Below are 57671 nucleotides of genomic sequence, written 5' to 3'. Positions count from 1 at the left end.
CTCGACGGTGATGGCCTTCGGTGCCCCTGTGACGGTGCGCTCTATGTCGACCATCCGGCAGCGGAAGCGGACCTCGCCCCCCAGCTGCTCGATGCGCCGAACGATATGGGTGACGACCAGGGGCAGGACGTCTGAGCCCACATGGGGTTTCGCGTCCCAGAGAATGTCGCGCGCGGCGCCCGCATCCACCATCGTCTGCAAGATCAACCGGTGATGCGGGTTCTTGGTGCCCGTGTTGAGCTTGCCGTCGGAGAACGTGCCGGCCCCGCCCAGGCCGAACTGGATGTTGCTTTCGGGGTCGAGCTCGCGGGTCTTGATAAAACGGTCGATGGCCGTCGTGCGCCGCTCGGCGTTGTCACCGCGTTCGATAAGCAGCGGGCGCAGGCCCGCCTCGGCCAGCGTGAGGGCGGCAAACAGCCCCGCGCACCCTGCGCCGACGACGACGGGCCGTATCTCGGGCCGACGGGAGGCGTGCAGGGGAGCGGGGTAGTTGACCGGGGTGTCATCGATCTTGCGCACCCGGGAGGCGTTGCGCGCGGACAGGCGCCGCAGCGCCGCCTCTTCCGCCGCGCGGGTGCGCAGGTTCACATGCGCGCTGAGGACGAAGTGGACCTCGCGCTTCTTGCGCGCGTCGACGGATTTGCGGTGGAGCTCCACATGTGCGAGGTCCTCCGGCCTGCAGGAGAGCACACGGGCTGCTTCGGAGCGGCAGGCGTCAAGGCAGCCCTGCTCGGTCGCTCCCGTATCGAGGCTGACGGGAATCTGGGTGATCTCTAGCATGGCGCGCCTTTCGCGTATCGGGATGTGCATGGGCTACATGGTAGATGGTTTGACGCCGGGTGCAGCCTAGAGAACCGCTGATTTATGTTCCGATATGCCCCGGGCATCGGTGAAACCACAGGATACCCGCTAACTATACCCAGTAACTGTACCCAGAACTGCGAGAGAGGTGCCCTCAGGCGGCTCTCTCTCGCAGTTCTGGGTACAGTTACTGGGCCCTTTTAGAGGGTGACCTGGTAGATGCAGTGGCCGAGCCTTGCCGCCGGGCCTCGCTCCACGATGCGCGGAGGTCGTCCGCCCCGTCCTGCGGGGCTTGAAGGCCATAAATCAATGTTTCCCTAGAGCGGTCGGCTCGTGTAGGGCTGCTGCAGGCAACGTCCCCTCTGCACGCCCCGAGACGGTGCGAGGCCTTTGGATGGGGCTGGCGCCATCGCAGGGGCGTGTCCAGGGGCTCGCCCTCCTACGGACGCACCGCGCCGGCACGCAGGCCCGAGAGCCAGGCCCAGGCGAGGTTGAAGCCCCCGCAGTCCGCATCCATGTCGAGCGCCTCGCCGCTGACCGAAAGCGCCGGCGCGCACGAGGGCTTGACGGAAAGGTCGGGCAGATCGACCGCATCGAACGGTATGCCCCCGCGCCGCACCTGGGCGCTCGCGTGCTCCGTCGTCCCCGCTGCCGTGAAGGCGAGATGCTTGCAGGCATGAGCATAGGCGCGGACGCCTCGACCGCCTGCGTGCTCGGAGACCGCGTCGACATGGGCCGCCAAAGCGGGGGCGAGCATGCCGCAGAACCAAGCGGGGCCCGCTGTCTCGGGCATGCCGGCGACGGCGCAGCGCCTGTCGAACAGTTCGATGAGCTCCCCTTCCGAGAAGGAAGGGAATAGGTCGAGCTCGATGATGTCACCCGCCTTCACGCGGCGCGACAGGTCGAAGGCGACGATGCCGGAGATGCCGTACGGACGGAACAGCACCTCACCCTCTTCGGACCAGCAGCGCGCGTTGCCGTGCATGAGCGACAGACGGCAGTCGACGCGGAGCCCGTCGAGGCGGCTGAGCGCGGTGGTGTCGGGCCGCGGCGTGCAGGCGACCGGGCACAGCACCGGCATCTCCTCGATATGGGGCAGGCCGAACAAGCCGGCTACGCCCTCAGACGCACCGCCGCAGGCGATGATGACGCGGTGGGCGGATACGCGCTCTCTCGTGCGCGGCGCGCGCTTGAGTTCTTTTCGCAGCCCGCGCAGATGGGCGCGAAAGTCCGCGGGGGGCTTTTTGGGCGTCGGGAGCGGGCCTGCGGGGACCGAGAGCTCGAGCTGCCATCCGTCGGCGTCATCATGCACGGCGCGTTCGACCTCGGCACAGCACCGGATATCGACCCCGAGCTTGGCCACGGTGGCGACCAGGGCGTCGCGCACGGTGTCGGCTCGCTTGCTGTATGGATACAGGCGACCGTCGATCTCGCAGGTCAGAAGGCCGATCGAATCGAAGAGCCGCACGAGCTCCTCCTCGGGATGATCGCCCATGACGGTGCGCGCGATGTCGGGGTGCCGGTAGCGTGCAGGGTCGAGGTCGGCGTTGGATAGGTTGCACCGCCCGTTGCCGGTGGCGAGGATGGGCAGGCCGACCTCGACATCGCGTTCGATGAGGACGACCGACTGTCCTGTCCTGCCTGCAGACAGGGCGGCGGCGAGCCCTGAGGCGCCGCCGCCGATGATCGCTACATCATATATGGGAGAGCCGGCCACCTATGCCTGCTTATCCTCGTCGCCCTCGTGCGCCTCGACGGCACGGGCGGCCGCGAGCGTGAGGGGCAGGGTACCTGCGGGAAGGTCGGCTTCGATGGTGCCCGCATCGCATGCGGCGGCGAGCGCGGGGTCGATGGGCAGGCGGTCGAGCACCTTCAGGTTGTAGGTCTCGGCGACCTGGTCGAGCTTGCTCTCACCGAAGATCTCGATGGCGCGCCCGCAGTCGGGGCACTGCACGTAGCTCATGTTCTCGACGATGCCCAGAATCGGCACGTTCATCTTGTCGGCCATGTTGACCGCCTTGGCCACGATCATGGACACGAGGTCCTGCGGGCTGGTGACCACGACGATGCCGTCGACGGGCAGCGACTGGAAGACCGTGAGCGCCACGTCGCCCGTACCCGGAGGCATATCGACCAGCAGGTAGTCGAGCGGGCCCCACGAGGTGTCGCTCCAGAACTGCTTGATGGCGCCGGCGATGATCGGGCCGCGCCAGAGCACGGGGTCGGTCTCGTTTTGCAGCAGCAGGTTGGACGACATCACCTTGATGCCCGTGGCGGAGATCTCGGGGAGCAGAAGCTTGCCCAGGCCGTGGGCGCGGCGGTCGCCCATGCCGAACATGCGGGGGATGGACGGACCGGTGATGTCGGCGTCCAGGATGCCGACTTTGGCGCCCCCGCGCGCGAGCTCGACGGCGAGCGAGCCGGTGACGAGCGACTTGCCCACGCCGCCCTTGCCGGACAGCACGGCGATGACGCGCTTGACCTCGGAGAGGTTGTTTTCCTCGAACTGCATCGGCGCGGTCTGCCCGCCCGCCGCAGCGGCATGTTCACATGTTGCCATGGGGGTCCTTTCGTTCGCGATGACGTTGTTATGACCCCATTGTACCCGTGCTCATGGCAGCTGTGCATCGAGTTGGGCGCTTTATGCTGACGGTGACATAGCACTCGTCGCAGGCTCCTCAAATGGCGCTTGTGCGGAGTATTGTGAATGTATGACGGCCATGTTTCTGGGACGAGGCCAGATGGGGTCGCAGATTCTTGAGCGTTTGCATGTTTCGTTCGGAACAAGTCATTCGGCTCGACGTGAGGCGTATGGGATTCTGGATGTGAAAATCGCGGAGGGCTTTGTCGCTCTTCTTGCACGTGAGCTGGATAGGTAACCCTGTAGACACTCTTGTCGCGATATTACATATCGGTTGTCTATACGAAATGCCGTGTCATTTCAGTATTGTTGGCGCAAGCTGCAGTAGCCTATGCACCCTTCCGATTCCTCATAAGCACATGCGATAGGTGATTGTGGGTGCACATGTAGATTCACCATGAAGGAGGTGTGTCCCATGTAGAAGAAACAGACAGCATGTTGGGTTCTTGAGTCAAGGGTGCGGCTCAAACTGAATCAATAGGGCACCTCTTCAATTGGATTGGTTCGAAACGCAGGCGAGAAAGGAAGATGATGAAGGGTAAGCGTTTGATGACGGCTATCGTGACGGCAGCGTTATTCTTCCAGGGAGTTTCTCCAGTTGCCGCTGCGTTTGGTATGTCGAATGATGAAAGTATACTCAGCTCTGCGGGTATCTCGATTGGAGAGAACCAGAACGGTTCAATAACGATCAACGATAATGGTTCTAAGAAAATCATCAGCTTGTCCGAAGCCGGCGGAGTTCGCACTGTTACCATTGAGGATGAGGCCACGGGAAAATCCAATCATTTGTTTTTTGATGTGGAGACTGGAAAGGTGACGTCTGATTTCACGGGTGCGACTCTGTATTTGTCATCGGAGCCAGAAAGCTATGGCGATGAAGATGTTGTTCAGCGTGTAAATCAACCTGTCAGAACATATACGAGGTATCAAATATCCTTTGCTGAGATCCGGGCAATATTCGGGCCCTACGCAACTGCGGCAAATGTTGCGAGCCTCTTTGTCGGCCGCATTGGCATCCCCGCACTAGACGTTGCGCTGGGTGCCGCAGTTGCGGCGGTTTGGATTCTGGGCTCTGTCCCAGACGATCCTAACGGCGGGATCTACGTTGTCACAATCCTGAAGAGATGGTATGACGATGATGGCGTGCTTTACCAGACCCAAGCGGGAATTGACTCCGCAGGGATTTATTGATGGGATCGAAAGGTTCACGGTTGATGGAGCGGAAGGGTTCAGAGCGCCGACGGTTGTTTCGCGCGAATAGTGCGTTTGCGGGCGCAGGCGTAACTCGGATTATCGCGAGTCTGTGCGACGCGGGCGGGATGCCTCTTGCTGCCGATGCCTTCATGGTAGCGAGCGTATTGTTCATGCTCTACATCGTGTACGTCATCTGGTCTGGTCCTCGTGGCGAGGCGGTGTACGGCAATCGTGTCGGCGACGTCGCCCTGTCCGTTTTGCTGCTGGCAGCAGGCGCGCTGACTGTTTTCGATCTGGTGTAGGCGCTTGTGAGGGCGGTATATGAGGGGTGCCGCGGGATATGCTTCCCGTGGCGCCCCTTGCGAGCGTGAACCGTATGCTAGCAGGTCGCGCCGCCCACCACGTTCTTGTTGAGGATGGCTTCCTTGTCGATGGGTGCGGTCAGGAGCTTGTCCTGCACGTACTCAAAGCCCAGGCGCGCCACGGTGTCGGCGAAGCGCTCGCCCGAGATGCCCTCGTCGCGGAAGAACAGGATGGCGCGTTCCACGACATCCATGACCTCGTCCTCGCCGGTGAAGATCCGCTCGAGCGCACGGCCGTGGGCGGTCTTCTTTCCCCAACGTCCCCCGATATAGACCTTGTAGCCGGTGAGCTCCTCGGTCATCGCGCCGAACGGGCAGGAGCCGATGCAGCGACCGCAGTGGTTGCAGAGGCTCTCGTCGATGGTGATCTTGCCATCCGGGCCGACCTGCGCGTCTCCCATGGGGCAGGCCTTCACGACCTGGCAGACCTTGCAGGCGCGGCACTTCCCGAGGTCGATCTGCGGGATGCGCTGACCCACGATGCCCAGGTCGTTGAGGTCGGGCTTGACGCACATGTTGGGACAGCCGCCGACGGCGATCTTGAACTTGTGCGGCAGCTCGATGCCGTGGTATCCCACGTAGAAGCGCTCGTGCAGCTTCTCGGACAGATCGAACGTGTCGATGAGGCCGTATTGGCAGGTCGTGCCCTTGCAGGAGACGACGGGGCGGACTTTGGAGCCGGTGCCGCCGGAATCCAGGCCGTGGTCCTGCAAAAACTCGATGCAGGCGGCGATATTGTCATACGGCACGCCCTGGATCTCCAGGGTGAGGCGTGTGGTCATGGTGACCTCGCCGGAGCCGAACGTCTCGGCTGCCTCGGCGACCGTCTTCTGCTCGGCGCTCGTCAGCTTGCCGTTGCGGGTGATGACACGGATGTTGAACACGTCGTCGAAGCGCTTGTCCTGCAGGCAGCCCAGGCCCTTCAGGCGCTTGATCTCGGCGGCGGGCAGTTTTTTGCCCGCGGGGCGCGGGACCTTGACCTCGTTGAACGTGATACCGCCCTCGAGCACGCGCGTGTTCGTGTAGCCGGCTGCCTTGAGGCGGTTCTGCATGAAGTAGCCGCGCTTGCCCTTGGCACACACGAGCAGCAGCTTCTCGTCTTTGGCGTGACCGGGCAGCTCGCCTGCGACCTTTGTGAGGTCGACCCATTCGGCGCCGGGGATGGCGGGTGCGGGCAGCGCATCGATGACCGCGTAGTCTGCCGCCTCGCCTGCGGCGTACTGAGCGGGCGTGAAGGACTCCAGGCGACCGGCGAGCTTGTTCTCGAGGATGTAGCCGGCCGTCACGAGCGGATGGATGGCCGTGGAGAACGGCGGCGCATAGGCGAAGTCCATGAGGTCGAGGTCCTCGACCTTGAGCTTCTGGTAGAGCGCCTCGACCATGATGTCGACGACCTTGTCGACGGTACCCGCCCCGAGCACCTGGACGCCGAGCAGGCGATGGGTCTTCTTGCAGGCGATAAGCTTGATGAAGAAGCTCGAGGAGCCGGGGTAGTAGTGGGCCTTGTCATCGACGACGGCGACGATGCTCTCGGGATCGAAGCCCTCCTCGCGGGCCGCCGCCTCGGTGAGGCCGGTGCGCCCGGCGTTCAGCGCGGGCAGCAGGCGGACTACGCCGGTGCCGAGCACGCCCGGATAGCTCGTGGGCGTTCCGGTGAGCGTGCGGGCGAGCGCGCGGCCGGCGATGTTTGCCGTGGACCCCATGGGGCTCCAGGCGGGCTTGCCGGTTAGAGCGTTGCGGACCATGGCGCAGTCGCCGGCGGCGTAGACGTCGGCCAGGTTGGTCGCGCAGAACTCATCGGTGACGATGGCCCCCTTGACCATCTCGATGCCCGATCCCTCGAGCCATGCGGTCGCCGGGCGGATGCCGATGGCGACCACGACGATGTCGGCGGGAAGCGTGCCGGTCGCGGTCCGGACGCCCTCGGCGCGCGTCTCGCCGGCGATGCCGGTCAGCGCGGTGCCCGTCAGCACGCGCATGCCGGCCGCCTTGAGCTGACGGGTGGCGAAGCCGGCCATCTCGGGGTCGAGCACGTTCGGCAGGATCTGGTCCATCGCGTCGATGACGGTGACCTGGAGGCCCTGGGCCATGAGGTTCTCCGCGATCTCGAGGCCGATGAAACCGGCTCCGCAGACCACGGCGCGACGGCAGTCGTTATCCTTGATGTAATCGCGGATGCCGGTCGCGTCGTCCGGGGTGCGCAGGCCGAACACGCCGGGCAGGTCGATGCCTTCGACCTGCGGCATGAACGGGTTGGCACCCGTGGCAATGACCAGCTTGTCGTATGCCTCGGTGTGCTCCTCGTCGTCCTCGGAGCGAACGGTCACGGTCTTTGCCGCGGCATCGAGGGAGATCGCCTCCTGGCCGGTCTGGACCGTCACGCCGGTGAGGCCGGCGTATGCCTCGGGCGTGTTGACGATGAGCGCCTCGCGGGTCTCGATGTCCCCTCCTACGTAATAGGGCAGACCGCAGCCCGCATAGCTGATATCGTGCCCTTTGGTGATGACGAGCACGTCCGCAGAGCGGTCGCAGCGCTTGATTTTCGCTGCGGTCTTGGTGCCGGCGGCGACGCCGCCAACGATCAGGTATCTCATGCATACCCCCTTGCAGTGCGGGACGCGCAGGCGAGCCGCGTCCCAAACGTTGATGTATCCATGATAGGGCGCTGGCGCTCGATGGAAGCCCAGAAGCGCGCGGGTGGTACTTTTTGGGACAGGGTCGTTTTCGGCGGCCGGCACTGTTGCAACGTTCGTTGCGTTCGTGATCATCTTGATTTTGGTGATCAAATAACTCTCGGTGGGTGATGCCTAAAAAGGAACAACCGCCTTATGCGGAGGCGGTTGTTCTGCGTGGGTGTTGCCCACCAACAAATTCTTCCGCAGGAGGGCTTTTTCCTTCTGCTCGTACTGGGTATACCCCATCAGCATCCCTGTTTACCGGGGTAGTTCCAGGGTGCGGAGCGTCGGACCGGACGGCTGCCAAGTCGGAGGGCGAGGCGCTCCAAACTGAAGTGCTCTAGGGAAACACCGATCAATTCATTCTGCACCGGCCGGCCCCGTGGCGGCCGTCGCGAAAGCAATCGATCGGTGTTTCCCTAGAAGTTGCCTCCGTTCCATCCGAAGTTCGCGCTTGCGCTGTAGTTGATGTAGATGCGTGCCGGATCGATGCCGAGGGTGCGCGATACGACGGGCGTGATCTGTTCGGTCAAAGCCTCCCATGCGGTCGTCGGAACCTCGCTGCGGGCGAAGACGCTCACCTCGATATAGGCGGCGGGCTCAGAGTCGTCTCCGGCAAAGAAGGTGGGGACGTTTTCCTCGAACTGGCACATAAGCCACTGTTCGGACTTTCCGGGCACCGCTGAGATAGCCTGGCCGAACGCCTGCTTGAGTTCGACTTGCGCATCGCGGGGGATAGGGGTTGAGGCGTTGACGCGGATGACGGGCATAGCTTCTCCTTTCGAGGTGGATGCATACAATGGGGTTGTACCCATTGTCGATCGCAGGGAGCCGTCATGCCCACACCCGATTTCATCGTCCAGCTGCGCAAGAAGATCGGCCATGACCTGCTGTGGCTCATCGGCATCACGGCGTATGTCGAGGACGGTCGCGGGCGCATCCTGATGGGCCGTCGTGCCGACACGGGCGAATGGGCACTCGTCTACGGCATCAACGAGCCGGGCGAGGAGCCGGCGACGACGGCGGTGCGCGAGGTCCTCGAGGAGACGGGCGTGGCAGTCGTGGCGGAGGAGCTCGCAAGCGTCAAGGCTTCGAGCCGCGTAATCACCTATGCCAACGGCGACAACACGATGTATCTCGACCTGCTGTTCGTATGCCGACCGGTCGACGAGAGGCATGCCGAGCCGCGCGTGGGCGATGAGGAGAGCTTGGAGGTCGGTTGGTTTGCGCCCGATGCGCTGCCCGCCCCGCTTGCCGCCTCGACCGTCGAGCGCCTCGCTTTGGTCCGGGAGTTCTTCGGGCGCCGCGACGCCGGCGATGCCCACGCGCTGTTCTTCGGCGGAGGGGGCGGCGCCTGATGCGGGTGCGGCCGATCCATCCGATTCGTCCATTCATGAATGAGAAGGTGGGTCAAATAAAAGAATCCTGCGGAAACGTCAAAAAGCCCCCCGTTCATTCATGAATGAACGGGGGGCTGAGCCTAGCGATCCGAGCGACGGCGGTGTCGGATTAGAACGAGGGACCCGCAGGCGATAAGAACGATGCCGCCCGTGATGAGCAAGATGAAATGCAAGGGAGACACAGGGTCCGAGGTCTTTGCGAGCTCATCTGGGCCGTTGGCCTCAGGCGGGGCGTCGGTCCCGGCCGGCGTCTCGGGGTCCGCAGGTGTTGTCGGGGCGGGCGGCGTGTCGGGGGAGCTGGGGGAGTCGGGCGATTCCGGTGCCACGGGCTCTTCTGGGGATTCCGGCGTGCTTGGCCCGTCGGGCGTGTCCGGTGTGTCCGGAGAATCGGGCGATTCGGGCGTATCGGGAGACTCCGGGCTGCCCGGCTCGTCAGGGGAGTCCGGCGTGTCGGGTGTATCCGGTGACACCGGCGTATCGGGGTCGATCGGTGTGTCAGGGGTCTCCGGCGCGTGAGCGGTGCGGTTCTCGAACACGATGCCCGAGCAGGGTAGCCATGGGCCGTCCCCCGCGTCGCCGTCGCGAACGGAGTATGCCGCATGGACGTCGAGCGTGCCGTCGTCGGCCGACTCGCCGGTGAGTTCTGCCCGGTAGACGCGCGTGTCGTAGACGATGCCTTGCTCCGGGTCCTCAGGGATATTCTCGCGAACGATGAACGTTCTGTGCACCGAGCTGCCGACGGGGGCGTTCAGCTCGAAAGGTCCAAACGCGATACCCCCTTCCTCGTCGTTGTACGAGGTGAGCACAGGTCCGATCTCCTCTCCGTTCGCATCGACTTCCTGCAGGGTGAAGGCGAAGGCGCCTGCGGCGGGGGCCTTGCCGTCGAGGGTCTTGGTCCCTTCGATGGGGACCGACTCGCTTGTCGTACGATAGCGGTTCTCGAATGCCGCCGCCATCGGCTTGCCCTCATGCGATGTGGTCACGCGAGCCGACAGCGCGCCCTTGCTGTTGGCGGTGACGTCGACGCGCACGTCGAACGCCCGCTCGTCGTATGCTACGCCGGGCTCGGGGTCTGCCGGGACGGCCTGCCGCACCGAATAGGAGTAGGTTCCCGGTTCCCTATAGGTGAGCTGCGGAAACGCGAGGGCGGAGGCGACGCCGTCCGGTGAGGCGGCGCTGGACGCGGATGCCGGCTCGCCGTCGACGGCCACAGGGTCTCCCTGTTCGTCAAAGAGCCGGTAGGTAAACTCCCCGTCTTGTTGCGCGCGCCCGAACAAGGTGGAGGAGGCGGGAACGGAGGCCGTGGCTGCCTCGTACTCCTTGACGTTGGTGAAGGAGAGCGTCGCGGTGCCGTTTGGGTCGAGGGCCGCCGTCTGCTCCAAGGCGGGCGAGGTGGTGTATCCGAAGTCGGCCTCGTCGCGCTGCGCGACGGTGACCGAGCCCCCGGCGGGCAGGGCTGAGATCTGCATGGTCCCGCTGCCCGCTATCTCGAACGTGGCGTACCCGTTATCGAACACGAGGGCGGGACTTCCATCGGGCATGGTCCCCCTCGAGCCGTCGGCGGGTTCGGCGGCACCCTCCGCACGCCATGCGTAGGCGCCGGACACGGGCGCGCCGGTGGCCGTCAGGGCGTGGACGGTGTAGAGGAAGCGCTGGCCCGCCTGCGCATCGTCGAGCGCCGCCTGTCCCTCGATGCTGTTCGAGACGGCAAGGGTTCCGTACAGGTCGCGGACGTTGACGGCGAAAACCGGCGTGACCCCGCCGCTTGCGAGCGTCCCCTCATAGGGGTTCTGCTGGGCGCCGCTTTCGATATCCGGTCGGCTCCCCAGGTAGATGCGGTATCCTGCATCCTCGAGGGCGCGGGCGTCGAGTTCTTCGACGGAAAACGCCATGCTCGGGGCAAGGCCCTTGATCACGACGCCCGTTCCATGCGCGACGTTCTCGACGACCGCCCGTCCGTCATCGGTGCCCGAGACGCGCTCGAATCGCAGGCGCTCCTCGACGACGTCCTGGGAGGAGGCGTAGCGCGTGGACTGCAAGACGACCTCGGTGTCCTGTGCCGGTTTGGCGGCGAACAGGTTTTTCAGTGTGACGGCGAACGAGAACGATCTGTCCGTCTCGAACGCGTTGCCGGCGCCGACCTCCGCGATGCCGAGCGCGCCGGTGGCATTGATGTTGGCGAAGGTCGCCCGAGCGGGCTCGTCGCCGATGGTCCCCGTCGCGCCGGACTGCAGGGCGAGATAGCCTTCCTCTGCGTAGTCCTGCTCCGCGACGCGATACGCCGTCCCCTGCGGGATGTCGTCGGCGACGAGGGTCTGGCCGTCCGCGAGCTCAAAGAAGAAGGTGCCTCCCTGCAGCTCTGCGGTACGGCTTTCGCCCTCGCCAGCGCCCTCGATGCGGTAGGAGACCGTGCCCTGGAGCGGTGCGCCCGCGGCATCGGTCAACATCGCGGTGAAGGCGAAGGCGCGCCCCGCCTCGCCGCCCACGGTGTGCTTGGCGACTTCAAGCGAGCCGTACGCCCAGCGCTCGTTGGTGAAGGCCAGCACGTCGTGTTGCCCGTCGTGCTCGATGAGGCCCGATGCCGAGTCGTCGCTGGCATCTTCTTCGTCCGTCGCGGAGCTCGTCTTATCGATATGGACCGTGTGGCCGGCCGGGTCGGTCTCCTCGACGGCGTAGGCGATGCCGAGCGGAATGCCGGACAGCGTGAGGCGCTGTCGGTCCGCCAGCGCGAACGGCGATCCGTCCTCCTGCGTCACGCTGCCGTCGTCCGCGACCGCGGCGATACCCGATGCCCGGGTCCACCCGTCGAGCTCATAGGGGATCGAGGAGGGAAGGGGGAGGCCGTCTTCGCGCGCCAGCCTCACCAAGAAGGGGAACGCGCGGGCCGTGTCGCCGTCGTTGCCGGTGACCGATTTGGAGATCTCGATGCGCCCCGAGGTGGGGACGTTCGTGAAGCTGACGACCGTCTGGTCCTGGACGACGGTCCCCTCCGCGACGGTTCCGGTCGCCTGCGTGGGGCTCTGCGCGCCCACGGTCGTGGCGTGCGAGCACTTCCAGGTCGAACCGTCCTTTGCGGGCAGCTCCTCGATGCGATACCCGGTGCCCGCGGGGAGGTCCGCGACCGTGGCGCTGGCCCCATCCGCCAGCACCAGATCGAACGAGCCGTTGTCGAGCGGCGTGATCTGCGGATCGTGCGTGACGGGATCGGTACAGACCACGGGGCCCGCAAGTGCCGCGCCGGCTTCGGTCGTGAACGTGATGCGGAATCTGCACGCGCCCTGGCCGTCATCGCCCGATGAGCCCGCGGCGCGCACGTGCACCTCGACTGTGAGATCGCCAGAGCCTTGGGCGGAAGGCAGGGCAAGGGCGCCGTTATTACCCATCTGCGCCGCTAGCCGCGTCTGGCCGCCTTCGTGGGCCTGCACGGTGAGCTTTGTCACGTACGGGGCGGACCCGGTGAGATTGGGCGCCTTGTCGCTCGACCCGATGGTCTCGGCGGCACGGAACCGGGGCGTTCCGGCGGCGACGCAGACCTGGCCGTCGTCGTCCGTGAAATAGGGGGTGGTGCCGTCTTCGGCAGCCGCAATCGCGACGTAGGGGATGATGCGCTGCTCCACGGTGGCCTCAGCCTCCCCGTCAGGGTCGATATGGGACGCGCTGTAGACCGTGCGCATGAAGTAATACGTCGCTCCCGCCTCGGGCAGGGAGGTGAGGGGGATGAGGTCGTCTGCCTGCGGCGGGTCGCCGCCGTCTGCGGATGCGCCCGGCGCCAGCGCGAACAGGGGCGTGGGCTCGGTGAAGGCGTAGTACGCATTGGTGGGCGCGACGTATGCTGCGGCAGTGCAGCCAGCCGCGGCATGCTCAGGACCGTCTTCCAGGGAGAACGAGCCCGCGTAGACCAGCCTCGAGCCGCCGCCGGAGTGCTGCGGCCGCTCGCCCAGAGCCTCGGAGAGCTCGTCGTCGGATACGGTTTCGCCCGCGTCGATGCGGTCGAGCAGGCCGCTCACGCGCTCGGTGGGCTCCACCTCGTAGACCAGGCGGATCGGGTAGGTTCCCTGCGGGTCCTCGAGCGCCATGGTCGCCTTGCCGTCGGCATGCACGGTCACGCTCGCGCGCCGTGCCGGCAGCGCGTCGGTGGGAAGGGAGGCGAGCACCGTCTGGCGGCCGGTCTCCAGGTCGGTCTCCACCATGACGATGACGTCGTAGAGCGCGATGTCGCCGCCGGTGTACTGGTTCGGGAGGTTGCCGATGAAAAACCACGTCTCGCATACGGCGGTCGCGCCGGCGTCGCGCGCGGCCTCGATGCGGCTTTTGACGTCGGCGGGAGCCGCATCCGCCCAATCGCCCTGCCGGACGGCATCGACCTCGGCGGTCGTGGCGAACGTGTAGGGCCTGCCGCCGTGCGCGACCATATGGTGCTCGGCGTCGACGTACCACGACGCGCGGTTCGAGAAGTCCCCGGTACCGCGATAGGCGAACTGGCCGTCGGAGAACGCGTCGAAGAAGAGGTTGTAGGCGTCGTACCCCAGGTCGTAGCGCTCGTTGACCGTGTCGACAAGGTAGGCGTACTCGTGCGTGGCCTCGATGTCCCACGGGTCGCTCATGCTGATCGTGACCGCCTGGGCGGCAAGCGCGCCGTCGAGCAGGTGCGTTCCGTACACGATGCCTTTCATGGACGAGACGTTCATGCCGGCGCCGATGCGGTCCTCTACGGTCAGGCGGCTTTCTCCCCATCGCGCACCGGCGGTGTCCGCAGGGGAGGGCGAGGTGTACTCGATGTCCAGCATGCGGTTTATGGCGGAGTTGAACGCCCAGGAGATGGCGGACGCGCTGTGGGCGGAGAAGAACTCGTCGACGCTGCTCAGGGCGTAGCCGTCCGCGCTGTCGAGCAGATCGGGGAGGCACGGCAGGTCCACGGTATTTGCGACGAGGCCCGAGGCGCTCGAGCCGAAGAGGTCGAGCGACACGGTTGCGTCCCCGCGCGCGGCGGCGTCCGCGTAGGCGCGGGCGGCTTGGGCCATGTTGCGCGCGAGGTCGACGCCCGTGGCGGCTCCCGATCCGGGGAGGGAGGCGGTTTGCTGCGCCTCGGCCGTCTGCAGCAGGTATTCGACGGTCGCGGTGGCGTCGAGTCCCGTCGTGTACAGCGCGAGATCTCGTCCCGTCGGTTTCCAAGCGTCCTCGATGCGCCGTCGCTGCGCGCGCACGGTGAGCAGCGTGGCCATCATCGCATCGGTGCCGTAACCGTTCTCGCGCGTGTTGGGCAGCGGGCCCAGAAAGCCGGTCGTGTCGCCGGTGTAGGAGGGAGGATCAGCCAGGTCGACATGGGCCATCGGCGGCGTCTGCACGCCCATGAGGACGAGCTCGGGCTTCCGTTCGGCTGCCTGCGCGTCGCCTGCCGCCTGAACGAGCAAGTCGCCTGCGACGCGGACCGCCCGCTGGAGGTAGGATCCGCTGCGCAGCTGCATCGATGTCGTGCGGGACCCATGGTCCGCGCGGGCGTTGACCAGAAGCGCGGGCGTCGTCGCCGCACCGCGCGGTGCGAACGACACGTAGCGGCCGTCGCTGTCGGGCGTGTAGGTGTCGAGCGGCATGAGCGTGGCGACATCGGCGGAATATCCCACGACGGCGATGCGCGTGGGCACCGCCGCGCCCTCGTTCTCCGCCATGAGGCGGGCGATCGCCACGTTGAGCGCGTCGGCGAGGTAGGCCCCCTGCGGGCGTCCGCCGTAGGTCATGTCGGCGAGCATGCCGTTGGTGCTCACGACGAACACCACGTCGTGGGCCAGATCGTTCTCGTGTCGGACCGACACCGCCGAGGAGAGCGCCGAGAGGCTGACCAGAAACCCGCGCGCCTCGTCGTCGAGCCGGGCGGGGACGCCGGATGCGTTCGCCTCGTCGGTCGATCCGTATACGGTCTTGTCGACCCAGATCCTTCCGGCCTGCTCGGAGGAGAACGACAGGCCGTCGTCGCCCGCCTCGAACAGCGCGCTCCATGCGTCCGATGTGTTGGGGTCGACGATCTTGGCTATCGCTGACGATTGCCCTGCCTGCGCTGCGGTCGGTATGAGCAGCGCCAGGGCGGCGGTGATGAGAAGCGCGATACGGGCGAGACGGTGCATGGATCCTCGATTCAAGGGGAAGGGCAGTTGCTCGCCCTTTACCCGTCTGTCCCCTTACGATTTCCTTAGCGTCCCTTAACTTATGCGATCGGTCCCTGGCCGTCGCAGGCGGTCCCATGCGCTACGAGATACGCTTCTCCATGATGTAGTCGTCCATGATATAGCCCTCGCCGATATCGGTCTCGACGGCGTCGATGGTCGCGAATCCCTTGCCCTCGTACGCGCGGATGCCGAGCTCGTTGCCCTTGTTGACCGTGAGGTACATGGCGCGCAGCCCGCGCGTCCGGCACAGGTCCTCGTAAAACGCGATGACCGCGCTCGCGAAGTGCTTGCCGCGCTCGGGGGCAAGCAGGTAGATCTTGCTTATGAAGAACCGGTTGGTTTCCGCCTCGACATGCCCTCCCGTGTAGCCGACGATACGGTTGTCGTCTGCCGCGCGAACGAGCCAGTATTCGTAGGCGTGCTCGGCCATGTCGCGCGTGATAGCGGGCAGGCTCTGGAACTGCTCGATCATGTACTCGGTTTGGGCCTCGCCCAGATATGTCGGCCAGTATTCCCGCCAGATGGTGCCGGCGAGCTCGGCGAGCGCGCGCGTCTGCTCCGGCGTTTCCACGCGCTCGAACCGGGCGCGACCGTCCGGCGATGCCGTCGTGTTCTCCATGGCGCTCCTCTCGTGTTGATGATTCAAGTGTACGCCTCTCGGGAACCGCAGGCCAATTCGCCCCTCCCGCAGCTTTGCTCGGATCGACGGTACGCGTATGGCACGTCGGCCCATCCACGGTACGCTATAGGCACGCTTTCGAGCGAAAAACGTGCCTATAGCGTACCGTCGATGGAGCGGCGTGCCATATGCGTACCGTGGATGGGCCGCCTGCGTCGTCCCGCGGGGCTCGTGCTCCTTTTGGTCAATGCATCTCCGGTGCACAATGGGGTATCGTGGTCACAAGACGGGACAAGGAATGGGGTGCGTCATGGATCGCTGGGGTCTTGTGATCGCGGTGTACGGCACGTCGCGTACCGGCGCGCGCGGGCGCAGCGTCGATGCGATGGTGCGCGCGCTCGAGGGCGCGTTTCGGGCCGAGAAGGGCGCCGAGGCCCCGTGTGTCATGGCATATACCAGCGCGAAGGCCCGCGCACGCCTCGAAGCGCGCGGCGAGCGGGTGCCCGATGTGGCCGAAGCGCTCGAACAGCTATGGGCGTGCGGCGTGCGCCGTGCGGTCGTTGCCGACGCGCATCTGGTCGACGGGCGCGCATACCGGAGCGTGCGGGAGGCGGTGGACGAGAAGGCGCCGCTGTTCGACGAGGTGCGCCTCTCACGCCCGTTGATGGAGACGGCGGCAGATGTCGAGGCGGTGGCCCGCGTTTTCGAGGAGCGCCTGCCTCGCAGAGATGGCGCGTCATATGTCCTGGTGGGGCATGGGGCGGAAGGGGCGGGTCAGCTCGCCTACCTTGCCCTCGGATATGCGCTGCGCGTGCGCGGGCGCGACGATATCGTCATCGGCTTGCTTCGGGGCGAGCCGTCCATGGAGGACATCGCCGCCCAGCTGGGTGCCGAGGACCCGCTGCCTCACGAGGTGCGCCTTGTGCCGCTTATGCTCACGGCGGCGGGACACGTCGAGCGCGATATCGAGGGCACCTGGCGAGCTCGCTTCGAGCAGGCGGGATATGCAGTGTCAGTGGCCCACGAGGGCATCGGCGCGTGGCCCGAGCTCTGCCGGCTGGCGGTCGCGCATATGCGGGAAGCGCCCGCGAGGGCGCGGCGAGTGAGTGCAGCCTCTCAGGCGGAGGCCGCCGCGCGCGGCCGCTTCCCCCTGTTCGTTTCCCTCGTCGATGCCGATTGCCTCGTCGTCGGCGCGGGCGAGGTGGGAAGACGCCGCGCGGAGGCGCTCGCACGCTTCGGCGCCCGGGTGACCGTCATCGACCCGCGCGCCGGGGAGAGCGTGAGCCCATGTGCGGGGATCCAGGTGCGCCGACGCCCGTACGAGGCGGACGACGAGGACGGCCGCGCGCTGGTGGTCGCGGCGACCGATGACCGGTCGGTCAATCGCTCAATCGGCGAGCGCTGCCGCCGTCTCGGAATACCGGTTTCCGTGGCGGATGCACCCGATGAATGCACGTTCTTCTTTCCCGCGCTGTGCGAAAACGACGAGCTGGTGGTCGGCGTCACGTCTCGGGGCGCGATGCCGGGCGATCATGCCGTCGTCGCGCGGACTGCGGCCCAGATCCGCGGAATCCTACCGCGACGAGCCGATGAATCCGCGAGTTGACCGCAAGGGAGAGGGTGGTGACGATGTTGACCGTTCTTGTTTCGATTGCCTCGCTGTGCTGGGTGAAGGGTGCGGCCCTGCTTGCCTGTGCGCCGTTTGGCTCCGGCTGCCTGCTGCTCGGCATGCTCGTCTTGTCGGGTGTCGATGTGCTCGCCGCGCTGGTCGCGGCGGCCCTTGCCCTGTCGCGCCGGGTGCGTCCCACATGGGGTAGTGCGGTGGCGGCGCTGCTCATGGCGGTCGCTCTGATTGCGCTGTGGAACGTGGACGCGCACGGCTCGGGCGCTGTCGTTGCCTGCGGCGCGGTGCTGGCGCTGACCATCGTGGCGCCGCTTCAGTTCTGCATCCTGCTGCTCGGCCGCGGCGGGCGCACCCCCGGTCGTCGACGCGCCCCGCTCGCGGCGGCGGTTTTGTGCGGTAGCGCGGCTTCGGTGGCCCTGTTGACGATGGGCGCGGCAGATGCTCACAGGTTGCTCCCCGACCTGCTTGATGCGCTATGGCGTGAGATGGGCTTCGGGACACTCGTGATCGACCAGATGCCCGTTTCGGTCTCGCTGGCTGACGTCGTCCGTCTTTCGACCGGCACCGATACCACCGCTCCCGCGGCGGCGCCTGTCGGTCTTGCGCTGCTGGTGGCGATCCCGCTTGCGGTGTGCCTGCTTCGCGTGGGGCCTTGGCGCGCACGGCGGCTGGCCTGCCTCGGGCTCTTCACGGGATGCCAGGCGTCGATATGCATCTCGTCTGCCGCTTACGGAGTGACGCGCGGACGGCTCGATGCTCTCGGTGTCGGTTTGATGGCCGTCAACCTTATCGTGTTCGCCTGTTGCGCCATACGTCAGATGGTCGCGCGACAAGCTGGCGGAGCGACGAGGACAGGGGACACGGCTGCTTCGGACGCGTCGCGGGCGGGCGATACCTGCGAGGACGATCCGCACATCGCCGCGCAGGTGGAGTCTTGGAGGGAACGAGGCCTCAGCGAGCGCGAATGCGAGACGTTGAGGCACCGGATGGCAGGTGACACATCTGCTGAGACGGCGCGAGCTCTGGGGATCTCCGCTTCGACGGTGAGGACCTACCAAGAGCGGGCGCTGGCGAAACTTGGAATGGGCTCGATCGATGAGATAAGGAATCAGGCTTCGGATGGTCGAGGAGCCTTCGGTGGCCGTGCTTCCCGCGAAAGGACGAATGGGAGCGCGGACAGGGGGCGTTGCGCGACAGCACGGCGTTCGACCGTTCTGCTTTTGGTGATCCCAGCAGCAGTGATTGCGCTGTGGCCGCTTCTCGTATTCTTATCATCCGGCACGCAGGTTGATGTCGTGCCGTTTGATCTGATCGCCATGTTCTCGTTGGTCATCCTTGTTATGGTACTCGCCGTGCTGCACGCGTTCATTCTTCTGTCTGAAGGGGAGGGCGCTGGTCCGAGCGAGAAAAATGCAACCTGGCTGCGAATTGTAATCGCTGGATACGTTGCCCTGGTTTTCGTGGCATTCCTTTGTGCATCGGGAAACGCATGGGGTATTGTGATGGATACGGTGACATGCGCGCTGTCGGTTGCCTGTGCAGCAACGCTTGCCTCTATGATTTGGCAAGAAGACCGAATGGCCATGCGGAGGTTGTTTGTCGCGATGCGTCGCATGGGGGCTGTGGGGCGTGTGGCCTATCTGTTGGTGGGGGCGTGCGGCTTCAGGTCACTGTGGCGGCTCATTGTCACATGGGACACGAGCCGGACTGATCCGTTTGCGCTCGGCACCATGTTGTCTATGCTTTCGTGCATATTGTTCGTTGGCGTTCTGGTTGTGATGGCGAGGCATACGGCGCGCGGGGAGTCGTTAGAAGAGGCGCTGTGCGTGCTCATCGGAGGGCTTGCAGGTCTCATGACATCGGTTGCGCTTGTGGGTACGCAGAGCTGGGGAAGCGGCATCGCGCTGCTCCTACAGGCGGCTCCCCAGGCATCGGCGCATGGGGTCGCGGCGGGTGTGATCGACGCGCTGGCTGCGGGAGCGATGGCGGCGTCGGCCGCAGTCATCATGCGTGTGCGTGGTCGCGCCGCGCGTCTTGATGAGCTACCGATGCGTGACGCGCAGCTCAAGGGCCGCATGAAAGGTGTGCTCATGGGGTGTGGATTTACCCCGTTGTACGCGGATGTCGCTGTGGGCATTGCGAGCGGCTTGTCTCGAAGAGAAATCTGCCAGGAGCTCAACTGTGCGCCTGGCACGGTAAATGATGCGCGCCATCAGGCGTTTCGATACTTCGATGTCCATACCTCCCGCGATCTTAAGGTGGCGCTTGTGGATGCGGCTTTCCGCCTGCGTGAGCAGAGCATATGATGAGTCATTTCCATGCGGCTATAGATGACCATGACTGTCTCATCCTATGAGGGCCAATGAAGCCAGGCGAATAGTGCCAGCGTGGTCATGCTGGCGTAGGGCAGAAAGCTGCTCATTGGGCGATTCATGCAGGGGTGCAAGAAGGAGGTGCGCCCATGATAGGCACACCTCCTCTTCGGTTAATGCCAGGCCCTGAGATGACGTAGCGTATTGAGAGCGCACTTACCAGGTGTCATAGATGCAACGATACTTGGTCTCGAATCCAACCACAAATGGGTTGTTTGGACTTATTCCAAGAGATGTGTAAATTATCTGGGTCCCAGTGAGTGCATAAGAGTTTTGAAAATAAATTAGCTTATATGTCTCATTATACCTATCGATGTTTTCTGAAGGGTCGTTTGCTGTCGAAAATGACATATAGGTGTCGACGACCTGGGCATTCATGGCTCGGGGGGAAATAGTCTCTTCTTGGGCTGCGGGCGCGTTGAGCTCTGCTGCGCACGCGGCGGCAATGGGGGATATGGTGGCGGAGCATACGGCAGTCAAAGCGATAATGGTCGCTAGGGTGCTGCGAAGCCTGCTTGCATTCTTCTTCATGTTTGATCTCCCATCATGTTGCATGTTGATAGATGCGTCGATAAATATCGTTCAGGTTTATGTCGCTCCCGCTGGTCTCACCTCCTATCTCGATGACGTGCTGCTCCGCGATGAAAAGCGTCCGGTCGCAGAGGGTCTCCAGATCCCACAGCATGTGGGATGAGATAACCACGATTGCACCGCGTGTGGCGTGCTCACGTAGGGCGGTGGACACGAGCTCGACGTGAAGCGGGTCCAGCGCATTCATGGGCTCGTCGAGCAGCAGGATCGACGCATTGCTTGTGCAGGCCATACAGAGTAAGAGCAACTGCCGATTCCCCTGGGACAGCTTGTGTACGGGCGTATTCAGGTATTCGGCCAGGTCGAAACGCTCTGCTTCTTCACGCGCGTTTTTGCTAGTTTCCCAAAGGGCGATGGTGAGCTCGAGATGGAACCGGACGGTTTGGGCTGGGAATAGTAGCTCGCTATCGCTGAGGAGAAAGACCGTCGTGCGCATGGTGGATCGGTCACAAAGCGGAAAGCCGCCGAGCTGGAGGCTGCCGCGGACGGTTGCATGCCCTGTGCCGTTGAGGGCTTGGAGCAGAGTTGTCTTACCGGCGCCGTTAGGAGCGATGAGCCCTATGATCTCGCCAGGTTGTATCTGCACATGTGCTTTATTGAGAATCGGATTGCGACGATATGCGACTGTATCGAACACGATGTCAAAAACCCTGGTAGGCGACGTGATGTTCGTGCCGGATATGGCACGATCGCCGATTCCTGAGCACCAGCCCCATCGTCGTTGCGAAGGCATCATCGACACGGTGTTGGCGAAACCGAGCGCCGCAGCTCCCCACATGAGTGGCACTATGATTGCATGGGCACCGCCAGCTCCCGTCACGAGAGCGATGTCCGAGGTGTTGAGATACGAGGCGCCGCCAAGTACGCTCGCTGAGTTCAGGTAGGTGGGAAGCAGAGACGTGAGCAGAGGGGCCCAAGGGACATCGTGCGCGTAATACAATTCAAACAACGGCGCGGCGATCAATAGCGTCATGATGATTGCAGCGGCGACAGATCCGCCTTTGCACATGAGGACGGCTGCGGCTATGGAGCACAGCGCGATGTAGATTGCAGTTTGTAGAGCGAGAAATGCAGCTATCTGCACGCCGACTGTGGTGGACACGAGTGTGTTGTCGCGTATGAGAACGACGGGATAGCTGGGATCGCCCATTCCGTTTCGCATCGATGCGATAACAAACGGTATGATCAGGCATATGAGGAGGCATGCGAGGGATACGAGCGCACCGGCAAGACCAGTTGCGCAGGCAGAGCCTCGTATTCCCATGCGACCTTGAGAGACGAGGCGTCTGTCCAAGCGCCGTCCCGCGATTGCCATCACGGCGACTGGGACGAGGTACCAGAAGATGTAAGGCGTAGACCCGATGGAGAACGCCAACAGGTAGATGGCGGGCATGTCTGCTGCAGTGTCGTAAACTTCAGGTGCGCCAAGCAGCGCGATGCGCTCAAGCAGCAGAGCATTGGCGGCGAAGGACAACTCGTTTTCCGCACCCTGGACGTAACCGTGCTCGTGCTCCTCCTCCACGGTGCGCGCGCGACGGGCGAGAGCGGAAAAGTACCCCGCTGCGTCCTCGATGGGGAGCGCTAAAGCTTCCTGTAGGTAGGAGACCTCCTGTTGCTTCAGTTCCACCAGTTTGGCTGGAGCGGTGCGGTAAGCACCGGAAGAGAGCTGTTCGCTCAGAAACGTTTGTTGTGTTTCAACGGCGTCGCGTCCGGCGATATAGGCTCCCCCCGTAGGAAGTGCGAGCGCCACGGGGAGCAGCAATGCCATGATGGTGAGCACTATGGGAACCAGCAGCAGCTTGTTGCGTGCCGTCACGCGTATTTGGGCCTGTACAACTCGCAGCCATGCCATCATCGTCGCCCCTCTCCGCAGATTCGAAATGTAAATGGGCCTCGATATTCGATGTAGACGCTATGGCAAGCGAGCAAATATGTCTGTAGACACCAGCTATGTGCTTGGTTGAGAGGGCGCGTCTACAAGGGGGCACACCGTTCTTGAGCGCATTGCGCTCATTTCCGATTTTGCTTGAGAACACGTAGACGGGCACCGTGTTCCCAAGGTGGCTAGTTCACCTTGCGCGCAAAGTTCAGGTACTGCACGGCGCGCAGGTCGTCCACGAGGCTGCGGTACGGCCCTTCCGCGTCGAGGGTGTAGCAGACGCCGTCGGCGCCGCGGTAGCCGTTGGCGCTCAGCGAGACGATCTGCGAGCGGCTGGCGAGCAGCGCCTTCTGATAGTCGGTCAGGGGCGCGCCGATGGCGTGCAGCGCCTGCGCCGCCAGCGCGCTGGCACCGATCTCGCTCTGCGCGCTGACCTGATCGTTGCCGGCGACATCGTAGTTCGCCCAGATGAAATACGTCGACTGGAACAGGCGCCATTGATGCGTCAGCTCGTCTTCGCCGGGATAGAGTGCGTCGTTCAGCGACGTGGTCATGTTGGGCTGATGGTCGCCGAAGAACACGAGCACGACGGGCCGGTCGAGCTGGCGCAGCTGATCCACGAAGTAGGCGAGGTCGCGGTCGGAGGCGTTGATGCAGGTGAGGTACGTGTTGAGCTGAGTGAGCAGCTCCCCGTCCGTCACGCCGGCCGGCGCATACGACGTGAGCTCTTCGGCAGGGACGGTGCCCGCGTCGTAGCCGCTGTGGTTCTGCATCGTGATATCGAGGATGAACTGCGGCCCGTCGTCTTCGGCAAGCAGCTCGAGGATCTTGTCGTAGGTCGCGCGGTCGGTCACGCCGGCGTGATACTGCGGCTCGCCCTCGAAATCCTCCATGGAGTAGAACTCCTCGAAGCCCATCTGCTTGTAGGACAGCGCGCGGTTCCAGTTGGTGGGCGCCTGCGGGTGCATGGCGCGTGCACGGTAGCCGAGCTCCTTGAGCTGCCGGGGCAGGCACTCGATGTCGGACAGGTTGTACAGCTGGTAGGGATACTTCCCGTTGCCGATGAACGCGATGGAGTCGCCCGTCAAAAACTCGAACTCGCTGTTCGCCGTGCCGCCGCCGTTGACCGAGGTCATGAGCGTGCCGCGCTGCAGGGTGTCGCCCAGCGAGTTGTAGAACGCGGGCCCCGTGTAGCCGGCGTCGAGCAGCCCCTGGTACAGGGACAGGTCCGAGAAGCTCTCGTTCATGACGGCGATGATGGTGGGCTGGACCTGCGCGAACTGCTGCTCGGCAGCGATGCGCTCGGGCGTGGCGCCGAGGGTCGCGTCGTAGGCGGCGACAAGGTCCGCCTGGATATCCGCCGCGGTCTCGTCGTCGTAGCCCTCGGGCTCGGGAATGGGAAGGTCCTGGGCGACGGCGATAAACGAGGGAAGGAACCCGTAGGTCTGGTAGGTCGCGATGGGCCACCAGCGGTCATACTCGAACCCCATGGCCTCCTCGAGCTTCACGGTGGAAAACGCACCCGCCAGGATGCCGAAGACGGCGACGCCGGCGCACAGGTTGCCGACGACGCCGGCTGCGCCGCGCGCCACGGTGCGAGGGCGACCGGGCCAGATGAACGAGAGCAGCGCGACCGCCGCGCCTGCGCCCACGAGCGAATCGGCCACGGCCGTGTTGATCTCGTAGGTGTAGTTGCCGCTTACGGCGGCCGCGGTTCCGAGGGCGAGCAGGTCGCTCGGCAGGATCGCCGCCGACTTGAACTGGAGGATGAAGTACTGCGCCACGCCGAAGCCCGCGCATGCGACGGCGGGGATGACCGCGAGCACGCCCGAGCGCTGGCCGATAAAGTACAGTGCGACCATCAGGCTAAACACGACGAGCGTCGAGAGCGCGAAGAAGGCGACGGGGACCTGGCCGGCGCGCTCGTTCCATGCAGCCTCAAGCGACCAGGCAGAGATGATGGCGGCGATGGCGAGCAGCACGAGGTCGCGCAGAAGGCGGATGCCGTGCGCGCCGCCCCCGATGCGCTCGAGCCACGGGGCGACAAACGTTCGCGCGAGCGTCGCGGCGCCCAGAATCTCCATGGCAACGGAGTAGACGATGAGGGTTTTGGCGCTAAATAAGCAGAGTTCGTTGACGCAGAGTACGCCCATGAGGGCGAGTAGAATCGCAAACGGGAGCGGCCACAGGATCATGCCGGGCGTGACGCGCTCGCGCGCCGCGCGCGTGCGCACGACCATGACGACGGTGAACGCGATGAGCGCCGCCGCAGCGGTATATGGAATCGGCGCGTATGCCGGTGACAGGATCTCGTCGGTCATGGTGCTCTTTACCGTCAGCTTACAGATTATGTAAGAATCCCACGACGGCCGCGCCCCGTCAAATCAACGTGACGTCGCGGTCGCCTGTAGACAGGCGGTAAACATGTTTCAAGCTGCCTGTCTACAGACGCGTGTATGGTGTAGACAGATGATTGAGACGTTCGATTCGATGGCCCAAACGCTTCTAGGGAGGCTCGCGATGCGATCAAGCGCCCGCTACATCATATGGTTCGCCCTGCTGATGGGTATGCCGCCGTTCTTTATGCGGACTTCAGCAAATATGTTGTACGACGTCGCTGACAACCCGAGCTTTTCCACGTATTACTGGATCGTGGCGCTTGCGGGTGTGCTCGCTTGGCTCATTCCCGAGCATGGCGGGCGGGAGTCTGATGCGCAATCTGTTCGGACGCGCATCGCCCGGTGCGCTGATCGCATCGGGCTGGGAGTCGCAGCACTCCTCTATGTCCTGTCGTTTGTGGGCTCTGTCGTGTGGCCGCATCTTCCGCTCGAGGTGAAGCTGTTCTTGCTTGCATTGCCGTTGTGGACGCTTTGCTTTACGGTGCTGCCCTTGTGCTCCGTTATGGTGCTGGTGCTGAGCTTCAGGCGGCACATCCGGCGCGAATCTGTGGACAGCGGGGAAGAATATACCCGAGTTCCACTGAGCGGCGCTTGCGTGCTCATAGGGATTTTCAGAATGGTGCTGGCTGCTCCGTTTGCTCTTGTCAGCGCATACGCCGTTGGCATCGCCACTGCGAGCGTTGACGTTGCGGCGATGGGATCGCTGTTGGTGCCTGCCCTCGCGCTGTGTGCTCTGGGGGCGGCTGCTGCGAGATGGGGAGGCGCGCGAGGACTTGCCGCGCTGTTTGCAGGGCTCATGTACGGTGAGGCGCTCGGTCATGTCCTGTTGCGGCTGTTTCCAAATGCCGTCTTTGTGGCGCTCGACCACATACCCCTGTGTGCTCTCGCATGTGCCGCGGTGTTTGCAGCGGGCCTTGCCGCCAGCCGCCTGCTCAAACAGCGCTGCAGGCCCGAGATTCGAGTCGACCACAACGACCATGCGGAACAGGAATATGAAATACAAAATGCCTGGCGGCTTTCGGATCGAGAGCGCGAAGCCGTCGTGTATGCGCTTGAGGGTGTGAGCTCGCGTGCCGCCTCCGAGTCGATGGGCATCAGCGCCTCCACGGTACGCAACCTGCAGAGTCGCGCGTGGGCAAAGATGGGTGTTTCGTCTGTGGCGGAGGCCCGCGAGCTCGCGCGCCGCGAGGCGGCGCCAGTGGCTGCTGCCGATGTTGACGATGCCCTGTATGCTCGCTGGAGATTTGCGATGGAGGCGCTCGCTCTTTGCGTGTTCGTTGGAATGTTTCCGTGGCATGCGCGCGAGGCGGTGTGGTTCACGCCCCTGAATGTGTGCGCGACACTGTCGATCGTCGTACTCGGGCCGCTTCTTGCCTCAAGATTATGCGGTCAATGGGGCGGCACGATCCGATCTTTACGCATCCGGGTGGTCCTGCTTGCTGCTTGCATCGTGGCCGAGTGTACCGCTCAGGCGCTGTGTATTGATGCACTGCCGATCGTGATGCTGGCGTCGGCGCTTACGATGGCCGATGTGCTCGTCGTGCTGGACGCGGTGCGGGAGGATTCCGTGTTTCCTACGGTAACGGCAAGCTGCCTGGTTGTTATCGCAGCTGTGCTAGGGCTGTCTCTGTTCGTGTTCTGGAAGGGCTCGGCATGGCCGTTCGTCGCCCCCGTTGAGCAATTTCTTCTGCTCATAGGGTTTCTGGCCGTTTGCTCGGTCGGTGTGCTTGCCTATCTGGGCCGAACTTCCCTAAGCGTCGCGCTCGCCTTGTGCCTGATCGGCTCGATCGCGGCAGCCCAGTTAATCGAGAACTATGCCCCCATACTGGTCGTTCTTGCGGGAACCGTAGCGGGTATAGTCGTCGAGCTGCATCGTTCGGGATATGCAGGCCGCTTCTCCCGAGCTCTGCTCGGCGGGTTGATCGTTGGCGGTTTGATGGGCGTGGGTCCCATCAGTTGGCTCTACGACGAGATGAACATCATGCTCGTGACCGATCGGGTTATCGCGGAGCGGCAAGCGCAGCTGGCATTCAGCTTTGTGCTCGGTATCGTGGTAGCGCTCGCTGTCTTTGCGCTCGCGGTGCTGTGGGCAGAGGTCGTCGTGTCGGCGCACCGGGATGCGGTCGGAAACGAGTTTTCTCGTCTGCCCGCCGATCGTGCGGCGAACGCCCTGCGGGCACGGGGACTGTCGGATTTGCAGGTCGACGTCCTCATAGGATCGCTTGAGGGCAAGACGCTCAAGCAGATCGCCGCATCGGTGAATTACTCTGCGAGTACGGTGTACGCGGTGAGGCGCGACGCGTATCGCGCACTGGATGTCCGCGGGATAAGCGGGGTCCTCTCCATCATCCAGCAGGTCACCGGCCTGTAGACAGCCGCTAGCCCGGCTCGAAGCCCCGTGTCTACAGACATCCTTCCGCTTCTTCTGCATGGTTGTTCTCAAGGCGACAGACGTCGCCACGACCTCTTTCATGGAAGGGGAAGGACATGGGAATCTCACGAATTAGAAGGACGGTTGGCTGCTTTGTTGCGACAGCGCTCGCCTGTAGCGCCTTGGGCGCTTTGCCCGCTGTAGCGATGGCGGACGAAGGGGGTCCGAGTATTGTGCCTATGCACAATAATGATTGTAAGTTCCATTTTGATTTTACTTTTTTGCAAGAAACCGCCGGCGATTCAATCGAACTCAAGCATAATGCAAGCTCTACCTATGTACGGCTCGATAGCGTCAACATAGATGCAGCTCAGCTGTATGTTGACGGGGCGGTTCCGAATTCAACCAATCTTGTAAATTGCATGGGTGGTGCCGATGCGGTAGTCAATCGTGGCCTGAAAGGGCACTTTTGCATCAGGAATCTCGTTTGCGAACGGTTTGGGCAATCCGGGGTCGCAAATTCCCAGTTAACAGGATGGGGAATGAAGAACACTGGGACGATCGATGGCGTTTGGAGTCCGGATAGCCTTTATAACTATACGCCTTTGAATGGCTACTGCAACCCGAATATTTGGTAGTTGGCTACAGGGCGGAAGCGCCGTGAGGCGTTTCCGCCATGATTCCGCATTGGAGGGGCCCATGAGAAGGCGTTATCGCGGCGCTGTGCTCCTTGCGGCGACGTGTGTGGTTGGAGCGTCAGCGCAGGTGCTGCACATGTTCGGCCCGACGGGCGCGTCGCACGTGTACGCGGAGGCGTTTCAGGCTGAGTAGGAGCGCGTTGCCGCATTTAAGGCGGAGCATAATAAGGACTACCAGGTCGGCGACGTGTTTGATCTCAAGGGCATCGATTGGAGGCTTCCGGATAACGAGGAATATTCCGGCACCTATCTTGAGACACTGGGTTGGTTCGGGACTCTTGCGTTGAAGGTGTCAAACCTCAGATGGTTCTCTTCTCTCGAAGACGCTGGGCTGGGCGACTGGACCGGCAACCTTCCCACGAATGAAGCGCGCTACCTGTTTATGGACTTGGAGATCACGAATGTCGACGCCTTGTCAGATAATGACGAACTGAGGGATGGGGGCATGATTGCGCTTTGCGCTGATGTGTCGTCGCTCAGTTTTAGGGTTGACGCCGATGAAGAGGGCAATTATGCGCGGGATCTCGTGTACGGAACGCTGATCTATAACAGCGGGGAACCCGAGCAAGACATCATCAATAACCATTCTGTTATCGCCATTCCGCAAGGACAGACGCAAACGGTCACGCTAGGTTGGGCGATTGAGTCGCGTGCCGAAGACGGGTCGTATCCCGTTGACGAGCCGCTTGTACTGTATTTTGGCGATGCTGGCTCTGATGGGCACTGCACAGTGCACCTTGGCGTGCCGGAGGTGGGGTAATGGCCGTGAATTCCATCGCTAGCGCCTCCAAACGTCATCGCGCTTCGCACGTCTTGCGGCTCTGCTCAAGCGAGCTGGAGCGCATGATCGTCTCGCCTTGGTTTGCGGTGCCAGTTGTCGTCTGTTTGGTCTTGGTCGCCCTAAGCGCCATCCTGAATTATCTCTCGTATAGCGAGTGGTACGGGTATGCGGTCCAAAACCCTTCCAAAGGATACGGCATGGAAAGCCGTCTCATGGTCAACTACTGGGTGGGTACCGACCTCAAGCCGTCTTCGGTCGCCCTCTATTTTCTGCTCCCGCTGCTCTGCCTTTTGCCGGGAGCGGGATCGCTGGTAGAGGAGCGCTCATCGGGCTATCAGCAGCACGCGCTGTCGCGCCTGACCAATCGGCGCTACTACGGCGCAAAGGCTTTTGCCTGCTTTATCGCGGCGGGTCTCGTCGCGCTGGTCCCCTTGGTTGCGAGCGCGCTCGCAGCGGCGCTCGTCGCCCCCTATGGGGCACCCGATCCCATCTCGTACGTATTCCTCGCGGTGCCCATTAGTTGGCTCACGCCGTCTCGCGATCTGTACTTTACCCAGCCGCTGCTCTTTTTGGCTGTATGGACGCTTACGGCGTTCCTGTTCAGCGGGATCTGGGCGACCGCTCTGCTCGGTGTGTCGCTGTTTGCGCGCAATGCGACCAAGCTGTTCCTTTGGGGCTTTGCCGCCCAGTTGTTCGTCAACTACGCAACGGTTGCGCTCAGCCGCCTGATGGTACAGGACGCCTCGCGCTCGCTCGATTTGTTCACCCTTCTGGTCCCCACGGGCTACGAAGGGGTGATCACCAGTTTGGAGGGCATGGCGGCCTCGCTTGTTGTCTACGGTGCCCTGAGCCTGCTGTTGCCCGCGCTGTTTTTCAAGAGGAGGTGCTACCTATGAGGACGCTCAGGCTGTATGCCCGGGACCTGCGGGTGGGCCTACCCTCTGTGCGACCGTATCTTGTTGCGGCGCTGGTCCTGGGCATCGTTTACGGAATTGCCGCTGCGGGGGATTGCGCGTACTCCGGCAACGACCTCTCCTCCTTTACGTTTGCTGACTACGTTGCCTTGACGTTTCAGTTTGCCAACCCTGTGGACCTGTGGCTGCTCATTCAGGGCAGGCCGCTTGCCATCACGTTTCCGTGGTTCTTCTCGTTTGCGGTGCTGTTCGCCGCTACGTTGGAGTTCCCGCGCGCCGATCTTTTGGGTGCAGGATACCGCGGGGTCGTGGCCTCGGGAAGCCGCTGGGCGTGGTGGATCGCAAAATGCGCTTGGGTGTGCACCGTGGTTGCTGCGTTCTGGGTACTGCTCTTTGGGGGACTCATTCTGACGGCTTGGGCGTTCGGTGCGCAGGCTTCAGAATTCATGTCGGAATACGCCATGATTATGGTTCCCTCTTCGTCGTCTGCCAGATATCCCGGCATGTCCATGGTGCCGCTGATGCTGCTGACCGTCCCGATCTGCGCCAGCATGATGCTCGTGCAGCTGGCGGTGTCCGTGCGCGTTGAGCGCATGCCGGGCTATCTGCTGTGCATGGGCGTGCTTTTTGCATCGGGCATGGTGGAGCATCCGCTGCTGCCGGGCAACTACCTGATCTCGGGGCGCTCTGCCGGCGCCTATGTGGAGGGTTTGCCCATGAACGACGGGTTCGCCTTGTCGCTGGCCGTGGCGTGGATCGCCGTGGCGGTGGGTGGCCTGTTGGTTTCCCGTATGACGATCTATGGAGGTTCGCGCGATGAGTGAGCTGATTGTGCGTGAAGCGGAAAAGACTGTACGCGGCATCAAAGTGCTCGATGGGGTCAGCCTGTCGTGTTCTTCGGGGCAGGTCGTGGGGCTGTGCGGGGCCAACGGCTCGGGCAAGACCATGCTGCTGCGCGCGATAACAGGGTTGATGTACCTCGATCGCGGGTTTGTGGAATATGACGGCAAACGCTTGGGCCGAGATATCGATTTTGTCCCCCATGCGGGCGTGCTGATAGAGAACCCCGCGTTTTTGGGCAGGTACACGGCGGTGGACAATCTGCGGTTCATCGCCGCCATGTCGGATGGCGTCGACATGGAGTACATCCGCCGCTGCGTTGCGGCGGTCGGGCTCGATCCCGATGACCGCCGCCGCTACCGGCAGTTCTCGCTGGGCATGCGGCAGCGCCTGGGAATCGCGGCCGCCATCATGGGGAGACCCCAGCTCGTGGTGCTGGACGAGCCGACCAACGCGTTGGACGAGTCGGGCTTCGATCTCATGGGGCGCATCGCGGCCGATATCCGCCGACGCGGAGCCATGGCGGTCGTGGCGAGCCATGATTCGGACGTGCTGCGCTGCATGGCCGACGAGATCGTCCGCATGAAAGACGGTCGGGTCATCGAGTGCGAGACGGTGCGGAAAGCTGGCCCGGCGGGCACGGACGCCGCGCCTGCGCCGCGCTCTCCCGTCCGTCGCCACGCACGGGAGGTGCCTGCTCTATGAGGCGCGTAAAGCTGTTTGTCCTTGTGTGCGCGGCGCTGGTGATCGTCGCTGCGTGCGCATGGCGCATCTACGACGTGAACGCACGGGCGATCCGGTACCCCACGGAGCGCTACGGGATAGGGGACAACGTGGCTCTTGAAGGTGGGTTCTTTGCTGATGCCACGGAGAATACCGCCGGCTATTCGCTGCGCATCGACGGTGCGCAGACCATGTCGTACAACGACTACGTGCGGGCCTATGGTGTCGAGGGGGCGCAAACGGTCGAGGGGCTCGACGAGGCCTCGATCATCTGCCTGACCGTGACCATAACCAACGATTCCGACAAGACCCCCGACCAGGGAGGGTTCAACATCTCCCTCATGAGCCTCGTCAAACCGGATGGGAGCGGGCTCATGCGTGTTGACACGAAGCTGTGGAGCCAAGCGGAGCCGGCTTTAGCGGAATCTCCCTATGCGGCCTCTACGGGCGTGCTGCCCCATACGAGCTACACGACGCATATTCCGCTTTCAGCCGGTCTGCTGACGCGCGACACGCTTGCCGACCAGGCATCGGGGGGCGTGACTGCGACGTATCATCAGCCGGTGGAGCCGGGCTCCTACGACCTCTACCTGTCCGTCATGCCCACGCGCAAGCTGGTGACGATTGACGTATAGCGCCTGAGGGATGGGTCATTTGGGGACGGGTTCGTTCCAACCCATCGGCGGCCGTGTAGTCCGCCGATGGGTTGGAACGAACCCGTCCCCAAATGACCCATCGATGACCCGAACATGACGTGGGCAATCCGTGGCGGCGCAAAGCACGAACACATGTCCGCATTCAAAAGGGGTAGACTCAAAGGCTGCATATTCCATGGCACGCCGAAAGGGTTCCCATGTCTGATTCATCTATCGTTATCCGCGGCGCGCGTGAGCACAATCTGCGCGACATCGACGTCGAGATCCCGCGCGACGAGCTCGTGGTCATCACGGGTCTGTCCGGCTCGGGCAAGTCGAGCTTGGCCTTTGACACCATCTACGCCGAGGGCCAGCGGCGCTACGTCGAGAGCCTGTCCAGCTATGCCCGCCAGTTCCTGGGCCAGATGGACAAGCCGGATCTGGACTCCATCGACGGCCTGTCGCCGGCGGTGTCCATCGATCAGAAGACCACGTCTAAAAACCCGCGTTCCACGGTGGGCACGGTCACCGAGATCTACGACTACCTGCGCCTGCTGTTCGCGCGCGTGGGCACACCGCATTGTCCCGAGTGCGGGCGTGTGATCGAGCGCCAGACCACCGACCAGGTGGCCGACAAGATCCTCGAGGCGGGGCAGGACCGGCGCGCCCTCGTGCTCGCGCCGGTGGTCTCCGACCGCAAGGGCGAGTTCGCCAAGCTACTCGACGACCTGCGCCGCGAGGGCTTCTCGCGCGTGCGCATCGACGGCGAGGTCCGCAGCCTCGATGACCCCATCGAGCTCGACAAGAAGTTCCGCCACACCATCGAGGTCGTGGTGGACCGTATCGTTATCCGCGAGGGGAGCGTGGGCCGCATCGCCGAGGCCGTCGAGCAGGCCACCAAGCTCGCGCACGGCAACGTGGCGGTCTACCTGCTGCCCGACCGCGGCGCGCCCGAGGGCACGCCGGGCGACCTGCTCACCTACTCGCTCGCGCTCGCTTGCCCCGAGCACGGTCACTCCATCGACGACCTCCAGCCGCGCGACTTCTCGTTCAACGCGCCATACGGTGCCTGCCCGGAGTGCGACGGCCTGGGGTTCAAGAAGGTCGTGGATGCCGAGGCGCTTATCGAGGACCCGAACCTCTCCATCGAGGAGGGCGTGTTCGGCAGCTTCTTCGGCAAGTCGAACTACTATCCGCAGATCTTCCGCGCGCTGGCCAAGCACCTGAAGGTCGACCCCGCCACGCCGTGGCGCGACCTGCCCGCCCGCGTGAAGAAGATCTTCCTCGACGGTTTGGGCGACAAGAAGATGCGCGTGGACTACCATACCCAGGACGGCCGCGACACGCACTGGTTCACCAAGTACTCCGGTGTGCGCAACATCCTGTACGAGCGCTACATCGAGACCACGAACGAGAACACCAAGGCGCGCCTGGAGCGTTACATCCGCGAGGAGCCGTGCCGCGCCTGCCACGGAGCGCGCCTGCGCCCCGAGATGCTGGCCGTCACGGTGGGAGACAAGTCCATCCACGACGTGTGCTGCATGAGCTGCCGCGAGTCGCTCGAGTTCTTCGAGGCGCTCGAGCTCAACGAGCGCCAGCAGTTCATCGGCGGGCGCATCGTCAAGGAGATCATGGAGCGCCTGCGCTTCCTGGTGGACGTGGGCCTGGACTACCTCACCCTCGACCGCGCGTCGGCCACGCTGTCGGGCGGCGAGGCCCAGCGCATCCGCCTGGCCACGCAGATCGGCGCGGGCCTCATGGGCGTGCTCTACATCCTGGATGAGCCCTCGATCGGCCTTCACCAGCGTGACAACGAGCGGCTCATCGCCACGCTCGAGCGCCTGCGCGACCTGGGCAACACAGTCATCGTGGTCGAGCACGACGAGGACACCATCCGCGCGGCGGACTTCGTGGTGGACATGGGGCCGGGCGCGGGCGAGAACGGCGGCGAGGTCGTGTGCGCGGGCACGCCGGCCGACATCATGGCCTGCCCGGCGTCGCTGACCGGCCAGTACCTCACGGGCCGGCGCATGGTGCGCCTGCCCGAGGAGCGCCGCGACCCCGGACGCGGCGCGCTCGTGGTGCGCGGGGCGCGCGCGAACAACCTCAAGAACGTGACGGCGAAGATCGAGTTCGGTACGTTCACCGTGGTGACGGGCGTGTCGGGTTCGGGCAAGTCGAGCCTTGTGACCGACACGATCGCGCCTGCGCTCACCAACGCCATCCACCATTCGGCGCGCCCTGTGGGCCCGTACCGCGCGATCGAGGGCATCGAGGAGATCGACAAGGTCATCGACATCGACCAGTCGCCGATCGGGCGCACGCCGCGCTCGAACCCGGCGACCTATATCGGCCTGTGGGACGACCTGCGCGCGCTGTTCGCGAGCGTGCCGGAGTCCAAGGCGCGCGGCTACAGCCCCGGGCGCTTCAGCTTCAACGTGCCCGGCGGCCGCTGCGAGGCGTGCAAGGGCGACGGCCAGATAAAGATCGAGATGCACTTCCTGCCCGACATCTACGTGCCGTGCGAGGTCTGCGGCGGCAAGCGCTACAACCGCGAGACGCTCGAGGTGCTCTATCGCGGCAAGTCCATCTCGGACGTGCTCGACATGTCGGTGACCGAGGCGCTCGCGTTCTTTGGGAACATCCCGCAGATCAAGCGCAAGCTGCAGACGCTGTTCGACGTGGGCCTGGGCTACGTGCGCTTGGGCCAGCCCGCCACCACGCTGTCCGGCGGCGAGGCGCAGCGCGTGAAGCTCGCCAAGGAGCTGCACCGCAAGCAGACGGGGCGCACCTTCTACATCTTGGACGAGCCTACCACGGGCCTGCACTTCGAGGACGTGCGCCAGCTCATCGACGTGCTGCAGCGCCTGGTCGACGCGGGCAACACGGTGCTCGTGATCGAGCACAACCTGGATGTCATCAAGGTTGCCGACCGCATCATCGATTTGGGGCCCGAGGGCGGTAACGGCGGCGGCAAGATCGTCGTGTCCGGCACGCCCGAGAAGGTCGCGGCCTGCAAGGAGAGCTACACCGGCAGGTTCCTGGGCCCCATCCTGGAGCGCGACCGCGCCCGCCAGGCGGGCCATGAGGCGCCCGAGCTCGAGAAGCGCTGAGGGATGCGCCAACGCGCCGCGCCTTCGCGGGGGCGGCGGCGTCTCCGGCCGGGGATTGCGGAAGAAAGGTGTTCCATGAAGGCGGCGAAGCTGCAGAAAACCAATGCGATGCGCGAGCTCGACCGGGCGGGCGTCGCTTATGAGGCACGCACCTACGAGGACGACGGGGAGGAGGCCTCGGGCCTGGGTGTCGCCATCGCGCAGATGCTGGGCGAGGACCCGGACCAGTCGTTCAAGACGCTCGTGACCGAGACACCGGAGGGCGGGCACGTGGTCTGCTGCATTCCGGTTGCCGAGGAGCTCGACCTCAAGGCGGCGGCGCGCGCGGCGGGGGCCAAATCCCTGTCCATGATGCACGTGCGGGACCTGGTCGGCGTGACCGGGTACGTGCGCGGCGGCTGCTCGCCCATCGGGATGAAAAAGCGCTTCCCGACGCTGCTCGACGAGACGTGCGTGCTGTTCGACACCATCAACATCTCGGGCGGGCGTCGGGGCCTGAGCCTCACGTTGGCAACCGACGACCTCATACGGGTGACCGATGCCGTCGTCGCGCCCATCTGCCGCTAGGAAGCGCTGAAACGCTGATCAATTCATTCCGCGCTTCGGCCCCGTAGCGGGCGCCTGGCTGCATATGGGGGGACGTACCTGTTTCATGCATGAATGCACGAAACAGGTACGTCCCCCCATATGCATAGTTGTGTAGGTCGCTTGTGGGGCCTTGCCCGCGAGGGCGCCGTTGCTATAATCGTTATCCGCACGCCGGCGTAGCTTAACGCTAGAGCATCGGTATAGTAAACCGAAGGTGCAGTGTTCAACTCCTGCCGCCGGCTCCAGAGCACGTTCAGGGCCCTCATCGCGAGGGCCCTTTTTTGTGCAAATCGGGGGACGTACCTTCTCCGTGCATGTTTGCACGGAGAAGGTACGTCCCCCGATTTGCACTGGATGGGATGCGCCGCGGACGCACCGAATCGCCCTTAATTCGCACCCTCTCAAGCTTGACTTGAACTTTAAAGATATGTGGATTTGCTGTACCGGTGGCATGAAGGCTCTTTGCGTTCGGGGGAAGCACGTTAGCCGGGACGTGACAACATTGCTATAGTAGAGCCTGCATCTAGTCGATCGAGAGGATCTTTGCGCATGAAGCTCAAACGCACCCGAACCACGCTCGCGCTTCTGCTGTCCGGTGCTCTGACGTTCAGCACGGTTCCGGTGGCTCTGTATGCTGAGCCCACCGCGACGCTTCAAGACCAGGTTGACGAGGCCTACTCCACGCTCATGACCTATACCCAGGAACTTGAGTACGCCAACAACCAGCTGTTCCAGGTGCAGGAGGATCTCACCTCCATCCAGGAGCAGATCAAGCAGACCGAAAGCGATATCGCCACCAAGCAGGCCGAGCTCGAGGAGGGGCAGGCCGCGCTCTCCGACCGCGTCTCGGTCCTGTACAAGCAGGGCGGCTTCAACCTGATGTCCGTGGTGCTGGGCGTGTCCGATTTCGAGGAGCTCTTCTCGCGTGTCTACTACGCGAACAAGGTTGCCGAGCAGGACGCCGCGCTCGTGAATTCGGTCAAGACGACCAAGGCCGAACTCGAGGAGAAGCAGAGCGCCCTTGCGGCCCAGGAGGCCGAGCAGAAGCAGCTCGTGTCCGACCAGGAGGCCAAGACCTCCGAGGTCCAGACGAAGCTCTCCGCCCAGCAGAGCTATTACAACGGTCTCGACAGCGAGCTGCAAACCCAGCTTGCGGCCGAGGCGGCGGCTCGCGCTGCCGAGGCGGCGGCCGAGGCCGAGCGCGCCCAGGAGCAGGAGAACAACAGCGACGGCGGTTCCACCACCGATACCACGACGGGCGGCGATACCAACACGGGTGCGAACACGCCCGATGCGTCGACCCCGTCCGGGGGCACCTCGAGCCCCTCGACTCCGAACACGCCGTCTGGCGGCGGTTCGGACAACACCGTGACGACGCCCGACCCCGAGCCCGAGCCCGAACCTGAGCCCGAGCCCCCGACCGATACGGGCAACACCGATTCCGGCAACGCGCCCTCCGGTGTCGTCGACGTCGCGCTCGCCCAGGTCGGCAAGCCCTACGTGTGGGCAGCCTCCGGTCCGGATTCGTTCGATTGCTCCGGCCTGACCTCCTACGCCTATCGCCAGATGGGCATCTCCATCCCGCATTCCTCCCAGTCGCAGTACAACCTGGTCTCCTCCAAGGGCCATCTCGTGTACAGCGTCAGCGCGCTGAGCCCCGGCGACCTCGTGTTCTGGGGTTACGGCGGAAGCGGCAGCTCCATCTACCACGTGGGCATGTACATCGGCGGCGGCCAGTACGTCCATGCGTCCATGCCGGGCGTCGGCGTCGTGGTCGGCACGCTGTCCACGGGCGGCAACTTCGCCGGCGGCGGTTCTCCGGTGTAAGGGTTCCTGCCTCCATGCACATCTGTCCGAAGCGGCGGGACCCCGGGTTTCCCGGGGTCCCGTTTTATTGACGAATAGGGGATGCGATGGACGACGAGTTCCAGACGAACGCGGACGAGCCGAAACCGCGCGGCGCGCACTTTGCGCCCCGATCCCAAGATGCCGACGAGGCGGCGCGCGGCGCCCACATGGCCGCGCCGAGCCACATGGCCACGCCGAGCCGCATGACGGCGGCCTCGTCCTCACCCGATGAGACCACGCAGTTCATCTTGGCCGCCCAGAGCCAGGAGGCGCGCCGCACGCGGCGACGCGCGCCGCGCCCCGACGAGACCATCGCCTACCTGACCGCCGCCGAGAGCGCCCGGCTGGGCATGGAGTCTGGTTTCGAGGGAGCCGACGTGCCGTCCGCGCCGTTCGCATCCGATGAGGCCGTCGATGCCGATGACGGGTTCGGCAGCCCCGATGCCGCGGACCAGGCCACGGGCGACCTTCCCGCGCTGGACGACTTCGCCCCCGCCGATCTCGAAGAGGAGGAGACCGAGGAGGAGGTCGAGCAGCTGGCCTCCCGCAAGGCCAACGGCGTGAGCCTGCTTGTCATCATCAGCCGCATCACGGGCTTCGGGCGCACCATGGCGCAGGCCAACGCGCTGTCGGGCGCCCTCATGGCGGTCGCGAGCTGCTACACGGTCGCCTCGACTATGCCGAACTTCCTCTACGAGCTCGTCATGGGCGGCATGCTCATCACCTCCTTTTTGCCGGTGTACCTGTCGGTTCGCAAGCGGCTCGGTCGGGACGGCGCGGCCGCCTACGCGTCCAACCTGCTCTCGCTCGTGCTGCTGCTCATGGGCGCCATGTCCATCCTGTGCTTCATCTTCGCGGGGCCGGTCATCTGGACCCAATCGGCCGGTGCGAGCGAGGACTTCAACTTCGATCTGGCGGTCTGGTTCTTCCGGTTCTTCGCGTTCGAGATCATCCTGTACGGCCTGTCGTCGATCATCTCGGGCGTGCTGAACGCGGAGCGCGACTACTTCTGGAGCAACGCGGCGCCGATTCTGAACAACGTCATCACGATCGCGTCGTTTCTGCTGTACGCGTACGTGGTCAACAACGGCATCCTTGACTGGGAGCGGGCGCTCATCATCCTCGCCATCGGCAACCCGCTCGCCGTCGCCACGCAGGTCTTCGTCCAGCTGCCCGCCCTCGCGCGGCACGGCGTGCACCTGCGCCTGCGCATCGACCTGCACGATCCGGCCATCAAGGAGACGCTCGCCATCGGCCTGCCCACGCTCGTGGTGACCTTCGCGTCGTTCCCCACGAGCGCCGTCCAGTCGTCGTGCGCCCTGCAGTGCACGGCCAACGGCGCCGCGATCTCGTACTACTCGCGCGTCTGGTACGTGCTGCCGTATTCCATCCTGGCGATCCCGCTGTCGGTGACGATGTTCACCGAGCTGTCCAACTACCACGTCGCGGGCCGTCTGGACGCCTATCGCCGCGCGGTGGCCTCGGGCATGCGCAAGCTCATGTTCACGCTCATCCCGTGCGCGATGCTTCTGATCGTGTTCGCGCCCTGCCTCATCGCGGCCATCGGCGGCTTCGACGCGGAGGACGCCGCCATGACGTCGATGTACCTGCGCGTGCAGTCGATCGCCCTGCCGTTCTACGCGCTGTCGACCTATCTGCAGAAGGTCTGCTCGTCGCTCATGCGCATGAAGTTCTACGCGATCGCCACCTGCGTTGCCGCCGTGGTCCAGGTGTCGTTCTGCATCGTGCTCACGCCGCTGTACGGCCTGTACGTCGTGCCGTTCTCCTCGACGTTCTTCTTCATCGCGGTCGATGCGGTCACCATCCTGCATATCCGCAAGGAGATCGGTGCCTTCGGTATGATGGAGGTCGCGGCCTCGAGCGTCCGCTCGCTCGCGTTCGGCCTGCTCGGGTCTGCCGTCGGCGCCGCGATCCTGTGGGCGCTCACGAACTTTATGGGCCCGGTCGAGAGCTCGATGGTCCGCGGGTTCGTGTACACTGCGGCTGCCGGCATCCCGGCGCTGCTCGTGACCTATGGCAGCGCGTACGTGCTGCACAAGTCGGAGGCACCGTTCTTCGACGCGCTGTTCGATAAAGCCGCAGGCCTGCTGCGCCGCGCCTAGGCGCCACGCGGGGCTGCTTATTCGCAAGGGAAGGTATCTGCCATGGAGTATCGTCTGATCAACGACGAGGAGACCTGGGACGCGATTCTGCGGGCCCACAACGGTCACCCCATGCAGTCGTGGGGATGGGGCTCGCTCAAGGAGCAGACGGGCTCGTGGACGGCGCACCGCGTGGTGTGCGAGGACGACGGGAAGTTCGTCTGCGCCGCCCAGGTGCTCGAGCGCAAGCTGCCGTGGCCGTTTCGCTCCATCTGCTATGCTGCCCGCGGCCCGGTGGCGGAGCGCGACGAGGACGTGTCGCTCGCCGCCGACCTCATCGCCGAGTGGTGCCGCGCGCACGTGCACGCCGTCTCGCTCAAGATCGACCCGGGCGTGTCGGGCATCAAGCTGGGCGACGGGTGGAAAGAGGGGAACAAAATCTTGATCCCGAACACGGCGACGCTCGACCTGACGCCCGACGAAGACGCCATCATGGCCAGCATCCACTCCAAGAAGGCCCGCCAGTACATCCGCAAGGCGGGGCGCAGCGGCGTGGAGATCCGCCTCGCCACGCGGGAGGATCTGCCGGGCATCATGGAGCTCTACCACAACACCGCCGAGCAGGATGACTTCTTCATCCATGAGGACGAGTACTACTACAAGGCGTTCGATGCGATGGCCGACGTCAACCAGCTGTTCGTGGCCGAGGTCGAGGGCCGTCTGCTCGCCTTTTTGTGGAACATCACCATGCCCGCGGCTGCCTTCGAGCTGTGGGGAGGCGTGAACGACGAGGGCAAGCGCCTGCGCGCCAACTACCTGCTGAAATGGCACGCGATGTGCGAGGCCAAGAAGGCGGGCGCCAAGCTCTACGACCTGAACGGCCTGTTCAACGACGGCATCAGCAAGTTCAAGATGCTGTTCGTGAACGAGCCGACGATGTGGATCGGCACGTTCGACAAGCCGCTGAGCCCGCTGTTCACCGTGTGGGAGCGCGCGCTGACGCTCTACCGCCACTTCTTTAAGTGATCTACTGGGGCTAGGGCGCCGTTACCATAGCGTACAGTCGATGGTTCGCTTACGCGGCTCACGTTGCGGATGGGTCATTTGGGGACGGGTTCGTTTCAACCCATCCCGCGCTTTCCCAGGGAAACGCTGATCAATTCATTCCGCGCCGGGCGGCCCGGTGCCGGGCGCCGCGAAAGCAATCGATCAGCGATTCCCTAGAACGACGTGTCGGTGGGTTCGGGGTAGTAGCGCTTGAACTTGCGCACCTGGTTGAGCTCGGTGAGCGTCACGTCGATCATGCGGCGCAGCCCGGCGTCGGCGCGGTAGCGCTGCGGGTCGTACACGCGGCCGGCGCGGATGAGCGCGTCGAGGCGCGCGAGCAGCTTGGGGTCGCGCACGTAGCGACGCACGAGCCTCGTCGGCACGAGCGTGTAGAGGATCTCGTTGTCGATGCGGACCGGTTCCACGCGCCTCCCGTGCACGAGGTCCTCGACGCAGAAGCGCATGGGGTTGGCGCCGGCGGCGCAGTTGTAGTACGAGTTGCGGCCGATGCGCGGGTTCACCTCGAAGAACAGCGAGCGCCCCGTGCGCGGGTCGCGCTTGACGTCGAAGTTGGCGAAGCCGCGGTAGCCGATATCCGACAGCATCTTGGCGCAGCGCTCCCAGATGCCCGGCATGGGCGCGGTGATCATCGCCACGGGGTTGCCCAGCATGGCCGGCGCGTGGTCTTCTAGCAGGACGTTGGCCCCGCCGAACAGCGTCGGGGTGCCCGTGCTGTCGATATACAGCGTGATCGAGTCCATATAGGTGTCGTCGCCGCCGATCAGCTCCTGGACCAGGAAGCTTCCGGCAAAGCCCGCGGCGCGCAGGTCGCGCCAGAGCTCGTCGAGCTGCTCCTGGCGCTCGACGAAGTAGACCTTCTTGAACCCCTGGTTGATGAAGCGCGCGTACTCGGGGGAGAGCGCCGGCTTGGCGACCACGGGGAAGGGCAGCTCGCTCGGCGCGATTGGATCGGTGCCGGCGAGGCGGACGAGCTCGGTTTCGGGCACGTCGAGGCCGTTGGCCCGGCACAGCTCGTTGAAGCGGTCCTTGTTCGAGACCTGCTCGATGACCTCGGGGCGCGGCGTGGGCGTCACCACGTAGGGGAGCTCGTCGCGGATCGCCGAGATGGCGGGGATGCAGGGCTCGGAGTTCGTGACGACGACGAGCGTCTTGCCCGGGTTGCGCGCGTGGACGCGCTCGAGCGCGGCGCGCACGTCGTCGGCACCGATGGTTTCGACGCGCTCGTGCTCGAAGATGCGGGAATGCAGAATGATGCCGATGGGATCTTGGATCACGGCGACGGCGCGCGTTCCGTAGGCTTCGTGGAATTCGCGGCCGATGGCGTATGCGCCGATGTCTCCGCCCAGGATGACGGGCACGATGTCGGCGTCGTGTTCGGTATGCGCCATGCATCAACCTTTCAGAGGCTATAGTACGATAGCCATCATAGCGTTTAGCACCCGTCTTCGACAGGAGGTCACGAGAATGGCACTCGCCCCGGGCCTTGATCCCGACATCGCCGAGCAGGTCGCCCATGTACCGACCGATCCCGGGTGCTACCTGTGGAAAAACGCTGAGGGCGAGGTCATCTACGTGGGCAAGGCCAAGAACCTGCGCGCCCGCATGAAGCAGTACGTGATGCTCACCGACGACCGCGAGAAGATCCCGCTCATGATGCAGCTCGTGGCGGGCTTCGACTACATCGTGGTCGACAACGAGCACGAGGCGCTGGTGCTCGAGCGCAACCTGATCGGCCAGTACCATCCGTACTTCAACGTCGACTACAAGGACGACAAGAGCTATCCCTACATCGCGGTGACGCAGGGCGACCTGTTTCCCGCCATCAAGTACACGCGCGAGAAGCACAGGCCCGGCACGCGCTACTTCGGCCCCTACACCGATGCCCGGGCCGCGCGCGAGACGATCGACACGCTGCGCAAGATCTGCCCCATCTGCTCGGGCACGTGCGCGGAATGGAAACGCGTGAACCGCCTGCTCGCCAAACATCCCGACGACGCGGACATCATCGGGCTCATCTGCGCGCAGAAGGGGCGCCCGTGCTTCGATTACCACGTGGGCCGCGGCCCCGGGGTGTGCGCTGGCATGATCGCTCCTGAGGAGTACGCGAAAAGCGTGCGGCGCGTGGAGCGCTTCCTATCGGGCCAGCGCCGCGAGCTGGTGGGCGAGCTGAAGGAGGACATGGCCGAGGCCGCCGCGAACCTCGATTTCGAGCGGGCGGGGCGCATCAAGCGCAGACTCGAGGTCATCGACGGGCTCGACGACCGTCAGCAGGTCGTGTTCCCCACGAGCGTGGACATCGACCTCATCGGGTTCTACCGCGAGGAGACGATCGCCGGGGCGTGCGTGTTCGTGGTGCGCGAGGGCCGCACGGTGCGCAGCTGCGAGTTCATCTTGGACAAGGGCCTCGACGTGGCGGAGGAGGAGCTCGTCTCGGGCTTCGTCAAGCGCTATTACGACGAGACGGCGGACATTCCCTCCGAGGTGGACGTGGCGGTCGACCTGGAGGACGCGGAGGTCATCGGCGAGTGGCTCACCGCCAAGCGGGGGCGCAAGTGCGCGCTGCACCGGCCGCAGCGCGGCGAGAAGCGGCATCTGCTCGAGATGTGCGAGCGCAACGCCCGCCATGCGCTCATGCGCTACATGATGCGCACCGGCTACGCCGACGACCGCACGAACCAGGCTCTGCTGCAGCTCGAGAGCGCGCTGGCGCTCGACGAGCCGCCCATGCGGATCGAATGCTTCGACATCTCGACCATCCACGGCCGCTTCACCGTGGCCTCGATGGTCGTGTTCACGAACGGCCGCCCCGACAAGAGCCAGTACCGTCGGTTCAAGATCCGCACCGAGCTCACCGAGGCGAACGACTTCGTGTCCATGTCCGAGGTGCTCGGGCGCCGCTACGCGCCGGAGCGCATGGCCGACGAGCGCTTCGGGTCCCGTCCCGACCTGCTCGTGGTCGACGGCGGCAAGCCGCAGCTGACGGCGGCCATGAACCAGCTCGAGCAGCTGGGGCTCGATATCCCGGTGTGCGGCCTCGCCAAGGCGGACGAGGAGGTGTTCGTCCCCTGGGACGATACGCCAGTCGTGCTGCCGTCGGGCTCGGCGTCGCTGTACCTGATCAAGCAGGTGCGCGACGAGTCGCACCGCTTCGCCATCACGTTCCACCGCGAGTTGCGCGACAAGGCGATGACCGTGAGCGTGCTCGACGAGGTGGAGGGCGTGGGGCCCACGCGCAAGAAGGCGATCATGCGGCATTTCGGCTCCATGAAGAAGCTGCGCGCGGCAAGCGTGGACGACATTGCCGCCGTGAAGGGCGTCCCGCGCGCCGTGGCGCAGGCGGTCTACGACACGCTGCGCGCCTGAGCTTTTGGTCTTTTAGGGACAGGTGATTTTTATTCACGCCGGTGCGAGGGCACCGGCGTGAATAAAAATCACCTGTCCCTAAAAGACCACGTCGTGCAAGTGGTTCTTACTGGCATGCAGGTTGGTACCGCGCCGGGGCCGTCGCGCATGCGCTGGCCCCGGCGCGCCCTCGCTTAAGGTAAAGAGTCCGCGATGGAACAGATGACCATCGCCGCCGTCGACATCGGCGGCACCAAGATTGCGTGCGGCCTGGTGTCCATAGGGGAGGCCGGCGGCGCGACTCCGGTCGCCTCGGCCGTCGAGAAGATACCGACCGAGGCGGCGCAGGGCGGCGAGCACGTGCTCGCGCGCGTGATCTCTGCCGTGCAGGCGGCGCTCGAGCGCGCCGAGGGGCCCGTTGCCGGCGTGGGCATCTCGTCGGCCGGCGTGGTGGACCCGCGCACGGGCGACATCACCTTCGTCAACGAGCTCATGCCCGGCTGGGGCGGCACTAAGCTCGCCGCTGCCGTGAGCGAGGCCTGCGGCCTGCCGTGCCGCGTGCTCAACGACGTGCACGCGCACGCCCTGGGCGAGGCGCGCTGGGGCGGCGGGCGCAAGGCGTCCAGCTGCCTAGTCGTCGCCGTGGGCACGGGCATCGGCGGCGCCATCGCGCATCCCACGAGCCTGACCTCCTGGTTCAAGGCTGAGGTCGAGAAGTAGCCGCTTCGGTTGAAGACGACGTCGCTCCGCGGGGCCGGCGCACCTGCCGGCCCCGCGGAACTTTTTGGGACGGGGCCATCTGCTTCCCGGCAGCCGGGGGCAAATGACCCCGTCCCAAAAAGTTCCACCCGGGTATACTGAAAAGAGTGCGTTTGCCCGAGGAGGTCTTCTATGCCCGCTGCTAACGACAACCCCATCACCAAGGCCGAGCTTGCCGACCGCGTGCCTGACGTCGTGGTCATCACGGGTATGTCCGGATCGGGGCGCACCCAGGCCATGCACGTGTTCGAGGACATGGGCTACTTCTGCATCGACAACCTACCGCCGCGCCTCATCCTGCAGCTCGCCGAGCTCGTGGGCATCAACGCGGGCATCGGGCGCCATCTCGCCGTCACGTGCGACCTGCGCAGCCAGGGTCTGTTCGATGAGCTGCAAGATGCCATCCAGATGCTGCGCGATCACGAGATGAGCTGCAAGATCGTCTTTCTGGAGGCCTCGGACGAGGTGCTCATGCGGCGCTATAACGAGAACCGCCGCCGCCACCCGCTTGCGATGCCCGGCGAGACCACTGCCGACGCCATCCAGCGCGAGCGCGTGCAGCTGGCGAGCATCCGCGAGTGCTCGGACATGACCATCGACACCACGCGCCTGCGCACGAGCGAGCTGCGCGCCAAGCTGCTGGTCGCCTTCTCGGAGCTGACCGACCAGCAGCTCATGGACGTGCGCGTGTTCTCCTTCGGCTTCAAGCACGGCATGCCCGTCGAGGCCGATATCATGATCGACGTGCGCTTCCTGCCGAATCCCTTCTATGACCCCGAGATGCGCAAGCTGACGGGGCTCGACGAGAAGGTGTCGACGTTCGTGCTGGAGAACCCCAAGACCAAGGAGTTCCTCGACGCCTGGTTCAAGCTGCTCGATGCCGTGATGCCCGGCTACGTCGCCGAGGGCAAGCCGCAGCTGTCGATCGCCATCGGGTGCACGGGGGGACAGCACAGAAGCGTCGCCATCGCCGAGGCGACGGCGCACTACCTTGAGCGCCAGTCCTATCACGTGAGCATCTCGCACCGCGACCTCCCGCGCGCGAACCGGACCGCCACGGGCGAGGCGCACTGACGCCCGCACGTCTGAAGGTTCGTGCCGACCCGATACCTGAGAAGGGGTGGATAGATGTCGTTTACCGCCGAGGTGCGCGACGAGCTCGCGCGCTGCGCGCCGACCTGCGAGTACTGCAACATCGCGACGCTCGCGGCGCTCGCCCGCGTCTGCGGCACCCTGAGCGTGCGCGGCGGCGGCCACTACCGCCTGCAGGTGGCGACCGAGACGGGCGCCGTGGCGCGCACCATGATCGGGCTCACCCATCAGATTCTCAAGCTCAAAACCGAGTTCACCGTGCGCAAGAGCGTCTTGCACCGGGTCCGCAACTACCTGATCGCCCTGCCCGACCAGCCCGACCTCGAGAAGGCGCTCGTGCTGCTGGGTATCCTCGACCGCTCCGGAACGCTCGTGCGCGGCATCCCGCACCATGTGGTCGCGCGCGACTGCTGCCGGCTCGCCTACATCCGCGGCAGCCTCATCGCGGGCGGCTTCGTGGCCGACCCGCGTGGCGACTTCCACCTGGAGATCTCGGTGCAGGGCGAGCAGTTCGCCCATGCGCTCGCCGACCTCATCGGGCAGGTGAGCGTGCGCGCCCGCGTGAACCGGCGCCGCTCCTCGTTCGCCGTCTACATCAAGAGCGCCGACGACATCTTGCGCCTTTTGCGCGAGGTGGGGGCGCAGCGCTCGGTCGCCGAGATCGAGGAGGCGCGCGTCGTCAAGTCGGTGAAAAACGCCGTCAATCGCCGGGTGAACGCCGAGCTCGCCAACCAGGGCAGGAGCGCGGGCGCCGCCCAGCGCCAGATGGAGCTCATCGAGCAGGTGAACGCGCTCGGGCTCAGGCAGTCGCTTCCCTCGGCCCTGTCGGCCTTCTGCGACCTGCGCGAATCGCATCCCGACCTGTCGCTTCGCGATCTGGGAGAGATTGCCGACCCCCCGCTTTCGAAGTCGGCGCTCTACCATCGCGTGCTGCGTCTGGAAAAGCTCGTCGAAGCCGCTGGTCCCGATATGAATGAATCGCTTCAATAGCCGTTTTCCTGCGGTTTTGAAGCAATTCAAAGCTCTGAAAATTCTCAATTCGACCCCTATTGTCGTGAAACTCATCACGAAAAAACGGTATATTCTAAGAGGTTTGTTTGTAGGCCTCAGCGGCAGGCAAGGGAACCTGCGGGGGCCTCGCGAAAGGAGACAAGCATGGCAGTAAAGGTTGCGATTAACGGCTTTGGCCGCATCGGTCGTCTCGCGTTCCGTCAGATGTTCGGTCACGAGGGCTCCGAGATCGTTGCTATCAACGACCTCACGTCCCCCGACATGCTTGCGTACCTGCTGAAGTATGACTCCACGCAGGGCAACTACGCTCGCGATCACGAGATCACCTCCGACGAGAACTCCATCACCGTCGACGGCAAGCAGATCACCATCTACAAGGAGGCCGACGCCAAGAACCTCCCGTGGGGCGAGCTGGGCGTCGACGTCGTGCTCGAGTGCACCGGCTTCTACACCTCCAAGGCCAAGGCCCAGGCCCACATCGATGCTGGCGCCAAGAAGGTCGTCATCTCCGCTCCCGCCGGCAACGACCTGCCCACCATCGTCTACAACGTCAACCATGAGACGCTGACGGCCGAGGACAACATCATCTCCGCCGCCTCCTGCACCACCAACTGCCTCGCCCCGATGGCCAAGGGCCTGAACGACTTCGCCCCGATCGTGGCCGGCATCATGACCACCATCCACGCCTGGACCGGCGACCAGATGCCGCTCGACGGCCCGCAGCGCAAGGGCAACAAGCGCCGCAGCCGCGCCTGCGCCATCAACATCGTCCCCAACAGCACCGGCGCCGCCAAGGCCATCGGCCTGGTCCTGCCCGAGCTCAACGGCAAGCTCATCGGTGCCGCCCAGCGCGTCCCGACCCCGACCGGCTCGCTGACCAACCTCTACGCCGTCGTCGACAAGCAGGTCACCGCTGACGAGGTCAACGCTGCCATGAAGGCCTACGCCGCCACCATCTCCGAGACCTTCGGCTACAACGAGGACGACATCGTCTCCACCGACATCATCGGCGAGACCCACGGCTCCATCTTCGACGCCACCCAGACCATGTGCAACGATCTGGGCAACGGCCAGACCCTGGTGCAGGTCGTTTCTTGGTACGACAACGAGAACTCCTACACCTCTCAGATGGTCCGCACCATCAAGTACTTCGAGAAGTTCGTCGGCTAAGCATATCCCGACCAGAGCTTCTTAGCGTCTTGAATTGAGAGGGCGCGGCCTTAAGGCGTATGCCCCAAGGTCGCGCCCTCTTTTCATATGCACTCCGCTTTCGCGGATGCATCAAGTTGAAAGGTAGATGCACATGGCTTTCACCAAGAAGACCGTTCGCGACATCGATGTCGACGGCAAGCGCGTCCTGATGCGCGTTGACTTCAACGTGCCCCTGAAGGACGGCGTCGTGACCGACGACACCCGCGTCCGCGCCGCCATCCCCACCATCTCCTACCTCAAGGAGCACAACGCCAAGATCATCCTCATGAGCCACCTCGGCCGCCCCAAGGGCGACGGCCCCGAGCCCGAGCTCTCCCTGAAGCCGGCTGCCGACAAGCTCGCCGAGCTCACCGGCTTCGACGTCAAGTTCGTCGACGACACCTACGGCGAGAAGGCCGCCGCCGCGGTCGACGCCCTCGAGCCGGGCGACATCCTTGTTCTCGAGAACGTCCGCTTCGACAAGCGCGAGAAGAAGAACGACCCCGAGATCGGCAAGATCCTCGCGTCCTACGGCGACGTGTTCGTGCTCGACGCCTTCGGCACCGCGCACCGCGCCCAGGGCTCCGTGGTGGGCCCGGCCGCGTACCTGCCCGCGGTCGCCGGCTTCCTGCTTGAGAAGGAGGTCGACACCCTGACCGGCATCTTCGCCGAGCCCGAGCGCCCGTTCGTCGCCATCGTCGGCGGCTCCAAGGTGTCCTCCAAGATCGGCGTCCTCGACCATCTCATCGACTCCGCCGACACCCTGATCATCGGCGGCGGCATGGCCTACACCTTCTTCCTGGCCAAGGGCTACGCTGTCGGCACCTCCCTGAAGGAGGAGGACTGGATCGAGCGCGCCGGCGAGATGCTCAAGAAGGCCGAGGACAAGGGCGTCAAGATCCTGCTGCCCATCGACAACATCGTCGCTGACCACTTCGGCGAGGACGCGGTCGGCGAGGTCGTCGACTCCGACAAGATCCCTGCGGACCGCATGGGCATGGACATCGGCCCCAAGACCGAGGCGCTGTACACCGAGGCCATCGCCGGCGCCAAGACCGTGTTCTGGAACGGCCCCATGGGCGTCTTCGAGATGGACCAGTTCGCGCATGGCACCGAGGCCGTCGCGCGCGCCGTGGCCGACTCCGACTGCACCTCGATCATCGGCGGCGGCGACTCCGTGGCCGCTATCAACAAGTTCGGCCTGGCCGACAAGATGAGCTGGATCTCCACCGGCGGTGGCGCCTCCATGGAGCTCGTCGAGGGCAAGGCCCTTCCCGGAGTGGAGGCTCTGAACGATGCCGAGTAACCGCACCCGCCTCATCGCAGGCAACTGGAAGATGAACAACGACGTGGCCGGCGCCGCCAAGCTCGCCGACGAGCTGGCTTGCGCCCTGCCCGAGGTCCCCGAGGGCGTCGAGGTCGTCGTCTGCCCGCCGGCCGTCGACCTGACTACGGTCAACGACCGCATCCAGGCCGCCCCGATCGCGCTTGGCGGCCAGAACGTGTACTGGGAGGCCTCCGGCGCCTATACCGGCGAGACCTCGTGCGACATGCTCAAGAGCGCCGGTGCCACCTACTGCATCATCGGCCACTCCGAGCGCCGCGACTACTTCCACGAGACCGACGAGGACGTCAACCGCAAGGCGAAGGCCCTGATGGCCGCCGGCATCACGCCGATCTCGTGCTGCGGCGAGTCGCTTGAGGTCCGCGAGGCCGGCAAGCACGTCGAGTTCGTCGTCGACCAGATCAAGAAGGACACCGAGGGCCTCGAGATCACCGATCCCTCCAAGTACGTGATCGCCTACGAGCCCATCTGGGCCATCGGCACGGGCAAGACCGCCACGGCCGACGACGCCCAGGAGGTCTGCGGCGCCATCCGCGCCACGCTCGTCGACGTCTTCGGCGCCGAGACCGCCGCGGGCATCCGCGTGCTGTACGGCGGCTCCGCCAAGCCCGGCAACATCGCCGGCTTCCTCGAGAAGGAGGACGTCGACGGCGCGCTGGTGGGCGGCGCCTCGCTCAAGGCCGCTGACTTCGCCGCCATGGTTGAGAAGGCGGGGGAGTAGACCGTGCCCAAGCATCTTCCTGCCCTGCTCGTGATCATGGACGGCTGCGGCCTGGCCCCTGAGGGCTCCGACAACGCCGTCGCTGCCGCGAACACGCCGTTTCTCGACAGCCTGTACGAGCACTACCCGCACACCACGCTCGGCGCTTCGGGCGAGGACGTCGGCCTGCCTGACGGCCAGATGGGCAACTCCGAGGTCGGCCATCTGAACATCGGTGCCGGGCGCATCGTCTTCCAGGAGCTCAGCCGCATCAACAACTCCATCAAGGACGGCTCCATCCAGGAGAACGAGACGCTGGCCCACGCCATGGACGACGTCGCCAAGAACGGCGGCACGCTGCACCTGCTGGGCCTCGTGTCCCCGGGCGGCGTCCACTCCATGCAGCGCCACGGCGAGAACCTGTCGGCCATCGCCGCCATCCACGGCGTCAAGCGCATCCGCTTCCACTGCTTCATGGACGGCCGCGACGTCGACCCGCACTCCGGTGCAGGCTACATCGAGACGCTGAAGCAGAACCTCGAGGCGCTGTCCGCCTACGCCGAGGTCGACGCCCGCATCGCCACGGTCTCCGGCCGCTACTGGGCCATGGACCGCGACAACCGCTGGGAGCGCGTCGAGCGCGCCTACGACGTCATCACGCTGCCCTCCGACACCGAGACCGATCCGGTCGAGGGCGTCCGCGCCTATTACGAGAAGGATGAGCGCGGCGATGAGTTCATCGAGCCGTTCGCCTGCCACAACGAGGGCGTGCGCGACGGCGACGCCATGGTGTTCTTCAACTTCCGTCCCGATCGCGCCCGCGAGATGACGCGCGCCTTCACCGAGACCGACTTCGACGGTTTCGAGCGCAAGGTCGCGCCGAAGCTCTCGCACTTCGTGACCATGACGGAGTACGACGACACCTTCAAGAACGTCGAGGTGGCGTTCCCCAAGACGTTCCCCGAGAACGTTCTTGCCGACGTCATCGCCCAGGCCGGCCTGAAGCAGCTGCATACCGCCGAGACCGAGAAGTACGCGCACGTCACGTTCTTCCTGAACGGCGGCGTCGAGGAGCCCAAGGAGGGGGAGGAGCGCGTGCTCGTGCCCTCGCCGAAGGTAGCCACCTACGACCTGCAGCCCGAGATGAGCGAGCCCGAGGTCACCGAGAAGCTCGTTGAGGCGATCAACGAGGACCGCGCGGACTTCTATATCGTAAACTACGCCAACTGCGACATGGTCGGCCACACCGGCGTGTTCGACGCCGCCGTCAAGGCGGTCGAGGCTGTTGACGATGGTCTGTCCAAGGTCATCCCGGCCATCCTCGCCAAGGGCGGCTTCGCGCTCATCACCGCCGACCACGGCAACGCCGATCACATGTTCGATGTCGACGCCGAGGGCGTGAAGCACCCGTTCACGGCGCACACCACCAACCGCGTGCCGTTCATCGTGGTCGATCCGGCCGCCAAGCTCACCGGCATCGAGGACGGTCGCCTGTCCGACATCGCCCCGACGATGCTCACCCTCGCAGGCCTGGAGCCCTCGGCCGAAATGACCGGCCGCATCCTCGCCACCGAGTAGACGGTCGGTTGGGGACGGGTTCGTTCCAACCCATCGATCCGAAAGGGGGTCGTCAGCGTCTGCTGGCGACCCCCTTCTGCTTAGGGGTTGGTTGGGGACGGGTTCGTTTCAGCCCCTTAACCCGTGGCGATTGCGTGCGGCGGGTTCAGGTGTGGTACCATACGGACTGTTCGAACGTACGTAGAAGGAGATTACGACTCATGGGTCCGTTCCAGATCATCCTGTTCATCGTGTGGGCACTGTCCACGCTCGCGCTCATCGCGCTCGTCCTCATGCACTCCGGCAAGGGCACCGGCGTCTCCGACATGATCGCCAGCTCGCTATACAACTCCAGCGCCGCGACCGGCATCATGGAGCAGAATCTCGACAAACTAACGGTTATCGTTGCCGTCGTGTTCGCGATCTGCATCGTGTTGGCGATGTTCTTCTTCCCGCAGGGCATCGTGGGCATCTAAGGGACGATTGAAAACAAGTTGCATTCGAGCCGCCTGGAAAAACGCCAGGCGGCTTTTTTCTTGGCACCGTCCTCAAGCGTATGGAGCTATAGGTTACAGAAATGTTACAAACCTCTAAAAGTATGCAGATGTGACCTGCGAATGCTCCGGTTTGCTAAAGAAAATCTCGGATTGAACCAAATTGAGCACTTTATTATGCAAAAGTTGCGGTACATTAGGGACCATCGCGTCAGGGGTGCAATCACAGCCTGAGCACCCCGCTTATGATCGCGTCGTAGGGGAGGGACCGCACAGGTCCCGCTTCTGAACTGTTTTAAGGAGGATGGCATGGCTGAAATCTTCAACAAGCCCATGGGTCGTCGCGCCTTCGTGGGCAGCGCTCTCGCTACCAGCGCACTCGCTGCGCTTGCCGGTTGCTCCAACGGCGGCAACACCGCAAGCTCCGGCTCCGGCACCGCTACCGACAGCAGCGCCTCGGGCGACAACGTCATGAGCTTCTACCTGTCCGAGCCCGCCTACATCGACCCGTACAACGCCCAGGAGAACCAGGGCACCGCGGTCGTGCGCGCCGTGTTCGACGGCCTGGTCACTTGGGACTGGGACACCAACGAGCCCAAGGCCATGTGCGCCACCGACCTGCCCGAGGTCTCCGAGGACGGCCTGACCTACACCTTCCATCTGCGCGAGGGCATGACCTTCCACAACGGCGACCCCGTTGACGCCGCTTCCTTCAAGCGCGGCTGGGAGCGCCTGGCCGACGGCACCATGTCTGCCCCGTCCGAGATCGGCTACCACCTGGCCCCTGTCGCCGGCTACGCCGAGATGGCTGCCGGCGAGGCCACCGAGATCACCGGCCTCACCTGCCCCGACGAGCTGACCTTCCAGGTCCAGCTGACCGACCCCATGGGCGACTTCGTGGCCGTCTGCTGCCACCCGGGTCTCGTGCCCGTTCCGCAGGCCGCTCTCGACGACCCCGCGTCGTTCCTCGAGCAGCCCATCGGCAACGGCCCCTTCAAGATGGACGAGGCCTGGCAGCACAACCAGTACATTTCCGTCTCCCGCTTCGACGACTACTACGGCGAGGCGCCCAAGCTCGACGGCGTGTACTTCTCCATCCAGGCCGACCCGGACGTCGCCTTCCGTGAGCTGCAGTCCGGCTCCATCGACTTCGCGATGATCCCCACCGGCCAGATCCAGGACACCATCGACCAGTACGGCCTGTCCGACGACGGCTTCACCGTCACCCCGGGCAAGCAGTGCCTCACCGGTACCGAGCTGTCCACCTACTACCTGGTCGTCAACTTCAACGACCCGGTGCTCTCCAACGCCGGCGTCCGTCGCGGCATCTCCTACGCCATCAACCGCCAGAACATCGTCGACACCCTGTACGAGGGCTATCGTGAGGCGGCCAACTCCATCATGCCGCTGTCCATCGACGACAACGAGCAGAACGTCTGGGCCGCCTGCGCCTACGATCCCGAGAAGGCTGCCGAGGAGCTCGACGCCGCCGGTTACCCCGCGGGCGAGGACGGCTCCCGTGGCATCAACGTGACGCTGGACTACAACGGCGACGGCGGTCATGAGGACATCATGTCCTCCATCCAGGCCGACCTCGAGGCCGTGGGCATCACGGTGACCCAGAACACCACCGAGTGGGCCACCTACCTGAACAACCTGTCCTCCGGTCAGTTCCAGCTCGCCCGCCTCGGCTGGACGGCTGACTACCCGACCATGGACAACTTCCTGTACCCGAACTTCTTCAGCACCGCGGACAACAACTACGGCCCGTACAACAACCCCGATGTCGACGCCGCCTTGCTGGCCGCCCGTCAGATCAACGACGAGGAGGAGCGCAAGGCCGCCTATCGCGAGATCTGCGCTACCATCGGCAACGACATGCCGGTCATCCCCATCATGTTCTACGCCCACAACTACGTTGGTACCGATCGCCTCGCGAGCTTCAACTACGACGCTCAGACCATCCCGCACTTCGAGACTGCTGAGCTCGCCTAGTTGCATGAAACGCATGGGTAAAATCCAGCACATGTGATGTTAAACAGGACACCGTCAATGTGGCGGTGTCCTGTTTGTTGTGTTAGACCCCTGTAGCTAACACGTTGTACTTTCGCTTGATGCAGTGTTTGCCCTATACTTGTAATTTCGCCGCGACAGGGGTCGATGAGCTGTGCCGCGGCGCGCTGTAAGAACCAGATGAGGGAGGGTATCGCTGTGATCAAGTACATCGCCAAGCGAATCCTACAGTTCATCCCCGTCTTCCTTGGCGTGACGCTGATTCTATTCATCATGCAGAACGTCGTGCCGGGCGATCCGATCAAGCTGATCGCCGGTGAGAGGAAGCTCGATCCGACGACGGAGATGAACATCCGTGCCGCCCATGGTCTTATCGAGACCGACGCCGATGGCAACATCATCTACGATGAGAACGGCGACACGATTCCGACGTCCATGCCCAAGCGCTACGTCAACTATCTGACCGATCTGCTCCAGGGTGACCTCGGCACCTCGTACCAGCGCGGTACGCCGGTCTCGAGCATCATCCTGCAGAAGTATCCCTACACGGTGCAGCTGGCGCTCGTGGCCATCGTGATAGAGGCGATAGTGGGTATCGGCGCCGGCATCATATCGGCGATCAAACGATACTCGTTCTGGGACGTCCTGGTGACCCTGGTCACGTCCCTGCTGGTGGCCATGCCCGCCTTCTGGCTCGGCATGCTGCTCCAGCTCATCTTCGGCATCTGGCTGAAGGGTGTCACGGGCGGCGCCGTGTCGCTGCCGATCTCGGGCGTCGCCGGACCGCGCGCCCTGTACCCGGATTGGATGTACTACATCCTTCCCGCCATCACCCTGGCCTCCGTGTCGACGGCCTACACCGCGCGCATCATGCGCTCGCAGCTGCTCGACGTCATGAACCAGGACTACATCCGCACGGCCAAGGCCAAGGGCCTGTCCAAGGGCGCGATCATCCGCAAGCACGCTCTCAAAAACGCGCTCATCCCGGTCGTCACCTACGTCGGCATGGACTTCGGCGCCATGCTCGCCGGCGCCATCCTGACCGAGACTGTGTTCTCCTGGCCCGGTATCGGCCGCGAGACCTACGTCGCCATCACCCAGCGCGACTGGCCCATCGTCATGGGTTCGGTCACGGTCATCGTCGTGGTGGTCATGGTCATCAACCTTATCGTAGACGTGAGCTACGCCTTCCTCGATCCGCGCATCAGGCTCGGCAGCTCTAAGAACGAGGGCTAGGAGGCAGCGCATATGAATTACCCCGTTTCGCGTCCCGACGCACAGGCGTATGCCGATTCCATCGCCGTCGAGCACGGCGGCGTCGCATCCGCCGATAGCGGCAAGTCCCGCACCCTGTGGGGCGACGCGCTCGGACGCCTGAAGAAGAACAAGCTTGCGGTGATTGCCGCGATCTGGATCCTGTTCATCATCGTGATCGCGCTCTCCGCCGACCTGTGGGTGCCCCAGGTCCTGGGCGACCCGAACGCGACGGCCGCCAACATGGCCGCCGAGTCGCGCCTCCCGCCGTCGCTCGAGCACCCGTTCGGCACCGACACCCTCGGCCGCGACGTGCTGTCCCGCGTCATCTACGGCGCGCGCATCTCTCTGACCGTCGGCGTGGTCGCCACCGGCATCTCCACCGCCATCGGCCTCGTGATGGGCGCCATCGCCGCGTACTACGGCGGCATCTGGGACACCATCATCATGCGTCTGGCCGACATCTTCCTGGCGTTCCCCTACACGCTGTTCGTCATCGCCATGATTGCGGTCATCGGCAACGGCATCCAAAACGTGTTCATCGCCATCGGCATTCTCGGCTGGCCGAGCATCGCGCGCGTGTTCCGCTCCGCGATCCTGTCGGTCAAGCAGAACGACTACGTCGACGCGGCGCGCGCCATGGGCGCTTCCGATCTGCGTATCATCGCCCGCCACATCTTCCCGAACTCCGTGGCCTCCATCGTCGTCTACGCGACCATGAACATCGGCGGCGCCATCCTGACCGAGTCCGCGCTGTCGTTCCTCGGCATGGGCGTCGTTCCGCCCGATCCCTCGTGGGGAACGCTGATCCAGTCCGGCCAGCAGTACCTGCAGACCGAGCCCTGGCTCATGGTCCTGCCCGGCCTGGCGATTCTCTCCACGGTGCTTGCGTTCACGCTGCTCGGCGACGGCCTGCGTGACGCCCTCGACGTCAAGATGAAGGATGCATAATGGCAAAGCGTAAGAACGACTGGGTCGATCTCAAGGAGCAGCCGGTTCCTGAGGGCCAGCACCTGCTCGAGGTCGACAACCTCAAGATGTACTTCCATACCCAAGACGGCATCGTCCACGCGGTCGACGGCGTGTCCTACACGCTCGACCGCGGCGAGACGCTCGGCGTGGTGGGCGAGTCCGGCTCCGGCAAGTCGGTGACGCACATGACCATCATGGGCCTCATCGAGATGCCCCCGGGCAAGATCGAGGGCGGCGACATCCGCTACCGCGGCCACTCCATCCTGGAGATGTCCGAGGAGGAGATGCAGCATATCCGCGGCAACGACATCGCCATGATCTTCCAGGACCCCATGACCTCCCTGAACCCGGTCTACAAGATCGGCCGCCAGGTGGGCGAGGGCCTGCGCCTGCACCGCGGCTACTCCAAGGCCGAGGCGCTCAAGCGCGCCACCGAGCTGCTCGACCTCGTGGGCATCCCCGAGCCCGAGAAGCGCGTGAACGAGTATCCGCACCAGTTTTCCGGCGGTATGCGCCAGCGCGTCATGATCGCTATGGCGCTCGCCTGCGACCCCGACATCCTGATCGCCGACGAGCCCACCACGGCGCTCGACGTGACCATCCAGGCGCAGATCATCGAGCTCATGCAGGAGATGCAGCAGAAGAACGGCAACGCCATCATCATGATCACGCACGATCTGGGCGTCGTGGCCGACATGGCCGACAAGATCATGGTCATGTACGCGGGCCGTCCCGTGGAGTTCGGCACGGCCGAGGAGATCTTCTACGACTCCCGCCATCCCTACACCTGGGGCCTCATCCGCTCCATTCCCGACCACGCGCTCGAGGAGAAGAAGGAGCTCACCCCTATCGCGGGCAACCCGCCGTCGCTCGTGAACCTGCCGAGCGGCTGCCCGTTCGCCCCGCGCTGCCCGTATGCCGTCGACGTCTGTCACGAGAAGGTCCCCGGCCACATCACGACCGAGACCGGCCATTACTCCGCGTGCCACTTCGCCGACGACCCGAACTTCCTCAAGTTCGCGCCCGAGAACTCCCGCACGCGTGCCGACCTGGCAGCGCGCCAGAAGGCCGCCTCGACCGAGAAGAAGGAGGCATAAATGGCTGAGAACACCCCTCTGCTCAAGGTCGAGCATCTGTGCAAGGAGTTCCCTGCGGAGTCCGGCGTGTTCGCGGGCCGCTTCGCCAAGAAGGTCTCTGCCGTCAACGACGTGAGCTTCGAGATCATGCCGGGCGAGACGCTGGGCCTGGTCGGCGAGTCCGGCTGCGGCAAGTCCACGACGGGCCGTTCCATCATGAGGCTCACGCGGCCGACGTCGGGCAAGGTCTACTTCGAGGGCCGCGACGTCTCTAAGATGAGCAAGCGCGAGCTCAAGGACCTTCGCCGTCAGATGCAGTTCATCTTCCAGGATCCGTACGCGAGCCTGAACCCCCGCATGACGATCGGCGAGATCATCTCCGAGCCGCTGCAGATCCACGGCGACGGCCGCAGCGCATCCGAGCGCAACAAGTACGTGCGCGAGCTGCTCGACATCGTCGGCCTGA

At 64.4% G+C, this 57671-nt stretch carries 42 protein-coding genes and 1 tRNA gene (2 of these 43 running past the window's edge); 32 read left to right on the top strand and 11 right to left on the bottom strand.

The window, feature by feature from the left end; genetic code table 11:
* The 3 genes from B5F74_RS05540 to B5F74_RS05530 all read right to left on the bottom strand — a co-directional run.
* Positions 1-780: the beginning of an FAD-dependent protein gene (locus B5F74_RS05540; RefSeq protein WP_087200729.1), read on the bottom strand. Its footprint begins 873 nt before the window's first position; 780 of the gene's 1653 nt are visible here — the first part of the coding sequence; it begins with the start codon at positions 778-780; the stop codon falls past the left edge of the window.
* Positions 781-1240: 460 nt separating this feature from the next.
* Positions 1241-2518, bottom strand: a complete 1278-nt coding sequence (locus B5F74_RS05535; protein WP_087200727.1) for an NAD(P)/FAD-dependent oxidoreductase — start codon at positions 2516-2518, stop codon at positions 1241-1243.
* The gene (locus B5F74_RS05530) at positions 2519-3361 is read right to left on the bottom strand and encodes an Mrp/NBP35 family ATP-binding protein (RefSeq protein WP_087200726.1); all 843 of its coding nucleotides are present in this window, start codon (positions 3359-3361) and stop codon (positions 2519-2521) included.
* 612 nt (positions 3362-3973) lie between these two features.
* On the opposite strand from B5F74_RS05530, the gene B5F74_RS05525 reads away from it, so the two are divergent.
* Both B5F74_RS05525 and B5F74_RS05520 read left to right on the top strand, forming a co-directional pair.
* Positions 3974-4633: a hypothetical protein gene (locus B5F74_RS05525; protein ID WP_087200724.1), complete on the top strand. Its 660-nt coding sequence runs from the start codon at positions 3974-3976 to the stop codon at positions 4631-4633.
* 23 nt (positions 4634-4656) lie between these two features.
* Positions 4657-4938 carry a hypothetical protein gene (locus B5F74_RS05520; RefSeq protein ID WP_066834449.1) on the top strand — a complete coding sequence of 94 codons (282 nt, stop codon included), beginning with the start codon at positions 4657-4659 and terminating at the stop codon, positions 4936-4938.
* Between the two features lie 77 nt (positions 4939-5015).
* On the opposite strand, the gene B5F74_RS05515 is transcribed toward B5F74_RS05520, so the two are convergent.
* Both B5F74_RS05515 and B5F74_RS05510 read right to left on the bottom strand, forming a co-directional pair.
* Positions 5016-7592 (bottom strand): FAD-dependent oxidoreductase, encoded by a 2577-nt coding sequence (locus B5F74_RS05515; RefSeq protein ID WP_087200722.1) that lies wholly within the window; start codon positions 7590-7592, stop codon positions 5016-5018.
* Between the two features lie 500 nt (positions 7593-8092).
* On the bottom strand, positions 8093-8443 hold the full coding sequence (locus B5F74_RS05510; protein WP_066834451.1) for a phenylpyruvate tautomerase MIF-related protein: 351 nt from the start codon (positions 8441-8443) through the stop codon (positions 8093-8095).
* A gap of 66 nt (positions 8444-8509) precedes the next feature.
* On the opposite strand from B5F74_RS05510, the gene B5F74_RS05505 reads away from it, so the two are divergent.
* Positions 8510-9031, top strand: a complete 522-nt coding sequence (locus B5F74_RS05505) for an NUDIX domain-containing protein (protein ID WP_087200720.1) — start codon at positions 8510-8512, stop codon at positions 9029-9031.
* A gap of 122 nt (positions 9032-9153) precedes the next feature.
* On the opposite strand, the gene B5F74_RS05500 is transcribed toward B5F74_RS05505, so the two are convergent.
* Complete coding sequence (locus B5F74_RS05500) at positions 9154-15192, bottom strand: FctA domain-containing protein (protein WP_087200718.1); 6039 nt, start codon at positions 15190-15192, stop codon at positions 9154-9156.
* A gap of 121 nt (positions 15193-15313) precedes the next feature.
* Positions 15314-15853 (bottom strand): GNAT family N-acetyltransferase, encoded by a 540-nt coding sequence (locus B5F74_RS05495; protein WP_087200716.1) that lies wholly within the window; start codon positions 15851-15853, stop codon positions 15314-15316.
* A 310-nt stretch (positions 15854-16163) separates the two neighbouring features.
* Here B5F74_RS05495 and B5F74_RS12380 point away from each other — a divergent pair, with 310 nt between their 5' ends.
* Together B5F74_RS12380 and B5F74_RS05485 are read left to right on the top strand one after the other, a co-directional pair.
* Positions 16164-17459 (top strand): sirohydrochlorin cobaltochelatase, encoded by a 1296-nt coding sequence (locus B5F74_RS12380; RefSeq protein WP_158095707.1) that lies wholly within the window; start codon positions 16164-16166, stop codon positions 17457-17459.
* Positions 17460-17482: 23 nt separating this feature from the next.
* Positions 17483-19783: a LuxR C-terminal-related transcriptional regulator gene (locus tag B5F74_RS05485; RefSeq protein ID WP_239283366.1), complete on the top strand. Its 2301-nt coding sequence runs from the start codon at positions 17483-17485 to the stop codon at positions 19781-19783.
* Between the two features lie 222 nt (positions 19784-20005).
* Here B5F74_RS05485 and B5F74_RS12205 read toward each other — a convergent pair whose 3' ends face one another.
* The 3 genes from B5F74_RS12205 to B5F74_RS05475 form a co-directional block, all read right to left on the bottom strand.
* Positions 20006-20380, bottom strand: a complete 375-nt coding sequence (locus B5F74_RS12205) for a hypothetical protein (protein ID WP_143753798.1) — start codon at positions 20378-20380, stop codon at positions 20006-20008.
* A gap of 13 nt (positions 20381-20393) precedes the next feature.
* Positions 20394-22295: an ABC transporter ATP-binding protein gene (locus tag B5F74_RS05480; RefSeq protein WP_087200713.1), complete on the bottom strand. Its 1902-nt coding sequence runs from the start codon at positions 22293-22295 to the stop codon at positions 20394-20396.
* 209 nt (positions 22296-22504) lie between these two features.
* Positions 22505-24640 (bottom strand): alkaline phosphatase family protein, encoded by a 2136-nt coding sequence (locus B5F74_RS05475; RefSeq protein WP_087200711.1) that lies wholly within the window; start codon positions 24638-24640, stop codon positions 22505-22507.
* Positions 24641-24788: 148 nt separating this feature from the next.
* Between B5F74_RS05475 and B5F74_RS05470 the strand changes: the two genes are divergently transcribed.
* The 13 genes from B5F74_RS05470 (at position 24789) to B5F74_RS05415 (ending at position 40357) form a co-directional block, all read left to right on the top strand.
* On the top strand, positions 24789-27089 hold the full coding sequence (locus B5F74_RS05470) for a LuxR C-terminal-related transcriptional regulator (RefSeq protein ID WP_158095706.1): 2301 nt from the start codon (positions 24789-24791) through the stop codon (positions 27087-27089).
* A 116-nt stretch (positions 27090-27205) separates the two neighbouring features.
* Positions 27206-27727, top strand: coding sequence for a hypothetical protein (locus B5F74_RS12200; RefSeq protein WP_143753796.1), 522 nt, complete (start codon positions 27206-27208; stop codon positions 27725-27727).
* A gap of 247 nt (positions 27728-27974) precedes the next feature.
* Positions 27975-28547, top strand: a complete 573-nt coding sequence (locus B5F74_RS05465; RefSeq protein ID WP_087200708.1) for a hypothetical protein — start codon at positions 27975-27977, stop codon at positions 28545-28547.
* Positions 28547-29464, top strand: a complete 918-nt coding sequence (locus B5F74_RS05460; protein ID WP_087200706.1) for a hypothetical protein — start codon at positions 28547-28549, stop codon at positions 29462-29464. Before B5F74_RS05465 ends, B5F74_RS05460 begins: the two co-directional genes overlap by 1 nt.
* Positions 29461-30306: a hypothetical protein gene (locus B5F74_RS05455; RefSeq protein ID WP_087200704.1), complete on the top strand. Its 846-nt coding sequence runs from the start codon at positions 29461-29463 to the stop codon at positions 30304-30306. Before B5F74_RS05460 ends, B5F74_RS05455 begins: the two co-directional genes overlap by 4 nt.
* The gene (locus B5F74_RS05450) at positions 30299-31027 is read left to right on the top strand and encodes an ABC transporter ATP-binding protein (protein ID WP_087200702.1); all 729 of its coding nucleotides are present in this window, start codon (positions 30299-30301) and stop codon (positions 31025-31027) included. The genes B5F74_RS05455 and B5F74_RS05450 overlap by 8 nt, the downstream gene beginning before the upstream one ends.
* The gene (locus B5F74_RS05445) at positions 31024-31680 is read left to right on the top strand and encodes a hypothetical protein (protein WP_087200700.1); all 657 of its coding nucleotides are present in this window, start codon (positions 31024-31026) and stop codon (positions 31678-31680) included. The genes B5F74_RS05450 and B5F74_RS05445 overlap by 4 nt, the downstream gene beginning before the upstream one ends.
* Before the next feature lie 218 nt (positions 31681-31898).
* Positions 31899-34793, top strand: a complete 2895-nt coding sequence (gene uvrA / locus B5F74_RS05440; protein WP_087200698.1) for an excinuclease ABC subunit UvrA — start codon at positions 31899-31901, stop codon at positions 34791-34793.
* A 75-nt stretch (positions 34794-34868) separates the two neighbouring features.
* Positions 34869-35360, top strand: coding sequence for a Cys-tRNA(Pro) deacylase (gene ybaK / locus B5F74_RS05435; RefSeq protein ID WP_087200696.1), 492 nt, complete (start codon positions 34869-34871; stop codon positions 35358-35360).
* A gap of 191 nt (positions 35361-35551) precedes the next feature.
* Positions 35552-35626: transfer RNA gene (locus B5F74_RS05430), tRNA-Thr, on the top strand.
* A gap of 304 nt (positions 35627-35930) precedes the next feature.
* Positions 35931-37208 (top strand): C40 family peptidase, encoded by a 1278-nt coding sequence (locus B5F74_RS05425; RefSeq protein WP_087200694.1) that lies wholly within the window; start codon positions 35931-35933, stop codon positions 37206-37208.
* 86 nt (positions 37209-37294) lie between these two features.
* On the top strand, positions 37295-39352 hold the full coding sequence (locus tag B5F74_RS05420; RefSeq protein ID WP_239283364.1) for a murein biosynthesis integral membrane protein MurJ: 2058 nt from the start codon (positions 37295-37297) through the stop codon (positions 39350-39352).
* A gap of 42 nt (positions 39353-39394) precedes the next feature.
* A complete protein-coding gene (locus B5F74_RS05415) occupies positions 39395-40357 on the top strand; it encodes a peptidoglycan bridge formation glycyltransferase FemA/FemB family protein (protein WP_087200692.1) in 963 nt (320 codons plus the stop codon).
* Between the two features lie 194 nt (positions 40358-40551).
* On the opposite strand, the gene B5F74_RS05410 is transcribed toward B5F74_RS05415, so the two are convergent.
* Positions 40552-41787, bottom strand: a complete 1236-nt coding sequence (locus B5F74_RS05410; RefSeq protein WP_087200690.1) for an ATP-grasp domain-containing protein — start codon at positions 41785-41787, stop codon at positions 40552-40554.
* Between the two features lie 76 nt (positions 41788-41863).
* Here B5F74_RS05410 and uvrC point away from each other — a divergent pair, with 76 nt between their 5' ends.
* From uvrC to B5F74_RS05340, 14 genes are all read left to right on the top strand, one after another.
* Complete coding sequence (gene uvrC / locus B5F74_RS05405; protein ID WP_087200688.1) at positions 41864-43762, top strand: excinuclease ABC subunit UvrC; 1899 nt, start codon at positions 41864-41866, stop codon at positions 43760-43762.
* Positions 43763-43954: 192 nt separating this feature from the next.
* On the top strand, positions 43955-44461 hold the full coding sequence (locus tag B5F74_RS05400; protein WP_087200686.1) for an ROK family protein: 507 nt from the start codon (positions 43955-43957) through the stop codon (positions 44459-44461).
* A 171-nt stretch (positions 44462-44632) separates the two neighbouring features.
* Complete coding sequence (gene rapZ / locus B5F74_RS05395) at positions 44633-45574, top strand: RNase adapter RapZ (RefSeq protein ID WP_066834477.1); 942 nt, start codon at positions 44633-44635, stop codon at positions 45572-45574.
* A gap of 54 nt (positions 45575-45628) precedes the next feature.
* A complete protein-coding gene (whiA, locus tag B5F74_RS05390) occupies positions 45629-46582 on the top strand; it encodes a DNA-binding protein WhiA (protein WP_087200684.1) in 954 nt (317 codons plus the stop codon).
* Positions 46583-46747: 165 nt separating this feature from the next.
* Positions 46748-47773, top strand: a complete 1026-nt coding sequence (gene gap, locus B5F74_RS05385; RefSeq protein ID WP_066834481.1) for a type I glyceraldehyde-3-phosphate dehydrogenase — start codon at positions 46748-46750, stop codon at positions 47771-47773.
* A 133-nt stretch (positions 47774-47906) separates the two neighbouring features.
* Positions 47907-49100 (top strand): phosphoglycerate kinase, encoded by a 1194-nt coding sequence (locus B5F74_RS05380; RefSeq protein ID WP_087200682.1) that lies wholly within the window; start codon positions 47907-47909, stop codon positions 49098-49100.
* Positions 49090-49860: a triose-phosphate isomerase gene (tpiA, locus tag B5F74_RS05375; RefSeq protein WP_066834483.1), complete on the top strand. Its 771-nt coding sequence runs from the start codon at positions 49090-49092 to the stop codon at positions 49858-49860. The genes B5F74_RS05380 and tpiA overlap by 11 nt, the downstream gene beginning before the upstream one ends.
* A 3-nt stretch (positions 49861-49863) precedes the next feature.
* The gene (gene gpmI / locus B5F74_RS05370) at positions 49864-51417 is read left to right on the top strand and encodes a 2,3-bisphosphoglycerate-independent phosphoglycerate mutase (protein WP_255375105.1); all 1554 of its coding nucleotides are present in this window, start codon (positions 49864-49866) and stop codon (positions 51415-51417) included.
* 200 nt (positions 51418-51617) lie between these two features.
* The gene (secG, locus tag B5F74_RS05365) at positions 51618-51872 is read left to right on the top strand and encodes a preprotein translocase subunit SecG (protein WP_066834484.1); all 255 of its coding nucleotides are present in this window, start codon (positions 51618-51620) and stop codon (positions 51870-51872) included.
* A 327-nt stretch (positions 51873-52199) separates the two neighbouring features.
* Positions 52200-53885, top strand: coding sequence for an ABC transporter substrate-binding protein (locus B5F74_RS05360; protein WP_087200680.1), 1686 nt, complete (start codon positions 52200-52202; stop codon positions 53883-53885).
* Between the two features lie 216 nt (positions 53886-54101).
* Positions 54102-55139 (top strand): ABC transporter permease, encoded by a 1038-nt coding sequence (locus B5F74_RS05355; protein WP_087200678.1) that lies wholly within the window; start codon positions 54102-54104, stop codon positions 55137-55139.
* A 12-nt stretch (positions 55140-55151) separates the two neighbouring features.
* Positions 55152-56108 carry an ABC transporter permease gene (locus tag B5F74_RS05350; RefSeq protein WP_087200676.1) on the top strand — a complete coding sequence of 319 codons (957 nt, stop codon included), beginning with the start codon at positions 55152-55154 and terminating at the stop codon, positions 56106-56108.
* Positions 56108-57226: an ABC transporter ATP-binding protein gene (locus B5F74_RS05345; protein WP_066834490.1), complete on the top strand. Its 1119-nt coding sequence runs from the start codon at positions 56108-56110 to the stop codon at positions 57224-57226. The genes B5F74_RS05350 and B5F74_RS05345 overlap by 1 nt, the downstream gene beginning before the upstream one ends.
* Positions 57227-57671 carry the 5' portion of a dipeptide ABC transporter ATP-binding protein gene (locus tag B5F74_RS05340; protein ID WP_087200674.1) on the top strand. Its footprint extends 575 nt past the window's final position, so the window shows 445 of its 1020 coding nt (coding positions 1-445); it begins with the start codon at positions 57227-57229; its stop codon lies beyond the right edge, outside the window.

The sequence above is a fragment of the Collinsella sp. An271 genome (assembly GCF_002159695.1).
Taxonomy (GTDB): domain Bacteria; phylum Actinomycetota; class Coriobacteriia; order Coriobacteriales; family Coriobacteriaceae; genus Collinsella; species Collinsella ihumii.
Note: the sequence above shows the minus strand (reverse complement) of the source record. Positions and strands in the feature narration are given on the sequence as shown.

Bases quoted from the DNA above. Each gene is read 5' to 3' on its own strand.
- B5F74_RS05530 (WP_087200726.1), bottom strand. From the start codon at position 3,361: ATGGCAACATGTGAACATGCCGCTGCGGCGGGCGGGCAGACCGCGCCG.
- B5F74_RS05525 (WP_087200724.1), top strand. From the start codon at position 3,974: ATGAAGGGTAAGCGTTTGATGACGGCTATCGTGACGGCAGCGTTATTC.
- B5F74_RS05520 (WP_066834449.1), top strand. From the start codon at position 4,657: ATGGAGCGGAAGGGTTCAGAGCGCCGACGGTTGTTTCGCGCGAATAGT.
- B5F74_RS05515 (WP_087200722.1), bottom strand. From the start codon at position 7,592: ATGAGATACCTGATCGTTGGCGGCGTCGCCGCCGGCACCAAGACCGCA.
- B5F74_RS05510 (WP_066834451.1), bottom strand. From the start codon at position 8,443: ATGCCCGTCATCCGCGTCAACGCCTCAACCCCTATCCCCCGCGATGCG.
- B5F74_RS05505 (WP_087200720.1), top strand. From the start codon at position 8,510: ATGCCCACACCCGATTTCATCGTCCAGCTGCGCAAGAAGATCGGCCAT.
- B5F74_RS05500 (WP_087200718.1), bottom strand. From the start codon at position 15,192: ATGCACCGTCTCGCCCGTATCGCGCTTCTCATCACCGCCGCCCTGGCG.
- B5F74_RS05495 (WP_087200716.1), bottom strand. From the start codon at position 15,853: ATGGAGAACACGACGGCATCGCCGGACGGTCGCGCCCGGTTCGAGCGC.
- B5F74_RS12380 (WP_158095707.1), top strand. From the start codon at position 16,164: ATGGATCGCTGGGGTCTTGTGATCGCGGTGTACGGCACGTCGCGTACC.
- B5F74_RS05485 (WP_239283366.1), top strand. From the start codon at position 17,483: ATGTTGACCGTTCTTGTTTCGATTGCCTCGCTGTGCTGGGTGAAGGGT.
- B5F74_RS12205 (WP_143753798.1), bottom strand. From the start codon at position 20,380: ATGAAGAAGAATGCAAGCAGGCTTCGCAGCACCCTAGCGACCATTATC.
- B5F74_RS05480 (WP_087200713.1), bottom strand. From the start codon at position 22,295: ATGATGGCATGGCTGCGAGTTGTACAGGCCCAAATACGCGTGACGGCA.
- B5F74_RS05475 (WP_087200711.1), bottom strand. From the start codon at position 24,640: ATGACCGACGAGATCCTGTCACCGGCATACGCGCCGATTCCATATACC.
- B5F74_RS05470 (WP_158095706.1), top strand. From the start codon at position 24,789: ATGATTGAGACGTTCGATTCGATGGCCCAAACGCTTCTAGGGAGGCTC.
- B5F74_RS12200 (WP_143753796.1), top strand. From the start codon at position 27,206: ATGGGAATCTCACGAATTAGAAGGACGGTTGGCTGCTTTGTTGCGACA.
- B5F74_RS05460 (WP_087200706.1), top strand. From the start codon at position 28,547: ATGGCCGTGAATTCCATCGCTAGCGCCTCCAAACGTCATCGCGCTTCG.
- B5F74_RS05455 (WP_087200704.1), top strand. From the start codon at position 29,461: ATGAGGACGCTCAGGCTGTATGCCCGGGACCTGCGGGTGGGCCTACCC.
- B5F74_RS05450 (WP_087200702.1), top strand. From the start codon at position 30,299: ATGAGTGAGCTGATTGTGCGTGAAGCGGAAAAGACTGTACGCGGCATC.
- B5F74_RS05445 (WP_087200700.1), top strand. From the start codon at position 31,024: ATGAGGCGCGTAAAGCTGTTTGTCCTTGTGTGCGCGGCGCTGGTGATC.
- uvrA (WP_087200698.1), top strand. From the start codon at position 31,899: ATGTCTGATTCATCTATCGTTATCCGCGGCGCGCGTGAGCACAATCTG.
- ybaK (WP_087200696.1), top strand. From the start codon at position 34,869: ATGAAGGCGGCGAAGCTGCAGAAAACCAATGCGATGCGCGAGCTCGAC.
- B5F74_RS05425 (WP_087200694.1), top strand. From the start codon at position 35,931: ATGAAGCTCAAACGCACCCGAACCACGCTCGCGCTTCTGCTGTCCGGT.
- B5F74_RS05420 (WP_239283364.1), top strand. From the start codon at position 37,295: ATGGACGACGAGTTCCAGACGAACGCGGACGAGCCGAAACCGCGCGGC.
- B5F74_RS05415 (WP_087200692.1), top strand. From the start codon at position 39,395: ATGGAGTATCGTCTGATCAACGACGAGGAGACCTGGGACGCGATTCTG.
- B5F74_RS05410 (WP_087200690.1), bottom strand. From the start codon at position 41,787: ATGGCGCATACCGAACACGACGCCGACATCGTGCCCGTCATCCTGGGC.
- uvrC (WP_087200688.1), top strand. From the start codon at position 41,864: ATGGCACTCGCCCCGGGCCTTGATCCCGACATCGCCGAGCAGGTCGCC.
- B5F74_RS05400 (WP_087200686.1), top strand. From the start codon at position 43,955: ATGGAACAGATGACCATCGCCGCCGTCGACATCGGCGGCACCAAGATT.
- rapZ (WP_066834477.1), top strand. From the start codon at position 44,633: ATGCCCGCTGCTAACGACAACCCCATCACCAAGGCCGAGCTTGCCGAC.
- whiA (WP_087200684.1), top strand. From the start codon at position 45,629: ATGTCGTTTACCGCCGAGGTGCGCGACGAGCTCGCGCGCTGCGCGCCG.
- gap (WP_066834481.1), top strand. From the start codon at position 46,748: ATGGCAGTAAAGGTTGCGATTAACGGCTTTGGCCGCATCGGTCGTCTC.
- B5F74_RS05380 (WP_087200682.1), top strand. From the start codon at position 47,907: ATGGCTTTCACCAAGAAGACCGTTCGCGACATCGATGTCGACGGCAAG.
- tpiA (WP_066834483.1), top strand. From the start codon at position 49,090: ATGCCGAGTAACCGCACCCGCCTCATCGCAGGCAACTGGAAGATGAAC.
- secG (WP_066834484.1), top strand. From the start codon at position 51,618: ATGGGTCCGTTCCAGATCATCCTGTTCATCGTGTGGGCACTGTCCACG.
- B5F74_RS05360 (WP_087200680.1), top strand. From the start codon at position 52,200: ATGGCTGAAATCTTCAACAAGCCCATGGGTCGTCGCGCCTTCGTGGGC.
- B5F74_RS05350 (WP_087200676.1), top strand. From the start codon at position 55,152: ATGAATTACCCCGTTTCGCGTCCCGACGCACAGGCGTATGCCGATTCC.
- B5F74_RS05345 (WP_066834490.1), top strand. From the start codon at position 56,108: ATGGCAAAGCGTAAGAACGACTGGGTCGATCTCAAGGAGCAGCCGGTT.